We start from the raw sequence: 43,716 nt of genomic DNA on the forward strand, positions 1-43,716 counted from the left end.
ACCGACTTTCCGACACTGAGGAGGTGAATGTTGTGGCAAACGACAACAACGGACAGAGTTCTTCCAGCGCTGAGACCTATGTGATCTCAGTGGCGGCTGAACTGGCAGGAATGCACGCGCAGACCCTGCGTAACTATGACCGGCTGGGCATCGTCATCCCGCAGCGCACCCCCGGTGGCGGACGTCGGTACTCGGCCCGGGATGTGGCGGTGCTCCGAGAGGTGCAGCGACTGTCCCAGGAAGAGGGCGTGAACCTCGCCGGGATCAAGTCGATCATGGAACTCAACGACCAGGTGGAACGGTTGCGTGGCGAGATCGAGGCTTTGCGCCAGCAGATCCGCCGCACCGAATCCCAGCAGGGCCGCTCCCGTGGCGAGCTGGTCCATGTGCCCAGGTCAACGGCGGTGGTGATGTGGGAGAACCACAGTCGCCGCAGGCGTTCACAGTAGGCATCGACTGCAATCTGGCGACAGCCGGAGCCTGAAGCCCTCGAATCCGATCCGTCATTTCCAGACGGCGGATTCGAGGGCTTTCGTGATGTTCCGCATCGAGCGCTCATCTGTGAAATATTTCTCGTGCGCTTCTACGCCTGGGATGCGTCGACCAGAGTCAGGCAACTCGACCGTCTCAGCGCCGAAGTCCTCTGCCGCTGGATCTGCGCCGTGAATGCCAAGTAGAGGACTGTGGGTGACGATATCCGCCGGATCCCTGGCCACCAGAACCCGTTCATGACCCCGACCGTTTCGAGGGCCTGGTCCGTCTGTGTTGCTGGTGGGGTGGGGCCTGCCGGAGGCGTCGATAAGCCTCATCTCAGAAGCGGACCGAACTCCCGGGCCAGCACCGGGCGAACCGATCAGTACTACCGAATCAGCTCGGATACCCGGACCCCGTGCGGCCTGCGCTGCGACAACCGCACCATGGCTAAAACCCGCCACCGAAATCTTCGCCCCGGTCGCGGACTCGGAGGCCCTAGCCGCGACGGTACGAATCTGTTCAGCCGCGGTGGGGTGGTAGCCATTGCCGGCGGCAGCCGCGATGGTCCCGGGGGCGTCATGCATCGCGACCAGCACCGTCGTGGGGACCGTGGCACCGGTGAGCACGCCGTGGGCCTTCGTCGCCTGGGAGATGACGGACTCTCGGTCGCTCAAGTCGCTGCCGGTGCCGGGCACGAGAATGACCACGTGCTCCGCGTCGCGAAGATCTGCTCCATAGGAGATGACCGCAGCGTTGCTGTGCTCTGGACCGGATTCCACGACGGTGCCTCCGGTAGAGCCTGCGGACCAAGCCACGTCCGACGCTGACCCCGCAATGGAAGTCGGCCCTTCTCCGAGACCGCCCGGATGCGCCCTGGTCAATGCCTGTGCGGTCTCCTGATCGGCGGCAATCACCTGAGCCATGGACTCCCGTACTCGCCTGGTGTGGACTTTTGCCAGAGCCATTACCGCCCCGAACCCGGAAAGGCCCGTCGGCAAAGCCATCGACAGTGCGCGGTAGGCGAGGATGAGAGATGTCGAGGGGGTGCAGGTGCCGTCGGGAAGCACGCTGAAACCTGTCCGCTCTGCCGAGTCGACACAACTCCTCAGATCCGAAACCGCCGAGGTCAGGCGAACTTCCCCGTCCTCCAGCCCGGAGGAGACGATGCTTAATCGGTGACTATCCGACCCCAACGAGTCAGTGAGGCGGCTGGCCGTCAACTCTGCGGCGGTACGGATCGTTCCGGAGAACTCAGTGTGGCTCAGACGGGTGACTGAGATCCGAGCAATCTCGGATGCATGCCGCATTCTGTTGGCACCGTCGCTCCACTCGGCAGCGGCATGCCCGGGTGCCGCAGTGTTCCAAGACAACAGCACGGGGACCGAAAGGTCTGCGCTCATCGTGGGCCATCGCTGGTGCTGAAAGCGAGGCCAATGTCGGTATCAGCGGCAGGCAGGGAAGAAGCCTGCGATGCTGCGAGATCCGAGTACCGCTGCACCGTCGCAGCCCGCTCCCGGAGCCGGTTTGACCAACTAGCAGCCAGATCCGCCGCTGCGATGTGGGTAGCTGAGCCCGGCAGCCCGGTAACGCCCACGGTCAAGCTAGCTCCGACCGTGACGATGTTTGTCGACTCTGCGAGAGCAGCACTGATGATGCGCAGGGAATCGGGTGTGAGGTGCAGGAGTGGTTCATTCATGCCGTTGATTCTGACCAGAGACAGGGATACACCGGTCCCCCGAACTGGTCTACGCAGGGGTTCTGTGGACAACTTCCGGATCGTGGATACCGCTAGATCGGTACCCTCGTTCACATGCGCATATCCATCGTCCAAAGAGAGAATCTGGAAGACAAAGCCGAGAACCTGGAGGCCATCCTCGAGGCTATCGATCGGGCCGGTCGTGACAGTGCTGACCTGGTGGTCTTCCCTGAAGCCTCCATGAAGGCCTTCGGCTCTGGGCGCCTGGACACGGTCGCAGAACCGCTGGATGGGGACTTCGCGGAGCAGATCCGGCAGGCGGCGGATCGCGCCGGGTTGACCGTCGTCTTGGGCATGTTCACTCCCGCCGACACCGTCGAGGTCGACGGCAAAAAGATCAACCGCATCCACAACACGTTGCTGGCCACCGGTCGTGGAGTCGAGGCACGGTACGACAAGATCAGGCTTTTCGACGCCTTCGGCTTCCGCGAATCCGACACCGTCGCGCCGGGCTCAGAGCTCTCGCTTATCGACGTCCCCCTCACCGGCGCCCCCTCTATCCGCGTGGGCCTGGCCACCTGCTTTGACGTGCGCTTTCCTGAACAGTTCGTCGAATTGGCGGAGAAGGGCGCCGACGTGATCTTGCTGCCGGCCGCGTGGAATGACGGACCAGGCAAGCTCCCGCAGTGGCGCACCCTCACCGCTGCTAGAGCACTAGATTCAACGACGTTCCTCGTCGCGGTCGACGCCGCTCGACCTGGTGGCGCGAAGAAGGCCGGCGACGCTGAGGGCCCCACCGGAATCGGACACAGCGCGGTCATCGGACCGGACGGTCAGCTCCTGGCCGAGGCAGGATACGAGCCGCAGCAGTTCTCCGTGGATGTGCCGTTGGACGACCTGGTGCGGATCCGGAAGCAGATCCCAGTGCTGGAGATCCGCTCTAGCGAGTAGGCCGACTGCTACATCGGGTCGTGAGAGATCCACTCTTCGTTGCAACCGGCGTGGATCAATGCGGTGCGGGTATTGGCCACCATGTACGGGCCACCTGCGATGAGGATCTTGCGGTTCTTCCAGACACCTGAGCGGACCACGTAGTCGTCGACTCGCCCTAGCGCCGGAATCGGCGCCATCGGGTGGTTGGACAGGTTGGAGGGCCAGGTGAACATCGCGTCATCACGCCTCTGCACGACGGTGGTGAGCTTCAAGAAGTTCACGTTCTGTTCCAGTTCCACCAGAGTGTGCAGGTCGTACAGTTCGCCGGGGCTACGAGCGGCGAACACCAGGTGGATGTCCGGTGGGTTCGGCTGATCGGCGATCTCGAAGAGCATGGCCCGCAACGGGGCCAGGCCTGTGCTCCCGGCGATGAGGAGGATGTTGTGGGGTAGGGAGGCGTCGGGAAGCTGATCGTTGTCCCGCAGGGACATGCTTCCCTGCGGTGACCCAATGGTCCACGTGTCACCAGCACGGGTGGTGGAAACCAGCGACCGAGACGCGTGTCCGCCATCAACGATGCGAACGTGGAACTCCAGCAACCCTTCCGGATTCGGAGGAACGGCAGGTGAGAGGCGCCGCCAGACTCCTTGCAGCATGGGATTATTGACCGAAAGATACTGCCCCGCGCGGTAGTCGATGGGGATACGGCAGTGCAGGCGAATCGAGGCGATGTCGCGGGTCCGGCGCTGGACGTCTAGAACGCGTGCCTCCCAGGAGGCGCGGTCCCCAGAGGCGTCGGCGATGCGCCCGGCCCGGGACATAATGCCACCAATCTCCGACATAGCCCCGGAGATGGCGTCCGCCGCAGCGATGTCGGTCTGATCGCATTCGCGGGGAAGGCCAGTGGCGGTCGTGGTGAGAACCTGGTGGACCGACTGGGAGAACGCCGCCACCATTGACCCGTAGTCAGCCGGCTCTACACCGAATTTCCGGTGGTCGCGGGCCAAGTTCTCCAAGTAATCAATGGTCGCTCGTGGGAAGTAGCCGGCACGAGCCCGGGCGAGAAGCGTATGGACGATCCCCGACAAGAACCGCTCGTACTGACCAGAGAGCGAGTGCTCGAACATGGAACGCAACCGGGGATCGGTCTCGAAAAGGTTCCGGTACATCCCAGCGATGACTTCTTCTGGGTTGTTCAGGATCAGTCGAGTGCCGCGGAAGAGATCATCATCGAGGGGGGTGCCCGTCGTCGCGCTCGGCTGTGGGTGAGCTGACATGAGTCCTCCTCGGTGGTTATGGCTGAGCCGATGCTGTGCGCAGACAGGTGGAATGCCCCACATGCGTGGACCCCAGTACGCCTCGGCGGCCGGAGGTGAACGCCGTGGTGTAGTGGGTTTCAGCCGGTGATTCTTCTATCGTGGCACAGGTTGCGGATTCGTAGTAGAAGACGGGGGCGGGGGTGCGCACAGGGGCTGGTTGCGGCTCAACGCTCCGAGAACTGCCTGGTTTGGTGAAATGGGTGTGGGGCTGGCGCGAAAAGGGGGCAATGGAAAGGGGTGTGGTCCGGGGGTGGCGCATGGAGGTCGGTGCGGGAGGTGCCATCCGGATTGTGAAAAGTGATCCATATCACTTCGATTTTCCGGCTTGAGTGGAACAGACTCAACCCTGAGTTGGTTGAAAGGAATGGATCCAGAAGTCAGACTTAAAATTGAGTCACTTCCACGCAAGATAGGGCGAGGCGGTCAGTGCCTCTCCGCCAATACGAAAATAGGAAAGAGAACCCGGCCGGACCGGTCGGAGCACACCGCCCGCACTACAGGGCAACTGAAAGGACCTGAACATGTCGTTCACCCCCACCACTAAAACGAATGAAGCTTTGCAGGCTGCCCTGAAGGCCGCGTCGGCGGCGGGCAACCCCGATATCCGCCCCGGCCATCTCCTGGTGGCTCTTCTCGAGCAGGAAGACGGCGTTGCCGGTCCGCTGCTCACCGCCGCTGGCGTCGAGCCGAAGTCGATGCTCGTGAAGGCCAAGGAGTTGGTCGCCGCGTACCCCACCGTCTCCGGCTCGAACATGGCGAACCCGCAGTTCAACCGGGATGCGCTCAACGCGATCACGGCCTCTGAGGACCTCGCCGGCGAACTTGGTGACGAGTACGTCTCCGCTGAGATCCTTCTCATCGGCCTGGCCACCGGGGACCATGATGCAGCCAAGGCACTGCAGAACGCAGGCGCCACCCCAGATGCGCTCAAAGGCGCTCTGACCTCCGTCCGCGGTAACCGCAGGGTCACCTCGGAGAACCCGGAGGAGCAGTACCAGTCCCTGGAGAAGTACGGCACCGACCTCACCGCCCGTGCCCGTGAGGGCAAGATCGACCCGGTGATTGGCCGTGACCAGGAGATTCGCCGTGTTGTCCAGGTGCTGTCTCGCCGCACCAAGAACAACCCGGTGCTCATTGGTGAGCCGGGCGTCGGTAAGACCGCGATAGTGGAGGGCCTGGCCCGCCGCATCGTCGCCGGTGACGTCCCGGAGTCCCTCAAGGGCAAGACCCTGATGTCGCTCGACCTCGGTTCTATGGTCGCTGGTGCGAAGTACCGCGGCGAATTTGAGGAGCGGCTGAAGGCTGTGCTTGATGAGATCAAGGAGTCGGATGGCCAGATCATCACCTTCATCGACGAGATCCACACCATCGTCGGTGCCGGAGCAACCGGTGAAGGCTCCATGGACGCCGGCAACATGATCAAGCCGATGCTTGCCCGCGGTGAGCTGCGCCTGGTCGGTGCGACGACCCTGGACGAGTACCGCAAGTACATCGAAAAGGATGCCGCGCTGGAGCGCCGTTTCCAGCAGGTCTACGCAGCAGAGCCGAGTGTCGAAGACACCGTCGGTATCTTGCGTGGACTCAAGGAGCGGTACGAGGTGCACCACGGTGTGCGCATCACCGACTCCGCGCTGGTAGCCGCCGCAACCCTGTCGGACCGGTACATCACGTCCCGGTTCCTGCCGGACAAGGCCATCGACCTGGTCGACGAGGCAGCATCGCGGCTGCGCATGGAGATTGATTCCTCTCCGGAGGAGATCGATTCCGCCGAGCGCATCGTGCGTCGTCTCGAGATCGAAGAGATGGCACTGGAGAAGGAAACCGACGAGGCCTCCAAGCAGCGCCTGGAGAAGCTCCGTGAAGAGCTCGCCGATGAGCGTGAAAACCTCACTCAGCTCCAAACTCGCTGGCAGAACGAGCGTTCCTCCATTGACGACGTTCGTGCCGTCCGTGAGGAACTCGACGAACTGCGCACTGAGTCGGACAAGGCTGAGCGCGAAGGTGACTACGGTCGCGTCGCTGAGCTGCGGTACGGCCGCATCCCTGAGCTGGAAAAGCAGCTCGCGGAAGCGGAGGAGAACGTCAAGGAAGCAGACGGTAACGCCATGCTGCAGGAGGAGGTGACCACCCAGGAGGTCGCGGAGGTCGTGTCCGCCTGGACTGGCATCCCTGCCGGCAAGATGGTCCAAGGCGAGACGGAGAAGCTGCTCAACATGGAGCTGGTTCTCGGCGGTCGCGTCGTGGGTCAGGAATCTGCAGTTGAGGCAGTCTCGGATGCAGTTCGCCGCACCCGTGCTGGTGTCGCTGATCCGGATCGTCCGACGGGTTCGTTCTTGTTCCTCGGACCGACCGGTGTCGGTAAGACGGAGCTGGCAAAGTCCCTGGCGGACTTCCTCTTCGACGACGAGCGCGCCATGGTTCGTATCGATATGTCGGAGTACGGCGAGAAGCACTCCGTTGCTCGTCTGATCGGTGCCCCCCCGGGCTACGTCGGTTACGACGCCGGTGGACAGCTCACCGAGGCCGTGCGCCGTCGTCCGTACACCGTCGTGCTGTTCGACGAGGTGGAGAAGGCTCACCCGGACGTCTTCGACGTCCTGCTGCAGGTGCTTGATGAAGGTCGGCTTACCGACGGCCAGGGCCGTACCGTCGACTTCCGCAACACCATCTTGATCCTCACCTCGAACCTTGGTGCCGGCGGCACTCATGAGCAGATCATGGATGCGGTGAAGGTCGCCTTCAAGCCGGAGTTCATCAACCGACTCGATGACGTGGTCATCTTCGATCCGCTGACCCAAGAGCAGCTGCGAGGCATTGTGGACATCCAGATCCGCGCCCTCGCCGACCGCCTGGAACAGCGTCGACTGATCCTCGACGTCAGCGACGAGGCCAAGGATTGGCTCTCTGAGCGCGGTTACGACCCGGCCTACGGCGCCCGCCCGTTGCGTCGTCTGACGCAGAAGGCAATTGGCGACGAGCTGGCAAAGAAGCTGCTCGCTGGCGAGGTCCGCGACGGCGACCGTGTCGAGGTCGATATCGACCCCGATAACGACAGCAAGTTGAAGATCATTGGCCACGACGAGACCGGAATCGCCCGGGTCTAGTACCTGGTTTTCTCCTCAACTTGTTCGGCTGTGCTGTCATCCGCCGAGGCCCAAGAAACCCCGCACCCGTGTGGTGCGGGGTTTCTTGGGCCTGCAGCGCCGCTGGCCACGATGGATAGTATGGCCATCAAAAGGAGCTTTTGGGGGTGGTAGCGGATGAGTGGGAAAGGACCGTTGGGGATGCCCGGGTATAACGGGCTGTCCGGACGGCTTCTGCGCTACGTCACTGCCTTTGATCCCAGGCGGGTGCGGCTCCACAACGCGGTGGCTGCCTCTGCGACGGTCGCGATGTCGGCCGTCATCTGTCTCGTGCTCGTGCGGACTACTCCAGTTGCATCGGAGCTGCTGGTCCTCAGCAGTTTCATGGCGTTGATGTCGGTCATGATGGCGAAAGACAACACGGCGCGCGGTCGCTTCGTAACGACGTGCCTCATGCTGCCTGCCGCTCTGGTCACGGTGGCCCTGACGATGATGCTGAGCCATAACCGACTCGCTGCAGTCACACTGTTTGTCCTGTTGGCTGGGATGTCGGTGTGGCTCAGGAAATTTGGTTCCCATGCCTCCGGTGCCGGCACGATCGCGGTGTTCGCTTGCTGCTTCGCCCTAGTGCTCAGGATTTCCCCTGATGAACTTGGGTCCACCTGCGTGGCGATGACGGTAGGGGTTGGCTCTGCAATCGTCATGCGCGCGATTCGAGTGCGGCAGCGACCGCGAGCAGAGCTCCAATTGTTGATCAAAGAATTCCGGGCGGCCGCCTCTGGCGCGGTGGTACTGGCATCGCAAAAAAGCGTCCCGAACAAGGAGAATCTGCCGCTCGATCACCTTGACGAGGTGGTCCTTGCGATCTCTTCATGCTCCAAGGAGCACGACCCTCAAGCTGTTATCGGTGTGGGGTCGCAAGACCTGACTGAAGTCGTCTTCGCGTGTCGGGTCGGTATTAACAGGATTTGTCGGGACTTCGCCTCGATGGATGGCGGTCCCGGCTCCAATGCGGTCCTTGCTCACCTGACGAGTGACCTGGAAAGAGTGCTCTGGCGGCGGCTGGATGATGCCGAATCCCAAGAGCTCACCGCCCGCGCACACAACGTGCTGGAGACAACCGATGTCTCTGACGAAGCAAGCCTCGTGGAGGTGCTGATCGCCCGGAACATTCTCAATCAACTGCGGTTGTTGGAGATGGTGATCTCGTCAGCGCCAACAGAATCCGCACCGACGGCGTACTTGCCTCCTGAAAGTGCGTTGGAGGAGGTAGCCGAGTCGATAGCGACGGCCTCTGTTCCTTGGTGGGCACCGTGGCTGCGGTTGTCGGCGAGTGGATCTCGGCCAACAGGTGGTATTGGGCGGTGCTGGCCGCTTTCATCATCTTCACTGGGGTTACCAGCCGTGGTGCGATCCTCACCAGGGCCTGGCGTCGCGTCGCAGGCACAGTGGTCGGGGTTGTCCTTGGCGTGGCGCTGGTGTTCGTTGCTTCCAGTGATCCTGCAGCGATGGTCGTCATCATCGTGGTCTGCGTATTCCTTGCGGTGTATCTGGCGCCGGTCAACTACGGGTTCATGGTCGCGGCAATCACGGTGATGCTGGCGGCGATGTACACCTTGCTTGGTGTGTTCTCCCTGGGTCTGCTCGAAATCCGCATCGCCGAGACCCTCGCCGGCGCTGCCATCGGATCGGTGTGTGCCTCCTTGGTGTTCTCCACGAGTTCGGCTCCGGAGCTAAGGGCTGCCACCGACGACTACTTCGCCGCGCTGGAAAATCTCGTAGACCAGGTCGAGGGGTTGCTAAGCGGCGGTGACGCATCGCCGGCGGGCATCCTCACCGCCGTAACGAGGCTCGACTCCTGCGATGACAGGATCTCCACGGTCGTCTCCTCAACCACCGCCACCTTCATCAGCACGAGACGATCCCTCATGCACGGGTCGCTCGCGATCATGGGCTCTGTGACACATTCGGGCGACCGGTTAGCTCAGGGATCGATGTCCCTGGAGAGGCGGCACCGTGAGTCGGGCAGCGATTCAGATCCGCTCGTCAGCTCGGCCATTTCTGCAGCGCTGCCAAGGCCAGTGGCTATGGTCCGCGACGACATCAACGACACCAAGAGGGCGCTTCGCGCGTACAGCGCTATGAATCGGCGCGAGAGAGTGAAAAGCGGTGTGTGGCATGTGGCCTCGGGCCGTTATTGGGAGTCGCGCCGGGCAAAAGGCACCGAGGCAGCGCCTGCACCGGCCGAGGCCGCGGTGCTGGATCTTTTCCAGGAAGTGACGATCCGCTCGAACTCTCCACAGTTTGGTGTGGTCGTGGAGATGTCCCGATTGGACTGGGCATTGCGGGAGATGCCGAGGCTGAGCGACCGTATCCTGCGCTGACGGATAACTCCGATCATGGTTCGTACACTGGCGCCCATGACTGAGAATCTGGTGGTGTCCGTGCCCGAAGACGAACTGAAGGCCCTGCTTGAGGCTGAGCCGGACTTGTCGGACGTGGAATTTGTCCTGTGGGACGCGAAGACGCCTCCGCCGCGGACATCTTTCGACATCACGGTGATGCCGTATCTTGCTCCGCCGGAGATCCTCGGCATCCTCGACGGGGTGCCGACCCGCCTGGTGCAGTGGCAGGCCATTGGCGTCGATGACGTGGGGGGTCACCTCCCGGACGGTGTCGTGTTCGCCAACGCCACGACGGTGCATGAGGCTGCGACTGCGGAATTGGCTGTCGGCCTGGCTCTGGCTGCACAGCGCCGGATTGCCGACGCCGTCCGCAACGCGGACAAGCACCAGTGGCTCCCAGATTTCCAGCCCTCGCTGGCGGATCGGAGGGTGTTGTTGGTGGGGTATGGAGGCGTCGCGAAGGCGCTCGAGTCGAGGCTCGCACCCTTTGAAGTGGAGCTCGTCCGTGTCGCCAGCTCCACCCGCACGGAGCAGAACGATGCAGGTCAGGATGTCGCGGTGCATGGCACCGACGAGCTAAAAGATTTGCTTCCCGACGCCGACATCACCATCATCACCCTCCCACTCAACGACGCCACCGAGGATCTCTTCGACGCCGACATGATCGCCGCGATGCCCGGTGATTCATTGTTGGTCAATGTTGGCCGGGGCGGCGTGGTGGACACCGACGCGCTGGTGGATGCGCTGAACGCCGGCACGATTCGCGCCGCACTCGATGTGGTCAACCCCGAGCCGCTGCCGCAGGACCACCCATTGTGGGATTGCCCGAATCTGCTGATCACCCCGCACAACGGTGGGGATACCTCCGCTCGGCTGCCACGGATCGCCAAGCTCGTTCACCGTCAGATCGACGCGCTGCGTGAGGGTCGGGAACCGGAGAACCTGCTCTCCTAATCGGCAGTTGAGGCCGCCGTCGAACTATCGGAAGGCTTGCTCCCCGGTCAGGGCCTGTCCGAGGATGAGCTGGTGCATCTCAGCGGTGCCTTCGTAGGTCAGCACCGACTCAAGGTTGTTCGCGTGCCGGATCGGGGAGTATTCGGTGGTGATTCCGGAGGCTCCCAACAGTGTCCGGCAGGTTCGGGCGATTTCTAGGGCTTCGCGCGTGGAATTGAGCTTGCCTAGCGAAATCGACTGCGGAGGAAGGTCTCCCGCGTCCTTCATTCGCCCCAATTGCAGCGCCAGCAGCAGGCCCTTATCCAACTCCAGCACCATGTCTGCAAGCTTCGCCTGCGTGAGCTGATAACTGGCGAGGGACTTCTCAAAGACCATCCGCTCTTGGACGTAGCCCAGGGTCTGCTCAATGCAATCTCGCGCGGCGCCCAGCGCACCGAAGATGATCCCGAACCGTGCCTCACTCAGGCACGACAATGGACCCCGTAATGAGTCCGTCTGTGGAAGGCGAGAGGTGTGGGGTAGGTGGACGTCGTTAAGCGAGATCTCTGACGTGATCGACGCGCGCAGCGACACCTTCCGATGGATATCCGTGGTGCTCACGCCCTCGGTGCCTTTTTCGACGAGGAAGCCCCCGTAGCCATCCTCCGTCCGGGCCCAGATGACCATGACATCCGCGAGTGAACCATTGGTGATCCATGTCTTCGTGCCATTGAGAACCCAGCCATCGCCCTCGCGGCGGGCAGTGGTGCGCATGCCGGCAGGGTCGGAACCGTAGTCGGGCTCGGTCAGGCCGAAACAACCAATGGCGGTGCCGGCAGCCATCTCCGGGAGCCAGCGCTGCTTCTGATCCTCGTCGCCCCAGCGGTGGATCGCGTACATCGCGAGAGAACCCTGCACGGAAACAAAGGACCTCAGTCCCGAGTCGACCGCTTCCAGCTCCATGCAGGCCAGACCGTATGCAACCGACGACGTGCCGGCGCAGCCATACCCCTCCAGATGCATGCCGAGCAGCCCCATTGCCCCGAGTTTCGGCCCGAGATCCCGAGGAATCTCGTGGTTATCGAACCAACCTGAAACGTGAGGGCGAAGTTCCTTGTCACAGAAATCGCGGACCGTGTCGCGGATGGCGCGCTCTTCCTCGGTGAGGAGTGAATCGAAGGCGATGAGTTCGGTGGGGGTGTACGTCACGGTGGTCCTCTCAGCGGTGGAGATCTTTCCGCCGAGGGTACGGGGAGTGAGGGCGGTCACGTTGTGGAGCGGATCTTGGCCCTAGCCGAAGGAGGCGCCGGCGCTTCTTACTCCGCTAGGACCGTCCTGCCTCGCTTTGCGACGTCCTTTCTCCCATGCACGACGGCATACCAAACGGTTGCTAGCACGACGACCACCGCGAGCACTGCGTACATCGACCCGTATCCGGCAGCGGAGACAAGGAATCCCAAGAAGATCGGACCCAGACCAATGCCGACATCTGCGAGCAGGAGCAGCGTCGAGATGCCGGTGCCTAATTGGTGTGTCGGGACGGAACTGACCGCGATCGCCTGGGCAGCGGGCATGAGGGTGCCGTAGCCGAGTCCTGTCATTGCTCCGGCAACGACGACCATCCAGTCGGCGTCAGCCACGGCGAGGAAAAGCAGCGCCAGGGCGAAGAAGATCACGCCGAAGTAGATGACGATGTTGTCTCCACGCACATCCTGCACCTTGCCCAGCAGCAGGCGCATGATCAACATCGAGAACGCATATGCAACGAAGAACAGTCCGGCGCCGGTTACTAGGTCCCGTTCCTCGGAGTAGGCGTTGAGGTAGGTGATCACGCCCGAGTAGGACAGGCCGATCAGCAACATGAAGATGCCGATCGGGATCACGGCCGGGTGCGCGATGGACTTCAGGCTGAAGCGGGGCTTCTGCTCGGAAGCAGCGTCGATGTCTTCCTTGGGGCCTTTTAGCAGCAGTCCCAGTGCTAGGCCGATGATGGCGGTGATGAAGGTGGTCCAGAAGAGGACGTCGTAGGTGAAGTTTCCGACGAGGAAAAGTCCGAGAGCCGGACCCACGGCCGTGGCGAATGTCGTGCCGAGCGCAAAGTATCCGGTGCCCTCTGCGCGGCGGTGGTCAGGGATGACCTGCTGAACGATCGCCATGATGGCGGTGCTGGCGATGGCGTACGCGAAGCCGTGCAGGAGTCGGACCCCGATGAGCAGGGGCAACGATCCGGCCGGAATGTACAGCCCGCAAGCGATGACAACGACCACGAGGGACGCCAGCATGATCGCCCGACTGCCGAACCGATCAACGATGTATCCGGAGAAGAGCCTCGCGACGGTCGCGCCGACCACAAACGCGCTGGAGGCGAAGCCACTGGCTGCATCAGAAGCGGCGAATTGGCGCACCGCGTACAGCGCGACGGTGGTGACCAGCGTGTAGAAGGCCAAGTACTGGACGAAATTGACCAACCAGGCCAGTACGAAGTCTGTGGTGATCAGTTTCTGTTGGTGTCCGGCTGTCTGTGCGGCTGAGTCGCGTGCGGCAGCGGGATTCGACTCCGTTGTCATAGGTGTCCCTTTCTCCCGGTGCGCCTGATGAGAGGCGAAATTGTATGATGCAATTTCTACTCCTGGAGGTTGTATGCTGCAAATGCTGACGATCCGGGACGGAAGATGCGGAAGGACCTGAATCGTGGATAACCCGCTGCTCGACGACCTCGCCTACGAACACATGTTGATCTCGAGGCACGCACTACAAGGCTCCTCGGCGCATGGTCGCGAGCCTGCGCTGGACCGCAGTGCGACGGTCCTTCTTGCTCGACTGGCAGCGCAGGGTCCGATGAGCGTCGCAGAGCTTGCCGACGCTTTCGACCTCGACATCTCCACCGTTCATCGCCAGGTTGCAGCGGCGATGAAGCATGGACTGATTGAGCGAGTCGGTAACCGCGAGGGTGGTAACGCTCGCAAACATGTACCGACCGACGAGGGGTCCAGGCGCCTTGCAGCAGAACTCGACAGTCGCGCCGAAGCGGTGCACAAGGTGGTCGACCAGTGGGATGAGTCCGAACTCGATCAGCTCGTCTCGCTCATGAGGAAGTTCAATCGCGATGTTGAGAAGCTCCGCGGTAGGCCGTGGCCGAGGCCTTGAGCTTGTGATTGGCCGGGGTAGTGGAGGGGCCCCGTCAGTTTATTTGTGAGTGGCGAAGGTCAATGGTCGATGACTTTGGCTGTGTCGAAGTAGCCTGGGCGCGTCGCAGCGTGTCCATGAGGTTTGCGAGGCTATCGCCGTTGACGTGCTCCCTCTGAGCTTTTCATTGGAAGAACTCTATCTACCCATAAGCAAAACATCGTTGAAAGTATCAGTTTTCTCCTGGGTTTAGAGAGTGACGAGCATGACAGTCGGATAAGATATCCAGTTAGATGTATCCGCATGCCCGTGTGCGGTCAGCGTCTGAAAGCTCGGCTTCCCGGATGGTGCGAACAGCAGGTCGGGGAGGGGAACAGAGTCACGAGAAGGTCGGCGTCCAGGCGAAGGTCATCGGTCGGATCGGGCATCTGCCGCAGCAGTTCAGCGCACTTGCTGGAGAACAAACTGTAGGAGAGAGAATGTCGACAGACCCGAACAGCCAGGGGTTGCCGGACAACACTGAGGGTGACGCGAACCGGCCGAAGGCCAAGCGCGTCACACCTCCGCCCCCGGGTGGTGCACGTCAGGCGAGCGCCGATAAGGCTGCTCGCCAGGAAGCTGCTCCCGCTCAGGAAGAGCAGACCCCGGCACCGGAGGCTTCGGAGCAGAACACTGCAGCAGCGGAAACTCCTGAAGCCCCCAAGACCACCGAAGCCCCCGCAGCCGAGCAGGCCGAGCCCGCTCAGCCGGAAGCTCCCAAGGCCGCTCCGGCGCCGAAGGCTCCGCCGGCACCGGGTGGTGCCCGCAAGGGTGCACCGGCTCCCGGTGGCGCTCGCAAGTCAGCCCCGGCCCCGGGCGCAGCCAGCGCCGATGACTCTGAGGCAGCCGCAGCTCCGGCTACCGGTGGCGCACCTGCTCCGAAGCCGGGCGGCGCTCCCGCTCCGGGCGGCGCAAAGAAGGGTGCTCCGGCACCCGGTGGTGCCAAGGCCGGTGCTTCGGCACCCGCCGGCGCTCCTGCTCCGGGTGGAGCTCCGAAGCCGGGCGGTGCTCGCGCAGGTGCTCCCGCCCCCGGTGGCGCACCCAAGCCCGGTGGCGCTCCTGCCCCCGGTGGTGCCCCCAAGCCCGGTGGTGCCCCCACCCCGGGCGGTGCACCCAAGCCCGGTGGTGCCCCCACCCCGGGCGGTGCACCCAAGCCCGGCGGTGCCAAAGGCGGAGCTCCGGCTCCCGGTGGCGCCCCGACCCCGGGCGGTGCACCCAAGCCGGGTGGATCCGCTCCGAAGCCCGGCGGCGCAGCCCCGACCCCCGGTGGCGCAGCGAAGGCCGGCACGGCTACCAAGGCTGGCGCCAAGAAGGCTCCCGCTAAGAAGCCGGCCAAGAAGGCCGAGCCGAAGATGATCGGTGAGCGCACCATCGGTCAGTGGGGCAAGTTGGTCGGTATCGGCCTCTTCGCCGCACTGGTCCTGGCTGCCATCTCCGTGTTCTTCGCCCGTTGGCTCATTGAGGTTCCGGCCGTCGCCGATTGGGTTGGTCGTTACCCGGGTGAGTACCATTCGCCGGCCGACCCGGAGCCGGGCTTCCCTGCCTGGGCTCGTTGGGGACACTTCCTGAACTTCTTCTTCATGATCCTGATCATCCGTTCGGGTCTGCTGGTGCGTCACCAGCAGAAGCCGCCGGCCTACTTCCAGCCGCGCAAGGGTGGAAAGAAGATCAGCATCTACCTGTGGATGCACACCATGCTGGACATCCTGTGGATTCTGAACGGCCTCATCTTCATCATCTTGCTGTTCGCTACCACCCACTGGGCCCGCATCGTGCCGACCAGCTGGGAAGTCTTCCCGAACGCGCTGTCCTCCATGCTGCAGTACGCAACCCTGGATTGGCCGGAAGAGGACGGTTGGGTGAACTACAACAGCATCCAGCAGCTCATGTACTTCACGGTCGTGTTCATTGCCGCACCGCTGGCAATCATCTCGGGTCTACGTATGAGCGAGTGGTGGCCGGAGAAGGCCGAGAAGCTCAACAAGCTGTACCCGGCTCCGCTGGCTCGTAAGATCCACTACCCGGTCATGCTGTTCTTCGTGCTGTTCATCATTATCCACGTGTTCCTGGTGTTCTCCACGGGCATGCGCAAGAACCTCAACGGCATGTTCATGGGCGTTTCGGACGCAACGAGCTGGGGTGGCTTCATCTGGATGGTCGCTGCGATCTTTGTGACTATCGCCGCCGTGTTCGCCGCACGTCCGCTGATTCTGGCTCCGATCGCAGGCAAGTTCGGCAACATCAGCACCCGCTAAAAGCGTCGCTTCCCGACGTTCACAAGCACCCACCGCCCAACCGCGGACCTGAACTCCCGGACCTCATCCTCCGAGTCACTGACTTGGGGAAGGGGCCGGGAGTTTTGTGCTGCCAGGGGGGAGGCAAAATTCGTAGTTTCCCGAGCCGTTGGTGTCACCGCTTAGGGTGGTTGGAAGTGCACCGAAGGGTGCTCCAGGTGCGGAAGATGTGTTGGGAGATTTGATGGAGCGAAGCGTCGCAGAGAAGATCCGGTTCTGGTCCATTCCGGTGGGAATCGTCGTTATCGCGGGGTTGTTGATCACGATCATCGTGCTGCAGGTCCGCTCATCGGATGAGGCCTCTAGAGGCAATTCCGCGGCGGAGGCAGGAGACGTCGAGCAGCAAGATCTGTCTTTCCTGGAGACCCGCAGCATCAATGACGTGCAGTCCGCTGGTGACCTGGATGCGCCGGTGGGCCTGATCGTGTTCTCGGACTATCAGTGCGCGTACTGCGCCCGATGGAATGAGGAGGTGCTCCCGGAGTTGATGGATCAGGTTGAGGACGGCGCATTGCGGATTGAGTGGCGTGACGTGAACACCTACGGGGAGATCTCTGAGCGGGCCGCGCGAGCTGCACATGCGGCGGGAATCCAGGGACAGTACTGGGAGTATCACTCCGAACTCTTCCCGGACGGTGACACCCGATCGATGGAAGGGCTTTCCGAGGAGTCACTCGTGACCATCGCCGAGGATCTGGGCCTTGACCCTGTGCAGTTCCGCGAGGACCTGAGCTCAGAGCAGACCCACGCTCAGATCCAGAACTACGCCTCGATCGGCCGTGACCTGGGTGTTAATGCCACGCCGACATTCATCCTCGGCGGCGAACCCCTCGTCGGAGCCCAGCCCTACGACGTTTTCATGGACACCCTCGACCGCGCCCACGACAACGCCGAATAGCCACGGTGCCCGGAGATGGAGATTAGCCTCGTCGCCGCCTTCATCGGTGGCACTCTTGCGCTGTTAAGCCCATGTAGCGCGCTGTTGCTGCCGGCGTTTTTCGCCTCGTCGGTGGGATCAAACCTGCGGCTTCTCACGCACGGGTCAGTGTTTTACTTGGGGCTGGCACTTACCTTGGTGCCGTTTGGTCTGGGGATTGGGGCCCTCGGGTCGCTGTTCATCGAGCAGCGCGGCCCGATTATCGCGGTGACGTCATTGGTGTTGCTCGGCCTTGGTGTCCTGCAAGTCCTGGGTCTCGGATTCGATCCGGCGGCGGCTGTGCCCGGCGCGGATCGCGTTCGGGCGGGAGCCGCGGCGACATCCGGATACGTACGGACATTCTTGCTGGGCGCGGTCGGGGGAGTGGCAGGTTTTTGTGCTGGTCCAATTCTGGGGGCGGTGTTGACGCTCGCGCTGGCGCAAGGCAGTTCCTTCACCGCTGGGGTGATGCTGGCGGTCTATGGCGCCGGGATGGTGGTTCCGATGATCCTCATCGCGGCGCTTTGGGGACGCCTCGGCGAGCGTGGGCGGCAGATACTCCGCGGTAGGTCATTCACGGTGTTCGGGCAGGAATTGCATACGACGTCGGTGGTGACGGGGCTGCTAATCATTGCCGTCGGGATGCTGTTCTGGTTCACCAACGGACTGATTGGCCTGCCGTCGCTGATACCGATGGACGTGCAGATGTGGGTGCAGGGCCAGGGGGCTGTTCTTTCCAGTCCGGTCTACGACATCCTCGCGGTGGTGCTTCTCGCCATCATCGCCCTGGTGGTGTGGTTCCGGCGGTCGGTGCGTACCCAGCGGGCATGACTGCGGACATGACAGTTGTCACGAGAACCTCATGATAACCGTCGCCGGGGCTATGACACATGGCACTACCTGCGATAACGCCCACGCGCCAGTATGAAGTGCATGGACATCACAACTGACCGCACCGCTTCCCAGGACAGCATTGCCACCGCCGGAACCACTGCCACCGACACCGTCATCGCCGTCAACGGACTGCGCCGCACCTACGGCACCGGTTCGAAGGCCTTCGAGGCGGTCGCCGGCATCTCCTTCGAGGTCCGCCGCGGCGAGGTCTTCGGACTTCTCGGTACCAATGGTGCCGGCAAAACCTCCTCTCTCGACGTCATCGAAGGACTGGCTGAGCCCACCGATGGCACCGTCGAGGTTCTCGGCTTTGATCCCTTCCGTGAGCGCGCCAAGGTCCGCCCGGACATGGGAATCATGCTGCAGTCAGGTGGACTGCCCAGCCAGCTCACCGTCTTCGAGACCATGCGCATGTGGCACGGGACGTGCTCAGCGCCGCTGCCGATCGATGAGGTTCTCGCCGATGTGGAGTTGGAGCATCGTCGGGATGTGGCCGTCGAGAAGCTCTCAGGAGGCGAACAGCGCCGACTGGACCTGGCTTGTGCGCTGCTTGGCGACCCGAAGGTCCTGTTCCTGGACGAGCCGACCACGGGCCTGGACCCGGAGTCGCGGCGTCGGACCTGGGACCTGCTGCGCAGGCTGAAGGCCAGGGGAGTGTCGATGGTGCTGACCACGCACTACCTGGAAGAGGCTGAACTGCTGGCCGATCGCATCGCGATCATGCACCGCGGGCAGGTCAAGAGTGAGGGCACCGTCTCCGAGATCGTCGGATCTGCCTCCTCGACGATCAGTTTCGTCACTCCCAGCGCTGACCTGCCAGAGATCCCCGGTGTTGTCGTCTCGCAGGACGGAGCCAAGACCGTCATCGAGACCACCGAACTGCAAGGCGATTCGCTGAGAGTTCTGATGTGGGCGCAGAAGGAGGGTGTTGTCCTCTCTGAGTTTGAGGCAAAGCCCGCGTCCCTGGAGTCGGTCTTCATCGAGATTTCCCGACAGTCCTGATCAACCGACCGATACCCACGACGACACCCAAGCGAGGACAATCATGAGCACCACAACCACCACCCGCACCGCCCCGACCACCACTGAAGCCGCACCTCGAGGCGGCACTGCACGACGCCTCAAGGCACTATCCCAGGCCGAGTGGCTCCAGTTCCGCAGGAACAAGACGCTGCTCTTCATGAGCACCGTCATCCCTATCGCCCTGCCAATCGGTATGTACGCGCTGATGCGCACTGGCGACGGTGACGGCACCATGCTCGCCACGATGGCGATCGAGTTCTTCCTCTTCTACGTGCTGATGTTCGCGCAGTTCTACACAGTGCTGTCGATGGCAACGACGCGTCGCGACGAAAAGGTGCTCCAGCGTCTGCGCACCGGCGAAGCTCGAGACGGTGAGATCCTCACTTCTCTCGGCGTGCCCGGCGCGGCACTGATCATCCCGTTCCTCGTGATTGTGGTCTTGGGGATGTGGGCACTTGGCGCGCCGCTGCCGGAGAATCCCTTGCCGGTGCTGGTCGCCACCATTTTGGGCCTGGTCATCGCATGGGCGCTGGCACTGCTGACCAGTGGTTTCACCAAGAACGCCGAAGCCGCACAGATCACTTCCATGCCGGTGTTCTTGCTGGCGACGGTCAGCCTGGGCAATATCCGTTTGATCTTCCCGGAGGCCGTTCAGGACATTCTCGACCGCACCCCGTTCGCACTGGCCTATGACCTGGCCGCACAGTCCTGGGATGGCTCCGCTGTCACTGACGCACTGGTGCCCGCCGGTCTGCTGCTGGCCTGGACCGTGGGACTTTCGGCACTGGCGCTGCGCCGCATGAAGTGGAGCAACCGGGTCTAACCCGTCTGACTGGTTGAATGGCTGTCACGATGAACAACGACACCTCCCGACCTCCGTCCGTCCTCGACCGGGTGATGAATACAATCACCGGGCCGAGGACGTCGTGGCGTTCTCTCGGCGGAAGCGCAAAACTCGCGTTGTATCTGCGATGGTCGCTGCTGACCTTCATCGTTGCGATGGGAGTAGCCGGTGCCGTGGTGACCGGAGCCAGCGCCACGTACGCGGTGCCGACTCCGGCTGTGGTGGCGTTTGCAGTTCTGATCTTCACCGCGACCTTGCTCACCGGTGCGGTGATCGAACTGCAGCCGGACCTTAACGCCCACCCACGTCGGGATATCAAGGGCCTTTTCATGACAGGTGCTGTGTTCACCCTCTTGCTGTGGGTGGCGGCACTGGTGCTGTACCGGTACGCGCTGGTGGTGGAATCCGCAGGAGAAGAGCAGGCGGTATGGCTTCTCGGCTATGCGGTGGCGTCCCTGGTCCTCACCGTGGGACTGCTGCACATGGGGTACATACCGTGGGTCCGTCGCAAGTGGCTGGTGTCTTTCGCAGTTCTGGGGATCACCGGCGCGGTCATGCTCATCGGTACCGACGCTGAGAACGCCAGTGACCTGATCGTCATCGTGATCTTCGCGATCTTATTCATGGTCACCACCGTGCTCACCCAATGGACTGTGCGAGTGGTGAAAGAACTCGACCGCGCCCGCCACACTGAAGCCGCACTCCAAGTCAGCGAGGAGCGACTGCGGTTCGCTCAGCAGCTCCACGACACCATGGGCCAGCACCTGGCCGCCATGTCCGTGAAGACCGAATTAGCCACAGCCCTGGCCCGGCGCGGTGACGACCGGCTTTTCGACGAGCTCGAACAGCTCCGCCAACTCACCAAGGTCTCTGCAGCTGACATGCGCAGCGTGGTGGACAACCATCGCAGCATCAACCTCTCCACCGAAGTCGGCTCCGCGCGCTCCCTTTTCGATTCCGCGGGCATTGACGTGAACATCTTTGGCGAAGCCCTTGACCTGCCGGAGCCGCGCCGGGAATTGGCCGCCTGGTTCGTCCGAGAGACCACCACCAATGCCCTGCGGCACGCGGATGCGACTACCTCGGAACTCCACATCAGCGAGGATTCGGTGATGATGGTCAACGATGGAGCGCCTCCTGAGGACTCGACTCGCTCTGGTGGTCTGGGATCCCTGCGCGGACGGGCTAGCCGGGACGGTGCCACGGTCACGATCAACCGCGACGACGATAGATTCTCGGTCCGGCTCTCTTGGCCCGGAACGACCACCAATGAACGAGGAGGACCACAGCAGTGATTCGCGTGGTGTTGGCGGACGACGAAACCCTGGTGGCCAGTTCCCTGGGCACCCTCATCGGCTTGGAAGATGACATTGATGTCGCCGCTGTGTGTGGCTCTGGAGAAGAGCTTCTGGAGTGGTGGCGCCGGGAGCTGGTTGTGGAGGAGGGGGAGGGGGACGTCGGGAAGCAACGTCCTTCAGTCGCTGTGGTCGACCTGCAGATGGGTGGCATCGACGGCATCGAGACCGCCCAACGACTGGAGGAAATCGACGAGAATGCGGCGGTGCTGATCGTCACCGGCCATCCCGGGCCGCGCCAACTTCAGCGCGCATTGGCCGCTGGGGTGAAGGGGTTCTTGCCGAAGACCTCCTCTGCCGAGGAGTTCGCCCAGGCCATCCGCATTGTCCATTCCGGACGGCGCTGGGTCGACCCGGATTTGGCCGCGACCGCTCTTGTCGCAGGTCACTCGCCCCTGACCGAGCGCGAGGCTGAGGTCCTGCAATACGCCGGCACGGGCATGGACACCGCGGCCATTGCACTGGCGGTACATCTCGCGCCGGGCACGACCCGCAATTACCTGTCCTCGGCGATGAGCAAACTCGGCGCCGGCAACCGCATCGAGGCGTATCGAAAAGCCAAAGACGAGGGTTGGTTATAGAAGACGCTGCCCGACGTCCCCTGCCCCACATACCCTGTCCTCATGACTGAGCACCGCATCTACAGTTTTGAATTTTCTCGAATCTACGACCTCTATGTGAAGAAGGTGGAGAGGAAAGATCGCACCGTCGCGGAGCTCGACGAAGTGATTCGGTGGCTGACCGGATATTCGCAGCAGCAGCTCCAGCAGTGCATCGATGGGGACACGGATATGCGGAAGTTTTTTGAGGGTGCTCCGGCACTGAATGAGTCCCGCTCTGCCATCACAGGGGTGATCTGCGGAGTGCGGATTGAGGAGATCGAGGATCCGCTCATGCGTGAGATCCGCTACCTGGACAAGCTCGTCGATGAGTTGGCAAAGGGTAAGGCCATGGAGAAAGTCCTGCGTAACTAATGTTTTGATGAGTCGGGGCGGTGAGAGTCACAGTCCCTGCGCGGTGCCGGTCTGTGAAAACGTGCCTAGAATTTTCAGCATGAGCACCCTCTTGAGCGCCTCTGAACTTCACGAACTGATCTTCAGGACAGGACACATCACGGTCCTTGACGTGCGGCGCCCGCTGGGCGACCGGTCACATGAAGACTACCTGGGCGGACACATCCCCCTGGCCCTGTACTGCGATCCCTCGTACCAACTGGCAGGAGTCCCCGAGCGCGAGGTCGGGCGCAGTCCGCTGCCGATCATTAAGCATCTGCAGGAAAACCTTCAGGGATGGGGCCTGCGCAAGGACCGGCCGACCATCGTCTACGACGGTGGGGACGGACTGCAGGCAGCCCGAGCCTGGTGGATTCTGCGCTGGGCGGGCTTGCCGGATGTTCGGGTCCTCAACGGTGGTCTGCAGGGTTGGCGCGACGCCGGCTACGAGACCATGGGCGGACCGGGCAATCACGCGCGCGTCAGCGACATCGAGATTGATCCGGGCAACCTGCCCACGGTGGGGCTTGATGAGGTCCGAAATTGGCCTCAGCATGGCATTCTCATCGACGCCCGAACCCCGCAGCGTTACTCCGGTCGCGATGAGCGAGTCGACCTGCAGGCCGGCCACATCCCCGGCGCCATCAACATTCCCGAGCGTCTCCTGATGGGCGAATCCAGGCAGATCGACCCGGATCATGTCCGCAGTGTCATGGCTAAGCACGACATTGATGACCCCTCGAAGGTCGCGGTGTACTCCGGTTCGGGTCTGCATGCCTCCCTGTTCGTGCAGGCGATGCACGAGGCGGGAATGCCCGGTGCGTCACTGATGGCCGGCGGTTGGTCGCAGTGGGCGGGCGACCCGGAGAACCCGATCGAGCGCAGTTGACGCCCCGGGCCAACTAAGATTGGGCAGCGATGGAAATTCTCGTGTTAGTCCTCGCAGCTCTACTGGTCGCGGTAGGCATCGCTTTGTTCGTGGTTGATGCCCGCCGGCGGTCCGCTAGCGCACGCCCGAACGCTAGTAAAGGTGCAGTTCAGGCCCCGGAAAAGGTGCCCGCTGCAGCGGTGCCGGCGGCAGTAGGTGCGGAGGAACCCGCACCTGCCGAGGAACCCGCCGATGAGCCGAGTCAAGTGTCTGCCGAAGAGCTTCTCTGGAGCGCAGAAAACGACCATGACCCTCAATCTGAGGTTGATGGTGAGGGCGAGGAGACGGAAATCTCCGTCGAGGACGCCACGACGGAGCACACCTCCTCTGCCGCTCCCGTGCCCGGTTTCGCCGACCCGCTGGCCGGGACAGAGCCTGAGGCGCCGGGAGCGACTCTTACGCAGTCGGTCGTTGATCGGCCAGCAGAGGATAAGCCTGACATCGCCCCAGAGTCCCAGCCCGAGCCCACGCACGAGGAACCGATCGCGGCTTTTGCAGCGCCGTCGATCGATGACGGACTCGTCGGTGCGGCTGCCCACTCGGACGTCGTAGAGGACTCCGATGACACTGACGACGCTAGGGGCACAGCGGACACAGCGGATGTCCTGGACGAGTCCGGTGCTGAGACCAAGGACGAGATCCTTGAAGATGTCGCTGGAGATGTCGCTGAGGAGGATCCCGATGGCCGTGGCGGGATGCCAAGTGAGGATCTCTACGCAGGACTCGACGACGTCCCCTTCTCCGCTCCCACCCCGGACACCGCAGACCTGAATGCAGAGCCGACTCCGGCCGCTGCAGAGCCGGACCCCGCGCAGGTGCCGGCTGCGATTGCGGTCGACCATTCCCGTGAGCCTCAGGAGACGGAAACGGAATCGCCGGCGCCGCTCGCAGCCACCGTCGACCGGCAGTCGTCTACCAAGTCGCGCTTCAGCGGCCTTGCCGGACGGATGAAGCCCAAGGTCGGCGGCCGCCGTGCCCGCCGGGCATGGGCCACGGCCTTGCAAGCAGAGTTTGAGAAGTCCGACCACGATCTCAGCGCTGAACTGGACCGGGCCTGGGCCCGCGGACCGAAGGGCGCTGTCCAAGACGTGGTGAGCAACATCTTCATCGACGGCCGCCGTTTCCTGCTCACCGACATTGGTGAGACCACGGTCCTGGCACTGCAGGCTCCACTAGCCTCTGACGTCGTGCTCGAGTTTGCTCGTTCGGTCGACGTCGAAAGCCCCGACCTGGCAAACGTTGGAGTCGAGGATGGTTTCCTCGTCAGCTCCAACCAGCCAGAGGTCATCCACCGCGTCTTCGATGACCGTGCGCACTACGTGCTGCGGATGATGGCAGCCAAGACCGAACGCCAGTGGACTGAAGACGGCTGGGTCGTTGCGGTTCTGGATCAAGACTCAGGCCCGACGGACTGGGACGAGGCCCTAGAACCTCTGGCTGATTTCGCCGATATCGCCCGCAGGCTCCCGCCGGCAGAGGCACCGGAGACCGACGTCGACATGTCCGATTGGGATCCGTCCCGACCGTCGACGGCTCCGGCTGCGGTGAAGAACGTTGAGAACACCAGCGGCCGCCGCCCGGTCGCTGAGAAGTACGCCCGGGAACCGGAGCGGAAGATCGGAGGGCACCTTTCCGCCGTTCCGCACAAGGACGACCGCCCGGTGTTCACCGGAGCAATCCCGATCATCGACGAGGAAGATCCGGTCTGGCGTCCCGCCCCGGAGATGCCTGCCGGTGAGCCGTACGACCTGCCGTCCCGCTCGGTCAGCTCCCGTTTCGGGGACCTGGAGTTCCGCGATCTTGGCACTGCCGAAGACGGTGAAAAGCACTCCAGCCTGCCCGCTTTGGGCGAGGACCCGGAGCACATCCGCGCACGACGCACCGCCGGGCGAGTAGTCCGCGAGGACACAGGCCCGTCCGGCATCTTCTCTGACGGCAGCCCCTCCGATGAGTGGGGCATTGTGCACGAGGACGAGACGTCCGGCGATAATGACAGGGACACCAACTAGGGGCCCCTCGAACACCAGGAGATACCGCCATGAACGAACCCGCCGCTCCCACCGTCAACGCCACTGAGCTGGCGAAGCTGGCGGAACTGGTGAAGGAACTCTCGGTCGTCCACGGAAAGGTCACTCTGTCCTCCGGCAAGGAGGCTGACTACTACGTTGACCTGCGTCGGGCGACCCTGCAGCACGAGGCGTCTCGTCTGATCGGCAAGCTCCTGCGTGAGCTCACCGCCGACTGGGATTTTGTCGCCGTTGGCGGACTGACCCTAGGCGCAGACCCGGTGGCGACCTCGGTGATGCACGCTGAGGGCCGCCCCATCGACTCCTTCGTCGTGCGTAAGGAGAAGAAGAAGCACGGTATGCAGCGGCAGATTGAGGGCGCCGACATCGTCGGGAAGCGCGTGTTGGTCGTGGAAGACACCACCACCACCGGCAACTCCCCGCTGACCGCTGTGGCTGCACTGCGTGAGGCTGGCGCTGATGTTGTCGGCGTGGCCACCGTCGTCGATCGCGCCACTGGTGCCGGTGACGTCATCCGCGCTGAGGGCCTTGAGTACCGATTCCTGCTCGGACTGACCGACCTGGGAGTCGAGTAATCATGGCGGGCGCGGGCCTGACCGACCGCATTCGCGGGTTGGGGAACCTTGTTGTCGAGCGCACCGTCGAGGGTGCCTCGGCGCTGTCGACGATCGTCTCTCGCGCAGCGGGACTGCCCACCGACGTGGACACGATCCGCAGCGGTGAGCCGACCGTCGAGCCGGAACTGGTCGCCTTCGCTGGCGCCACCGCGATCAACGAAATCGGTGCTCTGACAGGCCTGGAGAAGGTCCGCAAGAGTGCCAAGGTGACGTTGATGCCGTTGTTGGCTGGGAACGTCGTGAGGCATCGTTCTGCCGTGGGGGAGCCGGGCTCTGGCGTGCTCCTGGCGGGTCTGGCCGGCGGCTGGCTAGGTGACATCGTGCTCATGCGCGCGAAGCCGAACCTCAACCACGGCGCAATCCCGTTCTCTGCGAACCAGATCGCGTACCACGTGCTGCTGTGGCGGGCCGGTGCTCGTCCGCAGTTGGCCACTGCCTTGCCGCGGGCAATCGCGTGGGCCGGTGCCTGCGCCGCTGTCCTGAAGATCAAACCGGCGTTTGCTCCGGCTGCCTTTGGCTATGGCGCGTTGCTGACCGCAACGTCCATCCTGGCGTCTGATCGCAACCTCGTGCGCGGGCTGCCGGTCGGCGACGCCCGCTACGGGCTCAGCCATGGTGGAAACCTCTTTTTGCTTTCCGACGTCCTGCTCTCCCTCCGCGAAACTCTCCCCACCGGAGGCGCTGCTTCTCGGGAAGGATTCGTCGGTCGCGTACTCGATGCTGCCGTGATGGAGACGTACTGCGATGCCCAGCTGCTGCTGGTCAGCGGCCTAATGGAGACCGAGGCGCGATCGAAGTGACCTCACCAGAACCAGGACCTGGTCCCACCGAGTGGGGGACGGTCCGGGAAGGAGTTGGCCTCGGACCGTGGGTGGAGGAGTACCCCGACCAGCCGCGTCCGACCGATCCCCGCTTTGACGAGGAACTGCTCAATGACGGCGACCGCCGCAACGTAGTCGACGCCTATCGCTACTGGCGACGCGAGGCGATCGTCGAGGACATCGATACCCGACGCCACACACTGCACGTGGCGATCGAGAACTTCGAGAATGACGCGAACATCGGCACCGTCGTGCGAACCGCCAATGCTTTCGCGGCTGAGGCGGTGCACATCGTGGGAAAGAAGCGGTGGAATCGCCGCGGCGCCATGGTCACTGACCGCTATCAGCACCTGCTGCATCACAGCACCGTGCAGGAAGTTGTCGACTGGGCGGCCGAGAATGATCTCACCGTCGTCGCAGTGGACAACGTGCCCGGCTCCGTGCCCTTAGAGACCACTGTCTTGCCGGAGCGTTGTCTGCTGTTGTTCGGACAGGAAGGTCCAGGAGTGACAGAGGAGGCTCGGGAGCAGTCCTCGATGACGGTCTCGATTGCTCAGTTCGGCTCCACTCGTTCCATCAATGCGGGGGTCGCCGCTGGCATCGCGATGCACTCGTGGGTGCGAGAACACGCGGACCTTTCCACCGCTTGGTGAACCCGGTCACGGGCACATCACGGAGGCTTTTCGCAGGTACCAGGCACTTCAGGGTCGGAATGTCCAAACCGTGACTACTCTGAGGGAAAGTGCGAAGAATCTTCGCTGAAGGCTGAAGGAGGGTGCCCCGTGGAATCCGTAACCCGGACCGAAGCGGAGATTTGGGCCTATCGTGCCGACCTGGCGGAAAAGGCCGTCCGTGACCGGCACGTGAGCAAGCTCTGGGGTTTGCCGCGAACCGCCCTCGGGGTCGTGAGTTGGCCTGCGGTGTTTAAAGACAAGGCATTCATTCGCTGGCACTACTGGTGGCAAGCACACTATCTGGACTGTCAGGTAGATGCGCTGCTGCGGCTTCCGAGTCATTCGAACGTACGCAAGGCGAAGTACATTGTCCGGGCGATCCAGGTCCGTGGCGGCAACCTGTCGAAGAATCCTTTCTATGACGACCGGGCGTGGATGCTCCTGGCCATGGATCGGCTCGACGAAGCCATCGGTAGGACCCGGGAGCGTCGTTCGGCCTCCGCATTGCGCACCGCATTGGATGCTGGCCGAGACCGGAGTTTGGGAGTGCTGCCGTGGCAGAACAGTGGTCTGTTCTTCAACGTTCCGGCCAATGGTCCCGCCGCCATCGCTTTGGCACGCGCCGACCGGTTGGAAGAAGCGGCCGAGCGGGTGGACTGGGTTTTCGACAACCTCATTGATCAGCGTGGCCTGGTGCAGGACGGCGTGCGGCTGACCGCAGCGGGCCAGGAGATCGTGCCGGACACCTTCACCTACAACCAGGGTGTGGTGATTGGCGCATGCCTGGAACTGGTCCTCAGGTTGCGCGATGCCGGGCATCGCGAACAGTCGGTTAAGTACCTCACCAGAATCCACAAATTGGTCCACGCCACCGCAATGCATCTGGCGACTCCGAACAACGTCATCAAGGGAACCCCCGGCGCCGACGGAGGGCTTTTCGACGGCATCCTCGCCCGCTACCTCGCCCAATGCGCAACCAGGCTTCCCGACGACGACAGGGTCAGCCGGGCCACCCGCCGAATCTGCGCACGGCTCGTGATGTCCTCCGCTGAGGCAGCCTGGCAGCACCGACTCGAGGTCGATGGGCTTCCACTGTTCCCCGCCGAGTGGAGCCGCAACGCAGTGTTCCCGCAGGGTGGGGGCCTCTCTGGTGGCTTGGTCGTTGGCACACCCAATCCTGCGAAGGCACAGGAGAGAAATCTGTCGGTGCAGCTCTCGGGCTGGAAGCTGATGGAAGCCGCTGCGGTTGTCTCCACACAGACGAGGGATTCAGAGGACACCTAAACGTGTGGCAGTAGGCAGATCCTTCCGGAACGGGGCATAATCGGGGGGGAAGCCAGGGCGTGTCCAGCGCCCATCGACCACTCGATTCGGAGGCCACACATGCCCATCGCAACGCCCGAGATCTACAACGAGATGCTGGATAAGGCGAAGGCGGGTGGATTCGCTTACCCGGCGATCAACTGCACTTCCTCGGAGACCATCAACGCCGCACTGCGCGGCTTCGCCGAGGCTGAGTCCGACGGCATCATCCAGTTCTCCACCGGCGGTGCCGAGTTCGGCTCCGGTCTGTCCGTGAAGAACAAGGTCGCCGGTGCCGTCTCCCTCGCCGCCTTCGCACACGAGGCAGCGAAGAACTACGGCATCAACGTCGCGCTGCACACCGACCACTGCCAGAAGGAAGTTCTGGACGAGTACGTCCGTCCGCTGCTGGCTATCTCTCAGGAGCGCGTCGACCGCGGCGAGCTTCCTCTGTTCCAGTCCCACATGTGGGACGGCTCGGCTGTGCCGATCGACGAGAACCTGGAGATTGCCCAGGAGCTGCTGGCCAAGTCGGTCGCAGCGAACATCGTCCTAGAGATCGAGATCGGCGTCGTTGGCGGCGAAGAGGACGGCGTTGAGGCTAAGGCCGGCGCGAATCTCTACACCACCGAAGAAGACTTCGAGAAGACCGTCGACGCCCTCGGCCTCGGCGAGAACGGCCGCTACCTGCTGGCCGCCACCTTCGGCAACGTCCACGGCGTCTACAAGCCAGGCAACGTGAAGCTGCGCCCGGAGATCCTGGACTTGGGCCAGAAGGTCGCAGAGCGCGTCAGCGGTCAGCCGGCCGGTTCCAACCCCTTCGACTTCGTCTTTCACGGTGGCTCCGGCTCCGAGAAGGAGAAGATCGAGGAGGCGCTGGGCTACGGCGTCATCAAGATGAACGTCGACACCGACACCCAGTACGCTTTCACCCGCCCGATCGTCGGTCACATGTTCTCTAACTACGACGGAGTTCTGAAGATCGACGGTGAGGTCGGAAACAAGAAGGTCTACGACCCGCGCTCTTACATGAAGAAGGCAGAGCAGGCCATGGCAGACCGCGTCACCGAGGCATGCCGCGACCTGCACTCGGTCGGCACCTCCGTCTCGAAGTAACAATCGACGCCGGGGAGGCTATAGTCCCTCGACCGCCGAATTAGACCCGCCGGAACCACCTGGTTCCCGGCGGGTTTTCTGATGTAAGAGATAAAACGTGGTGGGCGGGTAGCTCGGGAGCATCGCTCGAGAGCTGTGACCTCTGTGCGAGCGCCGAGCACCCTGTAGACGTCGCATATCCGAGTTCACTGGGCAACATCTACAGGGTGTTCGGGCTACGTAGACAGGGGTTCTGTTGGGCAGATACCCAGCGATCGCCGGTCGCGAGCATGGGGCTATGGCAGTCAATCTCACCTCGGCGCCCAGACACAGGTTTTCCTCACGTGTTTTGGGCACAATGGGCGACATGGAAATGAAAGACATGATGGCCCCGAAGCCCGTCCACCTTCCCGCTCTGGAAGTCACCGGGGATTCCCCGGAGGCGCGAATCCGTTCCAACCCTGTGGATTCGGCATCCTGGGCAGATCTTGCGGAGGCCTCACTGGACGGCGACCGCCCAATTGAGGCGTACGCCTTCGCCCGCACCGGCTACCACCGTGGACTCGATCAGCTCCGCGGCAATGGCTGGAAGGGCTTCGGCGCAGTGCCGTGGTCCCATGAGCCGAACCGAGGCGTGCTGCGCTCCATCGCTGCACTGGCACTTGCGGCACGCGCCATCGGCGAAGACGCAGAGTTCGATCGCTGCTTGGCTCTGCTGCAGGACTGCGACCAGACTGCGGTGGCCGAACTTGGCGTGAAGTAACCGGCGGACTGACCACGGGGGACCAATGGACGAACAGGACCGCAGGAGGGACCTCTCCGAATTCGCGGAGGCGGTGAGCTACCCGGCATCACGGGCAGCGTCGAGTCTGCGCGCCCGGATGCGGCCGCGAACCCGGGTGCTCCGGGGTGTGGAGGAAGTCCGCTCCCGGTGGCTCCTGATCGTCCAGGCCTCATTGGCCGCAGGGCTGGCGTACTGGTTCGCCAAGGATGTGCTCGGGCACTCCAACCCGTTCTTCGCTCCTATGGCTGCGTTCATCAGCCTCAACGTGATGACGCGGGGCCCGCGGCTGAAGCACTCGATGGAGATCGTCGTCGGGGTAACCCTCGGCGTTGGTGTCGGTGACCTCATCATCGGGGTCCTGGGATCGGGTGTGTGGCAGCTGACCGTCGGCGTGTTTGTCGCGATGATGATTGGTGTGTCCCTGGGGCGCGGACCACTGGTGGTAAATCAGGCCGCCAGTTCGGCAGTGCTGATCGCCACGATCATGCCACCAGGCTCTGGGCCTGAGTATGAACGCATGGTTGACGCCTTAGTCGGCGGCGGCATCGGCATTCTGGTGATGGCACTGATCCCTCGCAACCCGGTCAATGAGGCACGGCGCTCGATCGCTCGGGTGGTGCAGATGGAATCAGAGGTGCTTTACGACATCGCGCAGGGACTGCGGGATAACGACATCAGTCGGATGAACGCAGCACTGCAGGCAGGTCGGGCCTCCCAGGGCGACATCACCGCGATGAACCAGACAGTCGCTGACGGCCGCGAATTGGTGAAATTCTCCCCAATGCGAATGCGCAAAGGTGGCCAGCTCCGGACGTTCAACCGGATCGTTGCACCTGTGGACAACGCAATGCGCAACACTCGTGTGCTGGCCCGGCGAGCGATCATCGCAGCAGAGGACCACATCACCGTCTCACCGGAGTTGATTTACCTGGTGGAGAGCACCGCCGACTGCGTGTATTTGGTGCGCCGACTAATGGACAAAACTCCCGATCTCCGGTCGGTGCCAGTGTGGGGTGAACTGCCCTCGGAGCCGGCGGCCGACGGGATCCCCCGTGATGTGCGGGCACTGCTAGAGAGCGGTCAGATCAGATCCGAGGACGTCATCCGAGAATTCCGCAGACTGGCTGCGGCGATGAAACCGGACGTTGTCGAAGGCGCGAGCCTGTCTGAACAGGTCATCTTTGCGCAGTGCCGCTCCGTCATCGTGGACATGCTGCAGGTGTGCGGTCTATCCCGGGAGTCTGCAGCAGCCACGCTGCCTCCGACCAGTGCGTGGCCAGCAGTTCCGCCGGAGGTCTGGGACGAAGACGGGGAGTAACCCGCCGCCTAGCGGACCAACTGCAAGTCCCTCAGGTGGCGGTAAAACGTCACCTTCTCGCGGGGCTTTTTCGCCTCGATGCCATCGCGGACGTAGCGGAAGCCCGGGCCTCCGGCCTGTGCCGCGCGACCGGTCAACGGCTGGTGCATCGTGCGCGGATTGCCCGAGGCATCTGCCAGGCCCTCATTGGGATCGGGAGCCTCTGCGGGCCGGAGCTTCTTAGCGAGCCAACCACGGTCGTCGCTGGGCACCGGAGGCGGGACTTCGGCGGCGATGAGGCCGGGGGCGTCGGGAAGCGGTCGTACTTGAATCCCGTGTGCCCTTCCAGAGAACAAGCAGTGCTCGTCTACCCAGATCTCGCCTTCCAAACCGGCGGTCGAGGAAGGGCCAGTGATTCCAGGTTCGGTGAGGAGGGCGTAGCCGACCACCGCAGCGCCGGTGTCATCGCGCACCAACGGCACCGGGCGCACTGGGCGGGTAAATGCCTCCTGCAGACTCAGCCCGTCGCCGGTATCCCAGTTACGAGTCGAGGGCGTCGGCCCACCAGGGACATGAGCAACCTCGACCCATGCGAGGTTCTTGCGCATCAAATGCGTGACGACGCAGGACAGCGACGCATCCGGCCCCATGACGACCACACGTACCGGCTCCGACGGCGTCTGCGGGGAAAGTTCGGGCGCCCCGAGCTCTTCGACGCGCTTCTGCTTACCAATGTCATCGGGGGTCGGAGCAGTGTCCTTCGGCAGCACTTCAGCCGCCACAGAGTCGATAAACGCCAGATCACGGCGGTTCGGCTTCACCGGAACATCATGGACGTCAACGGTGTTCGACGGCGCCGACGCACCATCTGAGGGCAACTCCGGAAGCTCCTGCGGCTCGCCGACCTGCCCACACCGCACCAAGAGGATTCGCATGAGACTACACTTTAACGCGGTTCCCCGTGCCGGACTGGGCGCGGGGCTGATGCACACAACACAGGAGAGAACACCATGGCCGCAATCGTTCTCGTAGGCGCCCAGTGGGGCGACGAAGGCAAGGGCAAGGCGACCGACATTCTCGGCGGGCGCGTCGACTACGTCGTGAAGCCGAACGGCGGAAACAATGCCGGACACACCGTCGTCGTCGGCGACTCGAAGTATGAGCTCAAGCTCCTTCCGGCCGGTGTCCTTAGCCCGTCCGCGACCCCGGTGATCGGCAACGGCGTTGTCGTGAACCTCGAGGCACTCTTCGAGGAGATCGACGGATTGGAGGCCCGCGGCGCGGACACCTCCAAGCTGCGGATTTCCGCCAACGCACACCTGGTGGCCCCGTACCACCAGATCCTTGACCGCGTCACCGAGCGATTCCTGGGCAAGCGTGCCATCGGCACCACCGGCCGTGGCATCGGCCCGACCTACGCAGACAAGGTCTCTCGCGTGGGCATTCGTGCTCAGGACATCCTCGACGAGTCGATCCTGCGCCAGAAGATCGAGGCCGCACTCGTACAGAAGAACCAGACCCTGGTGAAGCTGTACAACCGCAACGCCATCGACCCGGACGCTATGTTCGACTACTTCATGTCTTACGCCGAGCGTCTGAAGCCGATGATTGTTGATTCGGTGACGATGCTGAACAACGCTCTCGACGAGGGCAAGCACGTCCTCATGGAGGGCGGCCAGGCCACGATGCTCGATGTCGATCACGGCACGTACCCCTTCGTGACCTCCTCGAACCCGACCTCCGGTGGTGCCTGCGTCGGCGCCGGCATTGGCCCGACCCGCATCACCTCGTCTCTGGGCATTATCAAGGCGTACACCACCCGTGTGGGTGCCGGCCCATTCCCCACGGAGCTGTTCGACAAGTGGGGCGAGTACCTGCAGACTGTCGGCGGCGAGGTCGGCGTGAACACCGGACGTAAGCGCCGTTGTGGCTGGTATGACTCGGTGTTGGCGCGCTACGCCTCCCAGGTCAACGGTTTCACCGACCTGTTCGTGACCAAGCTCGACGTGCTCACCGGCATCGGCGAGATCCCCATCTGTGTCGCCTACGACGTCGATGGCGTCCGCCACGACACCATGCCGATGACCCAGTCGGAGTTCCACCACGCAGTGCCGATCTACGAGACGATGCCGGCGTGGGATGAGGACATCACTGGCTGCCGCACCTTCGAGGACCTGCCGGGCAAGGCTCAGGACTACATCAACCGCTTGGAGGAGCTCTCCGGCTGCCGCATCTCCTACATCGGTGTCGGCCCGGGTCGCGATCAAACGATCGTGCTTCACGACGTCCTGGACAACTAACCCACATCCCCATCACCTGGGCATTGGGTCCAGGTGGGATTCACTTGACGAAGATGGAGTGGCGCCTGCTTAGGCGCAGCAAAAACCCGCACATGGATCCATGTGCGGGTTGGTTGTATCTGCCGGCTCTGCGCCGGTCAGGCCACGACTAGCTCTGGCGCGGAGTCTCGTCGCGCAGCGGGTCCGGAGCGTGAGTGGGGTTAGCCGCCGGGTCTGCGATCGGGTTGGTGGTCGGCTTCGGGGCCTCAACCTCACCGTCGATGATGGCGTCACGCTCAGACTCGTGCTTCATCTCCTTGACCTCGGAGCGGAAGACACGCATGGAACGACCGAGTGACCGCGCCGCGTCCGGCAGCTTCTTCGCTCCGAAGAGGAGGATCAGAATCAAAACGATGATAAGGATCTGAGTCGGTCCGATACCGCCCATGTCGAACTCCCAAAAATTAGGCGTTAAGTGATGATTCGCAGGCTACCACCGGCTGGTGTGCTTGGCAGAACGCGCGATCGGCAGGCGGGGGCGATACCCGTCACAGTCGGTCTCTGCGAATCGCCTGAGAATAGCGCAGTTCTCTGGCCCCCGCTCACCAAGCGCGGACTGCCGATGCCTCCTAGTCTTTCTGCCCATGATCACCTCACGTGTCCTGGGTAAAGCCCGTTCAAACCACGCTTCCCGACGTTTGCCTACCCGCACCCTCACTGCCGCACTACTGACGTCGGCTCTGGCCGTCGGGATGCTTCCTACGGCGACCGCCGCACCGAATGAGGTCGCGCCAGATTCTGAGAACCTCAACGCCGCGAACACGAATCCGGCTGCCGCTGAGCGCCTGCCGCAGGTGGATTTCGACCTGCAGTCCCACCGTGGCGGGCGTGGCGAGTGGACCGAGGAATCCGCGGCGGCCTTCCGGAATTCCCTGGCACTGGGTGTGACGACGCTGGAGCTGGACGTGGTGGTGAGCGAAGATGACGTGCCGGTGGTCTGGCACGATCCGGAGATTCAGGACGACAAGTGCACCGATACTGCCCCGGCCACCGAGGGCGATCCGGAGTACCCGTACGTGGGCAAGCTGGTGAAGGACCTCAACTTCGAGCAGCTGCAGACCCTACGCTGCGACCTGGTGCTGGACGGCTTCCCCGACGCCGAGCCGATCGAGGACAACCGATTGATCCAGCTCTCCGACGTCTTCGAGATCGCCGCCAACGCACCGAACGTCCACTTCAACATCGAAACCAAGATTGAGGCCGAGGATAAGGAGCGCTCCCGTGAGCCGGAGGTGTTCGTCGACGCGGTGATGTCGCAGATCGAATCCTCGGGGGTGGCAGAGCGCTCGATGATTCAGTCCTTCGACTGGCGTTCACTGCCGCTGGTGCGAGAGCGCGATGCCAATATGCCGTTGGTGCTGCTGTGGGATGAGACCACCTGGCATTCGGGTACGCCGTGGTCCGGCCCGGTCGATTTCGATGAGGTCGGCGGAGATCCGGTCGCTGCCGCGCGGCAGCTCGACGTCCAGGTATTGTCCCCGTCCCACGCCATCCCGTATGGCTCGAACCCGGATGATGTCGACTATCAGCCGACCGCCACTGCCGAGTTCATCGCGCGGGCTCACGAAGCGGGCCTTCGGGTCGTGCCGTGGACGATTAATGAGGAATCCACGATGCACGAGCAGATCGACGCCGGCGTGGACGGCATCATCACCGATTACCCCACTCGGTTGCGTGCAGTGATGGCTGAGCGCGGCATGGAACTGCCCGAGCCTGCTGCCGCGAGGTAACTTTTTCGGCGATTTCAACGACTTCATTCGGTCGTCAGTTCTCTTCCCCGAACGGCGACGTGCTCCGGCCACGAATCCATCGTGTTGCCGGGGCTTTTCTCATTGTGCAACCAGATTGCCTGGTGTGAACCCGGTGTAAAACACTCCTCTCAATAGTTCTCGACACCGTTTGTGCTGCTTAGCGTCCTTTCATGTACCAGCCGCACATTAAGGAACCGGTGGAGGAGCCCTCCGCCGGAAGGGAACAGCACAATGCCTGACTCAGAACATCCTCTACAAAACCCGGGGCTTGACACAGTGTCGCAGGCGTGCTGTTCAGCATCGCCCTGATCTGCCCCTAGCGGTGGCCGCAGACCCCACCTAAGCCCGCCATCAAACAGCACCGCATCAGGTTGAAAGCCCTCTACATGAGACCACGTGTCATCCCCGAGGTGCAGCTTGGCTTTGACCACCGTTTTATACACCTGATGAATCAGCAATCGGCCTTGCGGCTGGCCGTGGACCGACAGCCACGTAGCGCCCTTAGGATTTTCACGGTGCTTGTCCCACAGCGCACCACCATCATCGAGAACCCACTGTGAAGGAACGATCGTGTCCTCGGTATCCCACACAGCTCGGTGCCCGATACTCACTTGCTGGCGCACCCTGGTGTTCTTTGCTCCCTGGCGCATGATCTGCACCTGAGCCTCCGGCCGGCCGGCGAGCCCGAGCAAAGTACCAATTCTGGGCATGACAACATCGTACCGTCTCAGTAGGGTGTTACTACTCTTCCGAGAAGCAGGTGAGATTTCGAAGCGTCGTTGTCGCTTGGTCTGCGTCGTGTTGTTTTGTGCGGCTATCTATGCGTGAGTATTCTCAGGAGGCAATGCGTATCGTTGCGTTAGCGATGGCCACGGTTCCAATCAGGGTGAGTGTAGCGCCGCTGATGATGGGGCCGTTGCGGGAAAGCCAAGCGTCGAGCCGTCCAAGCGTTGGACCCACGCGTTCATGTGCATGGATTCGAACAAATGTCGCGATAGCGGCAGGGGCGATCATGATGGCGCAGTACACAGCGATCCACGCAGTAATTGCGGAAAACGAGAGCTCCGTGGTGCTGAGCAATCCGATCACGGCAAGATAGGGCACCATCGTGACGAACTCCACTGCGAAAGCTAGCACTGCCAGTCTGATCAGAGCGGCGGATGACCCTGCGGTCATGGCTTGCTTACGCCAGCGCAGTAGCGCCCCGGTGGAGGGTTGTTTTGGTGACGATTTGCCCTTGGCAAGCATCAGCCCGCCAGCGCCAAGTACTACCAGCCCTACCGTGATTTGTATCGCGGCCAAAGAATGATGTGGGAGCTCAAGCAGTAGAGCTCCCCAGTCATCGAGCAGGCGCTCAGCACCCAGTGCTAGCAGCACTCCGGCGATGAAGTAGGACAAGCCAAGTGTGAGCAAGTAGCAGGCTATTCGCCCAAGCTGGATGCGGCCGGGTAAAAGCAGTAACCACAGCGGCAGAAGCGAGGTCCCAAAACTAGTGCTGTCAAGTAGTGCAAGCCCGACGATCATCAGGGCCAAGGACACGGTCACGACGTTTGACCAGCATGGGAAGAGGCACTTCGCTGTCTTTGCCAATCGGCTTTGAGCGCCGGGAGCCGTGCGCCGACAAACTCGTAGAAGTCAGCGATGTCGTCCAGCCCCTGCCGTCGAGGGTCCCGCTCCTCCAGCATCGCTGATCCTTGACGCAGCAACACCGCCTGGTCTGCGTATCCGAGGGCATCAAGGTCATCTTCAAAAGTGGATGCATCGATCACGGCGGTGATCTTGTCGACGCGATCTCCGCGTGAGCGTGAGCGCTGCACTAGGCCGCGTGTCTGCAATGCCGTCACGGCCTGAACAATCGCGCTGCGACTGACTAACAAAGCCTCAGCGAGCTCATTGATCGACTGCGCTGGCCGGTCACACACCGCAAGGTAGCCGAGCATCCGCCCTGCAACGGGCGAAAAATTCAAGTGTTCTGTGTAGAACTGTCCGATCTGGTCGGCGAACAACAATTGGTCATCTCTTGCCATATGCACTTTATAGCACATATGACAGTTGAAACTGTCATATGTGTGTGCCGCGTTACCGGGATCATGCGGTCCGCAACCCCGATGCATCTGAGCTGGAGTGGAACTCTGTGCTGGGGAACACCATTAGCGTTGGGCGAGTGCTCACCAGAGTGTCGCATGGATCTGCTCGATGATGACTACCAGACCGAGACCGGCCAGGACGATGCCGGAGATGATCTGACTCTCGAACGCGTCGCGGCCCGGGGCGGACCGCACACCTAGCACGAGGATGGGCTAACCCAGCAGTTCGGGCCGTTTCGAAAGAAGGTGAAGTGCCCCCAAATTGGTGCCCTAGGAAGAACTTTGGGGAGCTGATTTAGAGAAACCGCACTGACAGTGTAATTATGGACATGTCACATAAGGTGTCGCTCGCGTCGTTTGAGGCTGGTGCACTGCCCCCTCGGATCGTGAATGAAGGTCAACCTCGCATGTCCCTACACAGCAACCGCCATCGCATCGGAATCATTGGGCTCGGCTACGTAGGTTTGCCTACCGCGATTGACCTGGCCAGGAGCGAAAACAACACAGTTGTTGGCTTCGACATCTCCGCGAAAAGGCTAGATATGATTCACGAAAACCGTGTCGATCTCTCACCTGATCGAAGGCGGCTAATTGACGGATTGCTGTCAAGCGGTGATTTGGAGTTGAGCTCCGATCCAGCAGTGCTACATGAGGTCGAGACGGTCATTGTGTGTGTGCCAACACCGGTTGATGAACACCGAACACCTGACCTGAGAGCGCTTCGGTCCGCACGAGATGCGGTAGTTGCTTCTGTGCGACCAGGACAAACCATCATTGTTACCTCCACCACTTACGTTGGGTGCACAAAGGAGATGTTTGTCGAACCGCTACAGCGTCTTGGGTTCACGGTAGGCGAGGATGTCTACGTGGCGTACTCGCCCGAGCGTATCGACCCAGGGGTAACGGGCCACGACCCCAGGCTGACGCCACGTGTTCTCGGCGGCTTCACTAACGAGTGTGCGACGCATGCAGCGACGGTGCTGGGCGAAACATCGTTAACCCTTCATCATGTCTCTTCGCTCGAGGCCGCGGAGACAACCAAGCTTCTGGAAAACACATTCAGAGCAGTGAACATATCATTCGTAAATGAATTTTCTGACATGGCCATCGAGTATGGACTGGACATATCAGAAATCATCGGTGCGGCAGCGTCGAAACCATATGGCTTCATGAAATTTACACCCGGCCCAGGCGTCGGTGGCCATTGCATTCCCTGCGATCCTGAGTACCTACTGTGGGGCATGAAAAAGAAGCACCTGCAGGCTCCCATTGTTGAGGCCACCATGAACTCAATTTCGGCGCGCCCGCTGCGAATAGTCCGAATGATCCGGGACGCGTTGAATGACAGTGGAACACCAATTGCCAAAGCACATGTTCATGTTGCCGGAGTTGCGTTCAAGCCGAATGTTTCGGACGTACGCGAATCGCCAGCATTGGTGATTATGGGCGAACTGGCGTCCCAAGGATGCACTGTGACTTATAGTGATGCGCACGTTGAGACTGTAACCGTCGACGGCCTAACATTCGAGAAGTCACCATCAGAGGTCGCAGCAGAAGCAGATGTGATTCTAGTTCATACTTTGCACGAAGGGGAGACTCATGAGGACTGGCGCAAGTTCTCCAGGCCCGTAGTAGATGCTCTTTTTTCAACGACCTCACCCCTGATATCTCATGCAATCTGAAACGCAGGCGGTTGCCGTTAAAAGTGAATTGGCTTTGCCAGGTGAACAGATATCTCCTCCGGAGGGGTCAGCTGCGTTCATCGATTCTAAAAAATGGGGAGCCCACTCGAGAAGAAGGCGAGACATCCTGCTCTCGGATCCGTCTGCCAGGTCCGCAGGAAAAGTTCTCCTCATTGTCCTAGCGACGTTGCCTATGATTGTGTTCTTAGCAATGCGCCTACCGCCCATTTTTCAGGGGCCGGTGATAGCGATCTATGGCGTAAGTGTCCTGTCGGCAACGATCTTTAACTTTATACTTGCTTTTGGCTTCTATTCGGACCCATCGATTGAGTCTAGTGTCAAAAAACGACATCGGAATACATTTCCTTCTCTTGAAACTAATCCGCGCGTGACACTGCTTGTTGCAGTAATGAACGAAATCGACGTCATCGACCGGTGTGTGAGCTCGCTCGTCGGGCAAAGCTACGACAAAATGGAGGTCGTTGTCATTGATGACTGTTCAACCGATGGAACCACGGAAAGACTTCGGGAGCTTCAGGAGATTTACGACTTTGTTTTAATAGCAAGTCCGATTAACGTCGGGAAGAAGAAGGCACTTGTTCAAGGAGTGGAACAGTCTAGCGGAAGAGTTTTGGCTTTTACTGACTCGGATTGTGTTCTTGCTCCAGATGCGGTTAGCCGCTGTGTCGATGCTCTGATTATGGATCCGCGACTTGGGGCTGTTTCTGGTCATGCGCGGGCGTTAAACGCCGACAGCACTCTGCTCACCAGAATCCAGGACGCGTGGTACGAGGGTTCATTCCGTGTGGTTAAAGCCGCAGAGTCATCGGTAGGGTCAGTGACATGTGTGTCAGGGCCGCTGGCGGTGTTCCGGAAAGAGGCTGTGTGGAACTATTTTCCAGCATGGCAATATGACACTTTTCTTGGCGAGGAGTTTCGTTTTGCCACCGATAGGCAGTTAACAGGATATGTCCTTGGTCAGCGTTGGGTTGGTTCTCGACTCAAAGCGAAATACTCGGAGGATGACTTCGTCGCTGGTCAGGATTATCCAGAACGACGCTGGCAGGTGGGTTATGTGCACTCGGCGAAAGTGTGGACTGTTGTACCAGAATCCATGCAGGCTTTTTTGAAGCAGCAGATCCGGTGGAAGAAGAGTTTCATTAGAAATCTCTTGTTCACTGGATTATTCATGTTCAGACGTGGGCTAGTGCCGTCGATCTTGTTCTATGGGCACTGTGTGTGGGTGCTGGCTGCGCCGGCCATGGCAGCTTTGCACCTTGTGTGGGCTCCGCTGATGGGACTGTGGCTTTTGACTGCATTGTACCTGTGTGGGGTTATTCTTAAAGGAACTATGTGGGCCGCTGCATTTGCTTATGAAAACCCTGGGTCAAACAGGTGGGTGTACAGAATTTTCATGGGATTAGTATCCTCACTGATCCTGTCGTGGCTTTTGCCCTATGCGCTCCTGACGATCCGGCGCGGCGTGTGGTCAAGGACGTTATAAAAATCTATGGGACATCATCGGAAGAAGCGCGCCTCGAACGGCACGGATAAATTTTACGCAAGTGGACTAGCTAGAATTACAAGAGTCCTATTAGTAGTGCTTTTCGTCGTCATTTTGGTTGTCAACTATGTTTTTGTTCTCAGCAGGGGACTAATATTCTAGCATAATGTTTTGTGAATAATTTTAGTGGAGCTATGCATGGGCAAGAAAATACTATCATTTTTTTTGACATCGTCTTTTAGGCTATTGACGATCCTAATAATCGGAGCAACTTTCTTCTCTGCGTACTTCTTCTGGGACTGGGAGCGAACTGTCGGTTTCAGGTCATCGCCCCCGGAGGGGACTCTTTCAGGGGAGGCTCTTCAGCACATGGATTCTCTAGGCGGGATATCTGAGATCGACGGGGCCGTGGCTGAACCGATTGTGTTGAGCTATCATGACATTCGTCCTGATAGTGACGATCCGTCCGTCGAGAGCAGCTCGAGTATTTACACCATTACGCCTTCGTCGTTTCAGGATCAGATGGAGGTTCTTCATAGGTGGGGTTATACGTCGATGACCGCAGCGGAATTCGATTCGTACCTGCAAGGCGATTTCGTCCCGTCCCAGAAGAGTTTTTATTTGACTTTTGACGACGGCACATCAGGTTTATACGAGTATGCTGATCCGATCTTAGAGAAGCTCGGGTTTACTGCAACGTCCTTTTTGATTGGTGCGTACATTGGCGAATATCAACCCTACTATCTGAATTGGCCTAAGATTAGAAAAATGCAAGGCTCTGGTCGCTGGAGTTTTCAGTCTCACTCGTTTGATTTCCATCATAGAGTTGATGGTGGCAGCGGAGAGGTTCCTGCGTATGCACACAGAGGCGTATCGAACGGTATTGTTGAAAGTGACACTGAGTTTAGCGAACGTGTTTCTTCCGACAACGATTCGTTAGATCGTTTATTTCAGGACAATGGATTAGAGCCTGCGACGCAGTTTTCTTTCCCTTTTTCTACTCCAAGCGCTGCTGATACCAAGGATGATTCTTTTCACAAGGTTGCCGTCGATACACAGGTTGACTCGTTCAATGCGGTTTTTACGAATCGTCGAAACCCGTTACCTGTTCTCTCTGATCTCGACTCAAACCCTGATGTTCTTGAACGCCTTGAGATCACCTCTGAGCATTCCACTTCCGACTTCATCGATATGCTGTACCAGACCCAGTCGATCCCCGTCGGTAGTTATGATGCTCTTACGTTAGATGACTCGTGGTTTCAAGGATCTAGGTACGCTGTAGCCCCCGTTGATTTCGACCGGCTGCGACGCGGCGATGGTTTTCAGTTTGAGGCAGACACGTTGCTCTATTCTAAGGCTTTTTGGGCTGCTCAGAGAGCCTCGGGGTGGGATGACTATTCCGTATCTGCGACGGCGAACGCGCTGACGCCGAGCATTTTTGCTGGACTATCTGTCAAGGAGAACTCCGAGGCACATGGTTTGTTGGTCTACGCTTCCTATTCTCGCTACTCTATTTTTAACGGTGGCACACTTGTCGACTATGGTGACCTGGTCGCTTCGCCAACACATACTCTTAGGATCGTCACTTCTGGCGAGCATTCTTCTGTCATCATCGATGGTACGACCGTAGGCTCGTTCCGTACTGGCGTGGGTAAGGGAACGTTCTCGTTGGTCTCTAAAAGAGACGATGTTGCCTATGATTTCCCGGTGTTTTCGAGCGTTAAAACTGGCAGTGCGACTAGTTTTGATGGTGATTACTGAGAGTTCCCATCTGTGCGATGGGGACTAACCTGCATCTTTCCGTGACCCCAGATTTTGCCGGCTGCTCCGGCGGCTTGAGCCGTACTAGGGGCATATTCAGCCCAATGAAATCACTCTTAGGCTCATATCTGGTTGCTGTTGTACCTGATCTAGTTTTTCCAACGTGATTATAAGGTTGAAGTATTTGTGGGTTGGTGACCTGGAGGGAAGCCGATCTTGCGGCTTCGCTACTCGCGCTTTGGGGCTGCGGCCGGTCGAGGTTGGTATTTGGTCGACGGGCCCAGAAACTCTTTTTTCGGGGCTCAGGGCATTTTGTCAATGACTCGCGGGATGCGCGCAGGTCCTGTGATCCAGTCAGCCGAACCCGAGGACAGTGCGAGCAAGACACGGCAGGCTGTGCGATGCCAGCTCACAAGCGCCTCGGTGTCTAGTAAAGGGGCTCTTCACGTTTCGGAGTGCGTAGTTGACCGCGGGGTGGGGTTCGGGGTGGCACAACATATAGGGGTCCTGGCCGGTACAAGATGAGAGTTACGACGCTTCCATCCAACCGAACCAGGACCCTACTGTGCAGCCTACTACTGGCAACCTCGTCGCCGACACCATCTGCCGGACCGCCGAGATCGGCCTGACGATCACCGGTGCCGCCGACGCCGGAAACATCACCATCATCGACGCCACACCCGTGTCCGCGAGCAACACCTGCCCTGACTGCGCACAGTCC

Annotated in this window: 39 protein-coding genes and 1 pseudogene; 29 read left to right on the plus strand and 11 right to left on the minus strand. The window is 61.3% G+C overall.

Translation table 11 applies throughout. From position 1 onward, the window contains the following. The first annotated feature begins 110 nt into the window (after positions 1-110). Positions 111-449: a heat shock protein transcriptional repressor HspR gene (locus YWU_RS0105960; RefSeq protein WP_084141888.1), complete on the plus strand. Its 339-nt coding sequence runs from the start codon at positions 111-113 to the stop codon at positions 447-449. A gap of 54 nt (positions 450-503) precedes the next feature. On the opposite strand, the gene YWU_RS0105965 is transcribed toward YWU_RS0105960, so the two are convergent. Both YWU_RS0105965 and YWU_RS0105970 read right to left on the minus strand, forming a co-directional pair. After that, complete coding sequence (locus tag YWU_RS0105965; protein ID WP_084141868.1) at positions 504-1,874, minus strand: alpha/beta hydrolase; 1,371 nt, start codon at positions 1,872-1,874, stop codon at positions 504-506. Continuing rightward, positions 1,871-2,170: a hypothetical protein gene (locus YWU_RS0105970; RefSeq protein ID WP_027019746.1), complete on the minus strand. Its 300-nt coding sequence runs from the start codon at positions 2,168-2,170 to the stop codon at positions 1,871-1,873. Before YWU_RS0105970 ends, YWU_RS0105965 begins: the two co-directional genes overlap by 4 nt. Positions 2,171-2,284: 114 nt before the next feature. Here YWU_RS0105970 and YWU_RS0105975 point away from each other — a divergent pair, with 114 nt between their 5' ends. Further along, entirely contained in the window at positions 2,285-3,121 is an 837-nt protein-coding gene (locus YWU_RS0105975; RefSeq protein WP_027019747.1) for a carbon-nitrogen hydrolase family protein, read from the plus strand. A gap of 8 nt (positions 3,122-3,129) precedes the next feature. On the opposite strand, the gene YWU_RS0105980 is transcribed toward YWU_RS0105975, so the two are convergent. Further along, complete coding sequence (locus YWU_RS0105980; RefSeq protein ID WP_027019748.1) at positions 3,130-4,380, minus strand: FAD-binding oxidoreductase; 1,251 nt, start codon at positions 4,378-4,380, stop codon at positions 3,130-3,132. Between the two features lie 563 nt (positions 4,381-4,943). Between YWU_RS0105980 and clpB the strand changes: the two genes are divergently transcribed. Next, positions 4,944-7,526 carry an ATP-dependent chaperone ClpB gene (gene clpB, locus YWU_RS0105985; RefSeq protein ID WP_027019749.1) on the plus strand — a complete coding sequence of 861 codons (2,583 nt, stop codon included), beginning with the start codon at positions 4,944-4,946 and terminating at the stop codon, positions 7,524-7,526. Positions 7,527-7,744: 218 nt separating this feature from the next. On the opposite strand, the gene YWU_RS0105990 is transcribed toward clpB, so the two are convergent. Then, positions 7,745-8,209 (minus strand): hypothetical protein, encoded by a 465-nt coding sequence (locus YWU_RS0105990; protein ID WP_027019750.1) that lies wholly within the window; start codon positions 8,207-8,209, stop codon positions 7,745-7,747. A gap of 609 nt (positions 8,210-8,818) precedes the next feature. Here YWU_RS0105990 and YWU_RS0106000 point away from each other — a divergent pair. Together YWU_RS0106000 and YWU_RS0106005 are read left to right on the plus strand one after the other, a co-directional pair. After that, positions 8,819-9,889 (plus strand): FUSC family protein, encoded by a 1,071-nt coding sequence (locus tag YWU_RS0106000; RefSeq protein WP_169718885.1) that lies wholly within the window; start codon positions 8,819-8,821, stop codon positions 9,887-9,889. Positions 9,890-9,925: 36 nt separating this feature from the next. After that, entirely contained in the window at positions 9,926-10,864 is a 939-nt protein-coding gene (locus tag YWU_RS0106005; protein ID WP_027019753.1) for a 2-hydroxyacid dehydrogenase, read from the plus strand. A 24-nt stretch (positions 10,865-10,888) separates the two neighbouring features. Here YWU_RS0106005 and YWU_RS0106010 read toward each other — a convergent pair whose 3' ends face one another. Next, the gene (locus YWU_RS0106010; protein ID WP_027019754.1) at positions 10,889-12,052 is read right to left on the minus strand and encodes an acyl-CoA dehydrogenase family protein; all 1,164 of its coding nucleotides are present in this window, start codon (positions 12,050-12,052) and stop codon (positions 10,889-10,891) included. Positions 12,053-12,159: 107 nt separating this feature from the next. Further along, a complete protein-coding gene (locus tag YWU_RS0106015) occupies positions 12,160-13,410 on the minus strand; it encodes an MFS transporter (RefSeq protein ID WP_051260098.1) in 1,251 nt (416 codons plus the stop codon). Positions 13,411-13,534: 124 nt separating this feature from the next. Here YWU_RS0106015 and YWU_RS0106020 point away from each other — a divergent pair, with 124 nt between their 5' ends. From YWU_RS0106020 to YWU_RS0106105, 18 genes are all read left to right on the plus strand, one after another. After that, the gene (locus YWU_RS0106020; protein WP_034647238.1) at positions 13,535-13,990 is read left to right on the plus strand and encodes a MarR family winged helix-turn-helix transcriptional regulator; all 456 of its coding nucleotides are present in this window, start codon (positions 13,535-13,537) and stop codon (positions 13,988-13,990) included. Positions 13,991-14,448: 458 nt separating this feature from the next. Beyond that, positions 14,449-16,263: a cytochrome b/b6 domain-containing protein gene (locus YWU_RS17860; protein ID WP_084141874.1), complete on the plus strand. Its 1,815-nt coding sequence runs from the start codon at positions 14,449-14,451 to the stop codon at positions 16,261-16,263. Between the two features lie 223 nt (positions 16,264-16,486). Beyond that, the gene (locus YWU_RS0106030; RefSeq protein ID WP_027019758.1) at positions 16,487-17,200 is read left to right on the plus strand and encodes a DsbA family protein; all 714 of its coding nucleotides are present in this window, start codon (positions 16,487-16,489) and stop codon (positions 17,198-17,200) included. Positions 17,201-17,215: 15 nt separating this feature from the next. Continuing rightward, positions 17,216-18,049 (plus strand): cytochrome c biogenesis CcdA family protein, encoded by an 834-nt coding sequence (locus YWU_RS15490; protein ID WP_034647239.1) that lies wholly within the window; start codon positions 17,216-17,218, stop codon positions 18,047-18,049. Between the two features lie 102 nt (positions 18,050-18,151). Beyond that, entirely contained in the window at positions 18,152-19,114 is a 963-nt protein-coding gene (locus tag YWU_RS0106040; RefSeq protein WP_034647240.1) for an ABC transporter ATP-binding protein, read from the plus strand. A gap of 43 nt (positions 19,115-19,157) precedes the next feature. Then, positions 19,158-19,958, plus strand: a complete 801-nt coding sequence (locus tag YWU_RS0106045; RefSeq protein ID WP_027019760.1) for an ABC transporter permease — start codon at positions 19,158-19,160, stop codon at positions 19,956-19,958. 29 nt (positions 19,959-19,987) lie between these two features. Beyond that, the gene (locus YWU_RS15495) at positions 19,988-21,274 is read left to right on the plus strand and encodes a sensor histidine kinase (protein ID WP_205618303.1); all 1,287 of its coding nucleotides are present in this window, start codon (positions 19,988-19,990) and stop codon (positions 21,272-21,274) included. Next, positions 21,271-21,915: a response regulator transcription factor gene (locus YWU_RS0106055; protein ID WP_027019761.1), complete on the plus strand. Its 645-nt coding sequence runs from the start codon at positions 21,271-21,273 to the stop codon at positions 21,913-21,915. Before YWU_RS15495 ends, YWU_RS0106055 begins: the two co-directional genes overlap by 4 nt. A 42-nt stretch (positions 21,916-21,957) precedes the next feature. Then, on the plus strand, positions 21,958-22,308 hold the full coding sequence (locus YWU_RS0106060; protein WP_027019762.1) for a DUF2200 domain-containing protein: 351 nt from the start codon (positions 21,958-21,960) through the stop codon (positions 22,306-22,308). A gap of 79 nt (positions 22,309-22,387) precedes the next feature. Continuing rightward, the gene (locus YWU_RS0106065) at positions 22,388-23,215 is read left to right on the plus strand and encodes a sulfurtransferase (RefSeq protein ID WP_027019763.1); all 828 of its coding nucleotides are present in this window, start codon (positions 22,388-22,390) and stop codon (positions 23,213-23,215) included. A gap of 29 nt (positions 23,216-23,244) precedes the next feature. After that, positions 23,245-25,263: a hypothetical protein gene (locus YWU_RS0106070; protein WP_027019764.1), complete on the plus strand. Its 2,019-nt coding sequence runs from the start codon at positions 23,245-23,247 to the stop codon at positions 25,261-25,263. Between the two features lie 29 nt (positions 25,264-25,292). Continuing rightward, entirely contained in the window at positions 25,293-25,856 is a 564-nt protein-coding gene (pyrE, locus tag YWU_RS0106075) for an orotate phosphoribosyltransferase (RefSeq protein WP_027019765.1), read from the plus strand. Positions 25,857-25,858: 2 nt separating this feature from the next. After that, positions 25,859-26,698, plus strand: coding sequence for a lysoplasmalogenase (locus tag YWU_RS15500; RefSeq protein ID WP_051260101.1), 840 nt, complete (start codon positions 25,859-25,861; stop codon positions 26,696-26,698). Next, positions 26,695-27,372 (plus strand): TrmH family RNA methyltransferase, encoded by a 678-nt coding sequence (locus YWU_RS0106085; protein WP_027019766.1) that lies wholly within the window; start codon positions 26,695-26,697, stop codon positions 27,370-27,372. Before YWU_RS15500 ends, YWU_RS0106085 begins: the two co-directional genes overlap by 4 nt. Before the next feature lie 129 nt (positions 27,373-27,501). Continuing rightward, complete coding sequence (locus YWU_RS0106090) at positions 27,502-28,677, plus strand: glycoside hydrolase family 76 protein (RefSeq protein ID WP_027019767.1); 1,176 nt, start codon at positions 27,502-27,504, stop codon at positions 28,675-28,677. A 99-nt stretch (positions 28,678-28,776) separates the two neighbouring features. Then, a complete protein-coding gene (gene fbaA / locus YWU_RS0106095; RefSeq protein ID WP_027019768.1) occupies positions 28,777-29,811 on the plus strand; it encodes a class II fructose-bisphosphate aldolase in 1,035 nt (344 codons plus the stop codon). 346 nt (positions 29,812-30,157) lie between these two features. Beyond that, positions 30,158-30,553 carry a DUF3151 domain-containing protein gene (locus YWU_RS0106100; RefSeq protein WP_034647301.1) on the plus strand — a complete coding sequence of 132 codons (396 nt, stop codon included), beginning with the start codon at positions 30,158-30,160 and terminating at the stop codon, positions 30,551-30,553. A gap of 25 nt (positions 30,554-30,578) precedes the next feature. Then, positions 30,579-31,892 (plus strand): FUSC family protein, encoded by a 1,314-nt coding sequence (locus YWU_RS0106105; RefSeq protein ID WP_051260102.1) that lies wholly within the window; start codon positions 30,579-30,581, stop codon positions 31,890-31,892. 8 nt (positions 31,893-31,900) lie between these two features. Here the strand turns inward: YWU_RS0106105 and YWU_RS0106110 are convergent, their stop codons facing one another. Continuing rightward, positions 31,901-32,806, minus strand: coding sequence for a hypothetical protein (locus tag YWU_RS0106110; protein ID WP_240484068.1), 906 nt, complete (start codon positions 32,804-32,806; stop codon positions 31,901-31,903). Positions 32,807-32,881: 75 nt separating this feature from the next. On the opposite strand from YWU_RS0106110, the gene YWU_RS0106115 reads away from it, so the two are divergent. Then, positions 32,882-34,171 (plus strand): adenylosuccinate synthase, encoded by a 1,290-nt coding sequence (locus YWU_RS0106115; protein ID WP_027019772.1) that lies wholly within the window; start codon positions 32,882-32,884, stop codon positions 34,169-34,171. 148 nt (positions 34,172-34,319) lie between these two features. Here YWU_RS0106115 and tatA read toward each other — a convergent pair whose 3' ends face one another. Beyond that, on the minus strand, positions 34,320-34,598 hold the full coding sequence (tatA, locus tag YWU_RS18785) for a Sec-independent protein translocase subunit TatA (protein ID WP_027019773.1): 279 nt from the start codon (positions 34,596-34,598) through the stop codon (positions 34,320-34,322). A 196-nt stretch (positions 34,599-34,794) separates the two neighbouring features. Here tatA and YWU_RS0106125 point away from each other — a divergent pair, with 196 nt between their 5' ends. After that, positions 34,795-35,940: a glycerophosphodiester phosphodiesterase family protein gene (locus tag YWU_RS0106125; RefSeq protein WP_084141876.1), complete on the plus strand. Its 1,146-nt coding sequence runs from the start codon at positions 34,795-34,797 to the stop codon at positions 35,938-35,940. 149 nt (positions 35,941-36,089) lie between these two features. Here YWU_RS0106125 and YWU_RS17475 read toward each other — a convergent pair whose 3' ends face one another. The 3 genes from YWU_RS17475 to YWU_RS0106140 form a co-directional block, all read right to left on the minus strand. Then, positions 36,090-36,671 (minus strand): hypothetical protein, encoded by a 582-nt coding sequence (locus tag YWU_RS17475; protein WP_027019775.1) that lies wholly within the window; start codon positions 36,669-36,671, stop codon positions 36,090-36,092. 124 nt (positions 36,672-36,795) lie between these two features. Continuing rightward, entirely contained in the window at positions 36,796-37,506 is a 711-nt protein-coding gene (locus YWU_RS0106135; protein WP_051260103.1) for a GAP family protein, read from the minus strand. Beyond that, positions 37,503-37,988, minus strand: coding sequence for a GbsR/MarR family transcriptional regulator (locus YWU_RS0106140; RefSeq protein ID WP_027019777.1), 486 nt, complete (start codon positions 37,986-37,988; stop codon positions 37,503-37,505). Before YWU_RS0106140 ends, YWU_RS0106135 begins: the two co-directional genes overlap by 4 nt. A gap of 467 nt (positions 37,989-38,455) precedes the next feature. On the opposite strand from YWU_RS0106140, the gene YWU_RS15510 reads away from it, so the two are divergent. The 4 genes and pseudogenes from YWU_RS15510 to YWU_RS18585 form a co-directional block, all read left to right on the plus strand. After that, on the plus strand, positions 38,456-39,730 hold the full coding sequence (locus YWU_RS15510; RefSeq protein WP_169718886.1) for a nucleotide sugar dehydrogenase: 1,275 nt from the start codon (positions 38,456-38,458) through the stop codon (positions 39,728-39,730). Beyond that, positions 39,720-41,234, plus strand: a complete 1,515-nt coding sequence (locus tag YWU_RS0106155; RefSeq protein WP_084141880.1) for a glycosyltransferase family 2 protein — start codon at positions 39,720-39,722, stop codon at positions 41,232-41,234. Before YWU_RS15510 ends, YWU_RS0106155 begins: the two co-directional genes overlap by 11 nt. 408 nt (positions 41,235-41,642) lie before the next feature. Continuing rightward, positions 41,643-42,995, plus strand: a complete 1,353-nt coding sequence (locus YWU_RS0106160; protein ID WP_205618304.1) for a polysaccharide deacetylase family protein — start codon at positions 41,643-41,645, stop codon at positions 42,993-42,995. Between the two features lie 565 nt (positions 42,996-43,560). Then, positions 43,561-43,716, plus strand: a pseudogene (locus YWU_RS18585) (ISL3 family transposase); the annotation flags it as partial.

The sequence above is a fragment of the Corynebacterium sputi DSM 45148 genome (assembly GCF_000427865.1).
GTDB lineage: Bacteria > Actinomycetota > Actinomycetes > Mycobacteriales > Mycobacteriaceae > Corynebacterium > Corynebacterium sputi.

Coding starts and splice junctions, on each gene's coding strand:
- YWU_RS0105960 (WP_084141888.1), top strand. CDS start 111: ATGCACGCGCAGACCCTGCGTAACTATGACCGGCTGGGCATCGTCATC.
- YWU_RS0105965 (WP_084141868.1), bottom strand. CDS start 1,874: ATGAGCGCAGACCTTTCGGTCCCCGTGCTGTTGTCTTGGAACACTGCG.
- YWU_RS0105970 (WP_027019746.1), bottom strand. CDS start 2,170: ATGAATGAACCACTCCTGCACCTCACACCCGATTCCCTGCGCATCATC.
- YWU_RS0105975 (WP_027019747.1), top strand. CDS start 2,285: ATGCGCATATCCATCGTCCAAAGAGAGAATCTGGAAGACAAAGCCGAG.
- YWU_RS0105980 (WP_027019748.1), bottom strand. CDS start 4,380: ATGTCAGCTCACCCACAGCCGAGCGCGACGACGGGCACCCCCCTCGAT.
- clpB (WP_027019749.1), top strand. CDS start 4,944: ATGTCGTTCACCCCCACCACTAAAACGAATGAAGCTTTGCAGGCTGCC.
- YWU_RS0105990 (WP_027019750.1), bottom strand. CDS start 8,209: ATGACGATTGCAGAGCCAACCCCTACCGTCATCGCCACGCAGGTGGAC.
- YWU_RS0106005 (WP_027019753.1), top strand. CDS start 9,926: ATGACTGAGAATCTGGTGGTGTCCGTGCCCGAAGACGAACTGAAGGCC.
- YWU_RS0106015 (WP_051260098.1), bottom strand. CDS start 13,410: ATGACAACGGAGTCGAATCCCGCTGCCGCACGCGACTCAGCCGCACAG.
- YWU_RS17860 (WP_084141874.1), top strand. CDS start 14,449: ATGTCGACAGACCCGAACAGCCAGGGGTTGCCGGACAACACTGAGGGT.
- YWU_RS0106030 (WP_027019758.1), top strand. CDS start 16,487: ATGGAGCGAAGCGTCGCAGAGAAGATCCGGTTCTGGTCCATTCCGGTG.
- YWU_RS15490 (WP_034647239.1), top strand. CDS start 17,216: ATGGAGATTAGCCTCGTCGCCGCCTTCATCGGTGGCACTCTTGCGCTG.
- YWU_RS0106040 (WP_034647240.1), top strand. CDS start 18,152: ATGGACATCACAACTGACCGCACCGCTTCCCAGGACAGCATTGCCACC.
- YWU_RS0106045 (WP_027019760.1), top strand. CDS start 19,158: ATGAGCACCACAACCACCACCCGCACCGCCCCGACCACCACTGAAGCC.
- YWU_RS15495 (WP_205618303.1), top strand. CDS start 19,988: ATGAACAACGACACCTCCCGACCTCCGTCCGTCCTCGACCGGGTGATG.
- YWU_RS0106060 (WP_027019762.1), top strand. CDS start 21,958: ATGACTGAGCACCGCATCTACAGTTTTGAATTTTCTCGAATCTACGAC.
- YWU_RS0106065 (WP_027019763.1), top strand. CDS start 22,388: ATGAGCACCCTCTTGAGCGCCTCTGAACTTCACGAACTGATCTTCAGG.
- YWU_RS0106070 (WP_027019764.1), top strand. CDS start 23,245: ATGGAAATTCTCGTGTTAGTCCTCGCAGCTCTACTGGTCGCGGTAGGC.
- pyrE (WP_027019765.1), top strand. CDS start 25,293: ATGAACGAACCCGCCGCTCCCACCGTCAACGCCACTGAGCTGGCGAAG.
- YWU_RS15500 (WP_051260101.1), top strand. CDS start 25,859: ATGGCGGGCGCGGGCCTGACCGACCGCATTCGCGGGTTGGGGAACCTT.
- fbaA (WP_027019768.1), top strand. CDS start 28,777: ATGCCCATCGCAACGCCCGAGATCTACAACGAGATGCTGGATAAGGCG.
- YWU_RS0106100 (WP_034647301.1), top strand. CDS start 30,158: ATGGAAATGAAAGACATGATGGCCCCGAAGCCCGTCCACCTTCCCGCT.
- YWU_RS0106105 (WP_051260102.1), top strand. CDS start 30,579: ATGGACGAACAGGACCGCAGGAGGGACCTCTCCGAATTCGCGGAGGCG.
- YWU_RS0106110 (WP_240484068.1), bottom strand. CDS start 32,806: ATGCGAATCCTCTTGGTGCGGTGTGGGCAGGTCGGCGAGCCGCAGGAG.
- YWU_RS0106115 (WP_027019772.1), top strand. CDS start 32,882: ATGGCCGCAATCGTTCTCGTAGGCGCCCAGTGGGGCGACGAAGGCAAG.
- tatA (WP_027019773.1), bottom strand. CDS start 34,598: ATGGGCGGTATCGGACCGACTCAGATCCTTATCATCGTTTTGATTCTG.
- YWU_RS0106125 (WP_084141876.1), top strand. CDS start 34,795: ATGATCACCTCACGTGTCCTGGGTAAAGCCCGTTCAAACCACGCTTCC.
- YWU_RS17475 (WP_027019775.1), bottom strand. CDS start 36,671: ATGCCCAGAATTGGTACTTTGCTCGGGCTCGCCGGCCGGCCGGAGGCT.
- YWU_RS0106140 (WP_027019777.1), bottom strand. CDS start 37,988: ATGGCAAGAGATGACCAATTGTTGTTCGCCGACCAGATCGGACAGTTC.
- YWU_RS15510 (WP_169718886.1), top strand. CDS start 38,456: ATGTCCCTACACAGCAACCGCCATCGCATCGGAATCATTGGGCTCGGC.
- YWU_RS0106155 (WP_084141880.1), top strand. CDS start 39,720: ATGCAATCTGAAACGCAGGCGGTTGCCGTTAAAAGTGAATTGGCTTTG.